This is a genomic window from Mesorhizobium sp. B2-4-17, assembly GCF_006441275.1.
Classification (GTDB): domain Bacteria; phylum Pseudomonadota; class Alphaproteobacteria; order Rhizobiales; family Rhizobiaceae; genus Mesorhizobium.
In genome coordinates this window covers 57,092-114,264 of sequence record NZ_VFUX01000021.1, presented here as the reverse complement: position 1 = coordinate 114,264, position 57,173 = coordinate 57,092, and the positions used below count along the sequence as shown (strand labels likewise).

General features: G+C 62.0%; 52 protein-coding genes, 1 tRNA gene and 2 pseudogenes (2 of these 55 running past the window's edge). 19 read left to right on the top strand and 36 right to left on the bottom strand.

What is annotated here, in order from left to right; translation table 11 throughout:
• The 4 genes in view from trbE to trbB are tightly spaced (at most 10 nt apart) and all read right to left on the bottom strand, a layout consistent with a single transcriptional unit that may run on beyond the window.
• Window positions 1-429 carry the start of a conjugal transfer protein TrbE gene (trbE, locus tag FJ548_RS18080; protein ID WP_140778581.1) on the bottom strand. 2,019 nt of this gene lie to the left of the window's left edge, so 429 of the gene's 2,448 nt are visible here — the first part of the coding sequence; it begins with the start codon at window positions 427-429; its stop codon lies beyond the left edge, outside the window.
• Between the two features lie 10 nt (window positions 430-439).
• Entirely contained in the window at window positions 440-721 is a 282-nt protein-coding gene (locus tag FJ548_RS18075) for a VirB3 family type IV secretion system protein (protein WP_140778580.1), read from the bottom strand.
• Complete coding sequence (locus tag FJ548_RS18070; RefSeq protein ID WP_140778579.1) at window positions 721-1,053, bottom strand: TrbC/VirB2 family protein; 333 nt, start codon at window positions 1,051-1,053, stop codon at window positions 721-723. Before FJ548_RS18070 ends, FJ548_RS18075 begins: the two co-directional genes overlap by 1 nt.
• Entirely contained in the window at window positions 1,050-2,033 is a 984-nt protein-coding gene (gene trbB / locus FJ548_RS18065) for a P-type conjugative transfer ATPase TrbB (RefSeq protein WP_140778578.1), read from the bottom strand. Before trbB ends, FJ548_RS18070 begins: the two co-directional genes overlap by 4 nt.
• A gap of 274 nt (window positions 2,034-2,307) precedes the next feature.
• Between trbB and FJ548_RS29885 the strand changes: the two genes are divergently transcribed.
• From FJ548_RS29885 to FJ548_RS30500, 3 genes are all read left to right on the top strand, one after another.
• Window positions 2,308-2,457 (top strand): hypothetical protein, encoded by a 150-nt coding sequence (locus tag FJ548_RS29885; RefSeq protein ID WP_181168829.1) that lies wholly within the window; start codon window positions 2,308-2,310, stop codon window positions 2,455-2,457.
• Between the two features lie 211 nt (window positions 2,458-2,668).
• Window positions 2,669-3,721, top strand: a complete 1,053-nt coding sequence (locus FJ548_RS18060) for a hypothetical protein (protein ID WP_246678697.1) — start codon at window positions 2,669-2,671, stop codon at window positions 3,719-3,721.
• Between the two features lie 71 nt (window positions 3,722-3,792).
• On the top strand, window positions 3,793-4,218 hold the full coding sequence (locus tag FJ548_RS30500) for a Fic family protein (protein ID WP_246678696.1): 426 nt from the start codon (window positions 3,793-3,795) through the stop codon (window positions 4,216-4,218).
• 97 nt (window positions 4,219-4,315) lie between these two features.
• Here the strand turns inward: FJ548_RS30500 and FJ548_RS18055 are convergent, their stop codons facing one another.
• The 12 genes from FJ548_RS18055 to FJ548_RS18000 all read right to left on the bottom strand — a co-directional run bounded on the left by FJ548_RS18055 (window position 4,316) and on the right by FJ548_RS18000 (window position 14,281).
• Window positions 4,316-4,771, bottom strand: coding sequence for a CopG family transcriptional regulator (locus tag FJ548_RS18055; RefSeq protein ID WP_140778591.1), 456 nt, complete (start codon window positions 4,769-4,771; stop codon window positions 4,316-4,318).
• Between the two features lie 4 nt (window positions 4,772-4,775).
• The gene (locus tag FJ548_RS18050; protein WP_140778577.1) at window positions 4,776-6,764 is read right to left on the bottom strand and encodes a conjugal transfer protein TraG; all 1,989 of its coding nucleotides are present in this window, start codon (window positions 6,762-6,764) and stop codon (window positions 4,776-4,778) included.
• Window positions 6,765-6,787: 23 nt separating this feature from the next.
• On the bottom strand, window positions 6,788-8,527 hold the full coding sequence (locus tag FJ548_RS18045) for a VirD2 family relaxase/mobilization nuclease (RefSeq protein ID WP_140778576.1): 1,740 nt from the start codon (window positions 8,525-8,527) through the stop codon (window positions 6,788-6,790).
• Window positions 8,528-8,770: 243 nt separating this feature from the next.
• A complete protein-coding gene (locus FJ548_RS18040) occupies window positions 8,771-9,421 on the bottom strand; it encodes a lytic transglycosylase domain-containing protein (RefSeq protein ID WP_246678701.1) in 651 nt (216 codons plus the stop codon).
• A gap of 126 nt (window positions 9,422-9,547) precedes the next feature.
• Entirely contained in the window at window positions 9,548-9,883 is a 336-nt protein-coding gene (locus FJ548_RS18035; protein ID WP_140778574.1) for a DUF736 domain-containing protein, read from the bottom strand.
• 70 nt (window positions 9,884-9,953) lie between these two features.
• Window positions 9,954-10,499 (bottom strand): S26 family signal peptidase, encoded by a 546-nt coding sequence (locus FJ548_RS18030; protein WP_140778573.1) that lies wholly within the window; start codon window positions 10,497-10,499, stop codon window positions 9,954-9,956.
• Window positions 10,496-11,014 (bottom strand): DUF2840 domain-containing protein, encoded by a 519-nt coding sequence (locus FJ548_RS18025; protein WP_210242681.1) that lies wholly within the window; start codon window positions 11,012-11,014, stop codon window positions 10,496-10,498. The genes FJ548_RS18030 and FJ548_RS18025 overlap by 4 nt, the downstream gene beginning before the upstream one ends.
• A 101-nt stretch (window positions 11,015-11,115) precedes the next feature.
• Entirely contained in the window at window positions 11,116-11,397 is a 282-nt protein-coding gene (locus FJ548_RS18020; protein ID WP_140778571.1) for a helix-turn-helix domain-containing protein, read from the bottom strand.
• A 127-nt stretch (window positions 11,398-11,524) separates the two neighbouring features.
• Window positions 11,525-12,028 (bottom strand): DUF2285 domain-containing protein, encoded by a 504-nt coding sequence (locus FJ548_RS18015; protein WP_140778570.1) that lies wholly within the window; start codon window positions 12,026-12,028, stop codon window positions 11,525-11,527.
• A complete protein-coding gene (locus tag FJ548_RS30495; RefSeq protein WP_246678700.1) occupies window positions 11,919-12,287 on the bottom strand; it encodes a DUF6499 domain-containing protein in 369 nt (122 codons plus the stop codon). Before FJ548_RS30495 ends, FJ548_RS18015 begins: the two co-directional genes overlap by 110 nt.
• A gap of 127 nt (window positions 12,288-12,414) precedes the next feature.
• A complete protein-coding gene (locus tag FJ548_RS18005; protein ID WP_140778569.1) occupies window positions 12,415-12,675 on the bottom strand; it encodes a DUF2285 domain-containing protein in 261 nt (86 codons plus the stop codon).
• A gap of 403 nt (window positions 12,676-13,078) precedes the next feature.
• Window positions 13,079-14,281, bottom strand: a complete 1,203-nt coding sequence (locus FJ548_RS18000) for a DUF932 domain-containing protein (RefSeq protein WP_140778568.1) — start codon at window positions 14,279-14,281, stop codon at window positions 13,079-13,081.
• Window positions 14,282-14,682: 401 nt separating this feature from the next.
• Between FJ548_RS18000 and FJ548_RS17995 the strand changes: the two genes are divergently transcribed.
• Complete coding sequence (locus FJ548_RS17995; protein WP_246678695.1) at window positions 14,683-15,237, top strand: MucR family transcriptional regulator; 555 nt, start codon at window positions 14,683-14,685, stop codon at window positions 15,235-15,237.
• Window positions 15,238-15,334: 97 nt separating this feature from the next.
• On the opposite strand, the gene FJ548_RS17990 is transcribed toward FJ548_RS17995, so the two are convergent.
• From FJ548_RS17990 to FJ548_RS17975, 4 genes and pseudogenes are all read right to left on the bottom strand, one after another.
• On the bottom strand, window positions 15,335-15,646 hold the full coding sequence (locus tag FJ548_RS17990; protein ID WP_140682099.1) for a DUF736 domain-containing protein: 312 nt from the start codon (window positions 15,644-15,646) through the stop codon (window positions 15,335-15,337).
• 807 nt (window positions 15,647-16,453) lie between these two features.
• Window positions 16,454-18,565: a ParB/RepB/Spo0J family partition protein gene (locus FJ548_RS17985; RefSeq protein WP_140778567.1), complete on the bottom strand. Its 2,112-nt coding sequence runs from the start codon at window positions 18,563-18,565 to the stop codon at window positions 16,454-16,456.
• Between the two features lie 527 nt (window positions 18,566-19,092).
• Window positions 19,093-19,572: pseudogene (gene greA, locus FJ548_RS17980) on the bottom strand (transcription elongation factor GreA).
• Between the two features lie 234 nt (window positions 19,573-19,806).
• Window positions 19,807-20,592 (bottom strand): SDR family oxidoreductase, encoded by a 786-nt coding sequence (locus FJ548_RS17975; RefSeq protein WP_181168827.1) that lies wholly within the window; start codon window positions 20,590-20,592, stop codon window positions 19,807-19,809.
• A 454-nt stretch (window positions 20,593-21,046) separates the two neighbouring features.
• On the opposite strand from FJ548_RS17975, the gene FJ548_RS17970 reads away from it, so the two are divergent.
• Entirely contained in the window at window positions 21,047-21,277 is a 231-nt protein-coding gene (locus FJ548_RS17970) for a hypothetical protein (protein ID WP_181168826.1), read from the top strand.
• 781 nt (window positions 21,278-22,058) lie between these two features.
• Here FJ548_RS17970 and FJ548_RS17965 read toward each other — a convergent pair.
• A complete protein-coding gene (locus FJ548_RS17965) occupies window positions 22,059-23,813 on the bottom strand; it encodes an adenylate/guanylate cyclase domain-containing protein (RefSeq protein ID WP_140778565.1) in 1,755 nt (584 codons plus the stop codon).
• A gap of 182 nt (window positions 23,814-23,995) precedes the next feature.
• Between FJ548_RS17965 and FJ548_RS17960 the strand changes: the two are divergent.
• Window positions 23,996-24,238, top strand: a pseudogene (locus FJ548_RS17960) (transposase); the annotation flags it as partial.
• Between the two features lie 594 nt (window positions 24,239-24,832).
• On the opposite strand, the gene FJ548_RS17950 reads toward FJ548_RS17960, so the two are convergent.
• The 5 genes from FJ548_RS17950 to FJ548_RS17930 all read right to left on the bottom strand — a co-directional run bounded on the left by FJ548_RS17950 (window position 24,833) and on the right by FJ548_RS17930 (window position 29,969).
• The gene (locus FJ548_RS17950) at window positions 24,833-26,026 is read right to left on the bottom strand and encodes an IS91 family transposase (RefSeq protein WP_140778564.1); all 1,194 of its coding nucleotides are present in this window, start codon (window positions 26,024-26,026) and stop codon (window positions 24,833-24,835) included.
• Between the two features lie 2 nt (window positions 26,027-26,028).
• A complete protein-coding gene (locus FJ548_RS17945; RefSeq protein WP_140778563.1) occupies window positions 26,029-26,937 on the bottom strand; it encodes a tyrosine-type recombinase/integrase in 909 nt (302 codons plus the stop codon).
• 660 nt (window positions 26,938-27,597) lie between these two features.
• Window positions 27,598-28,593 carry an integrase gene (locus FJ548_RS17940; protein ID WP_348640944.1) on the bottom strand — a complete coding sequence of 332 codons (996 nt, stop codon included), beginning with the start codon at window positions 28,591-28,593 and terminating at the stop codon, window positions 27,598-27,600.
• A 496-nt stretch (window positions 28,594-29,089) separates the two neighbouring features.
• A tRNA-His gene (locus FJ548_RS17935) sits at window positions 29,090-29,166 on the bottom strand.
• Between the two features lie 344 nt (window positions 29,167-29,510).
• Window positions 29,511-29,969 carry a phasin gene (locus FJ548_RS17930; RefSeq protein WP_140610286.1) on the bottom strand — a complete coding sequence of 153 codons (459 nt, stop codon included), beginning with the start codon at window positions 29,967-29,969 and terminating at the stop codon, window positions 29,511-29,513.
• 249 nt (window positions 29,970-30,218) lie between these two features.
• Here FJ548_RS17930 and FJ548_RS17925 point away from each other — a divergent pair, with 249 nt between their 5' ends.
• Window positions 30,219-34,106 carry a PAS domain S-box protein gene (locus tag FJ548_RS17925; protein WP_140778561.1) on the top strand — a complete coding sequence of 1,296 codons (3,888 nt, stop codon included), beginning with the start codon at window positions 30,219-30,221 and terminating at the stop codon, window positions 34,104-34,106.
• Between the two features lie 245 nt (window positions 34,107-34,351).
• Here FJ548_RS17925 and FJ548_RS17920 read toward each other — a convergent pair whose 3' ends face one another.
• Window positions 34,352-36,322, bottom strand: coding sequence for an acetoacetate--CoA ligase (locus tag FJ548_RS17920; RefSeq protein ID WP_140696631.1), 1,971 nt, complete (start codon window positions 36,320-36,322; stop codon window positions 34,352-34,354).
• A gap of 277 nt (window positions 36,323-36,599) precedes the next feature.
• On the opposite strand from FJ548_RS17920, the gene FJ548_RS17915 reads away from it, so the two are divergent.
• Window positions 36,600-38,450, top strand: coding sequence for an AsmA family protein (locus FJ548_RS17915; RefSeq protein ID WP_140696634.1), 1,851 nt, complete (start codon window positions 36,600-36,602; stop codon window positions 38,448-38,450).
• Between the two features lie 122 nt (window positions 38,451-38,572).
• Here the strand turns inward: FJ548_RS17915 and FJ548_RS17910 are convergent, their stop codons facing one another.
• From FJ548_RS17910 to FJ548_RS17885, 6 genes are all read right to left on the bottom strand, one after another.
• On the bottom strand, window positions 38,573-39,391 hold the full coding sequence (locus FJ548_RS17910; RefSeq protein ID WP_140778560.1) for an ABC transporter permease subunit: 819 nt from the start codon (window positions 39,389-39,391) through the stop codon (window positions 38,573-38,575).
• Window positions 39,388-40,356 (bottom strand): ABC transporter permease subunit, encoded by a 969-nt coding sequence (locus FJ548_RS17905; RefSeq protein WP_140778559.1) that lies wholly within the window; start codon window positions 40,354-40,356, stop codon window positions 39,388-39,390. Before FJ548_RS17905 ends, FJ548_RS17910 begins: the two co-directional genes overlap by 4 nt.
• Window positions 40,357-40,366: 10 nt before the next feature.
• On the bottom strand, window positions 40,367-41,506 hold the full coding sequence (locus FJ548_RS17900; protein ID WP_140778558.1) for an ABC transporter ATP-binding protein: 1,140 nt from the start codon (window positions 41,504-41,506) through the stop codon (window positions 40,367-40,369).
• A gap of 75 nt (window positions 41,507-41,581) precedes the next feature.
• Entirely contained in the window at window positions 41,582-42,679 is a 1,098-nt protein-coding gene (locus FJ548_RS17895; RefSeq protein WP_140778557.1) for a polyamine ABC transporter substrate-binding protein, read from the bottom strand.
• A 325-nt stretch (window positions 42,680-43,004) separates the two neighbouring features.
• Complete coding sequence (locus FJ548_RS17890) at window positions 43,005-43,862, bottom strand: DMT family transporter (protein ID WP_140778589.1); 858 nt, start codon at window positions 43,860-43,862, stop codon at window positions 43,005-43,007.
• Window positions 43,863-44,108: 246 nt separating this feature from the next.
• Entirely contained in the window at window positions 44,109-45,554 is a 1,446-nt protein-coding gene (locus FJ548_RS17885) for an XRE family transcriptional regulator (RefSeq protein ID WP_140778556.1), read from the bottom strand.
• A gap of 236 nt (window positions 45,555-45,790) precedes the next feature.
• Between FJ548_RS17885 and aceA the strand changes: the two genes are divergently transcribed.
• The 3 genes from aceA to FJ548_RS17870 all read left to right on the top strand — a co-directional run bounded on the left by aceA (window position 45,791) and on the right by FJ548_RS17870 (window position 48,061).
• Complete coding sequence (gene aceA / locus FJ548_RS17880) at window positions 45,791-47,080, top strand: isocitrate lyase (RefSeq protein WP_140610296.1); 1,290 nt, start codon at window positions 45,791-45,793, stop codon at window positions 47,078-47,080.
• A 57-nt stretch (window positions 47,081-47,137) separates the two neighbouring features.
• Window positions 47,138-47,380, top strand: coding sequence for a hypothetical protein (locus FJ548_RS17875; protein ID WP_006202762.1), 243 nt, complete (start codon window positions 47,138-47,140; stop codon window positions 47,378-47,380).
• Window positions 47,381-47,617: 237 nt separating this feature from the next.
• A complete protein-coding gene (locus FJ548_RS17870; RefSeq protein WP_140610297.1) occupies window positions 47,618-48,061 on the top strand; it encodes a response regulator in 444 nt (147 codons plus the stop codon).
• Between the two features lie 71 nt (window positions 48,062-48,132).
• On the opposite strand, the gene FJ548_RS17865 is transcribed toward FJ548_RS17870, so the two are convergent.
• Entirely contained in the window at window positions 48,133-48,840 is a 708-nt protein-coding gene (locus FJ548_RS17865; protein WP_140610298.1) for an HAD family hydrolase, read from the bottom strand.
• An 88-nt stretch (window positions 48,841-48,928) separates the two neighbouring features.
• Between FJ548_RS17865 and FJ548_RS17860 the strand changes: the two genes are divergently transcribed.
• The 8 genes from FJ548_RS17860 to FJ548_RS17825 all read left to right on the top strand — a co-directional run bounded on the left by FJ548_RS17860 (window position 48,929) and on the right by FJ548_RS17825 (window position 55,206).
• The gene (locus tag FJ548_RS17860; protein ID WP_140610299.1) at window positions 48,929-49,198 is read left to right on the top strand and encodes a hypothetical protein; all 270 of its coding nucleotides are present in this window, start codon (window positions 48,929-48,931) and stop codon (window positions 49,196-49,198) included.
• Window positions 49,199-49,252: 54 nt separating this feature from the next.
• Complete coding sequence (locus tag FJ548_RS17855; protein ID WP_140778555.1) at window positions 49,253-49,735, top strand: hypothetical protein; 483 nt, start codon at window positions 49,253-49,255, stop codon at window positions 49,733-49,735.
• Between the two features lie 2 nt (window positions 49,736-49,737).
• Complete coding sequence (locus tag FJ548_RS17850) at window positions 49,738-50,349, top strand: ATP-grasp fold amidoligase family protein (RefSeq protein ID WP_140778554.1); 612 nt, start codon at window positions 49,738-49,740, stop codon at window positions 50,347-50,349.
• Window positions 50,300-50,695 (top strand): hypothetical protein, encoded by a 396-nt coding sequence (locus FJ548_RS17845; RefSeq protein ID WP_140778553.1) that lies wholly within the window; start codon window positions 50,300-50,302, stop codon window positions 50,693-50,695. The genes FJ548_RS17850 and FJ548_RS17845 overlap by 50 nt, the downstream gene beginning before the upstream one ends.
• Before the next feature lie 95 nt (window positions 50,696-50,790).
• Window positions 50,791-52,227: a glutamine synthetase family protein gene (locus tag FJ548_RS17840; protein WP_181165623.1), complete on the top strand. Its 1,437-nt coding sequence runs from the start codon at window positions 50,791-50,793 to the stop codon at window positions 52,225-52,227.
• Window positions 52,228-52,267: 40 nt separating this feature from the next.
• Window positions 52,268-52,633 (top strand): four helix bundle protein, encoded by a 366-nt coding sequence (locus tag FJ548_RS17835; protein WP_140610303.1) that lies wholly within the window; start codon window positions 52,268-52,270, stop codon window positions 52,631-52,633.
• 36 nt (window positions 52,634-52,669) lie between these two features.
• Window positions 52,670-53,956 (top strand): FAD-binding oxidoreductase, encoded by a 1,287-nt coding sequence (locus FJ548_RS17830; RefSeq protein WP_140778552.1) that lies wholly within the window; start codon window positions 52,670-52,672, stop codon window positions 53,954-53,956.
• 377 nt (window positions 53,957-54,333) lie between these two features.
• Window positions 54,334-55,206: an SH3 domain-containing protein gene (locus FJ548_RS17825; protein WP_181168825.1), complete on the top strand. Its 873-nt coding sequence runs from the start codon at window positions 54,334-54,336 to the stop codon at window positions 55,204-55,206.
• A 46-nt stretch (window positions 55,207-55,252) separates the two neighbouring features.
• Here the strand turns inward: FJ548_RS17825 and FJ548_RS17820 are convergent, their stop codons facing one another.
• Both FJ548_RS17820 and FJ548_RS17815 read right to left on the bottom strand, forming a co-directional pair.
• A complete protein-coding gene (locus tag FJ548_RS17820; protein ID WP_140778551.1) occupies window positions 55,253-56,557 on the bottom strand; it encodes a Mur ligase family protein in 1,305 nt (434 codons plus the stop codon).
• A 113-nt stretch (window positions 56,558-56,670) separates the two neighbouring features.
• On the bottom strand, window positions 56,671-57,173 hold the 3' portion of the coding sequence (locus FJ548_RS17815; protein ID WP_140610355.1) for an SDR family oxidoreductase. Its footprint extends 244 nt past the window's final position; only the last 503 of its 747 coding nucleotides appear in the window; its start codon lies off the right edge, out of view; it ends in the stop codon at window positions 56,671-56,673.

The window sequence follows — 57,173 nt, the reverse complement described above, 5'->3', positions numbered from 1 at the left end:
GCGCCCCTCGTAGAGCCATCCTTCGGTCCGCGTGGCCTCCTCTGCAGGCGGCAGATAGAGGAAGGTGAGGAAGTAGCTCGAGACGAAATGGACGCCTTCCTCTTCGAAGTCGGCCTTGCGTTCGGCATCGACGAGGCCAGAAGCCGGGTCAGGAAACTGGCTTTCGGGATAGGTCGCCGCCACATGGCGCTGCGCTTCGACAAAGATGCTCCAGCCAGAGCCGAGGCGACGGAAGGCGTTGTTGATGCGCGAGGCGACCGCGACCAGTTCGGCAGCGACGGCGGAGTCGAGATCGGGTCCGCGAAAATTCGCGGTCCGCTGCAAGCTGCCATCCTTATTGAGCACGACGCCAGGTGCGACGAGGGCAGCCCAGGGCAGATAGTCGGCGAGGCGGCTGGCGCTACGGCGAAATTCGCCAAGGTTCATCATGGCCGCGTCCTCAAACCGACAAATGACTGGGAAGCCGCACATGCCGGCGGCCGACTTCGAAGAAGAGCGGATCGCGTTTCGCGGCCCATACCGCCGCGGCATGCCCAATCGCCCAGAGGATGAGACCGACCAACCAGAGGCGCAGGCCGAGGCTGACCGCGCCAGCGAGTGTGCCATTCAGGATCGCGATCGATCGCGGCGCGCCGCCAAGCAGAATGTGCTCGGTCAGCGCCTTGTGAACGGTGACTGACCATCCCGGCACGGTATCGAGCTGTTCGAAAGCGGTTGCCATCAGATCAAGGCTCCGCCGCCGAATGAGAAGAACGACAGGAAGAAGCTGGAGGCGGCGAAGGCGATTGACAGACCGAAGACGATCTGGATCAACCGGCGAAAGCCGCCCGAGGTATCACCGAAGGCAAGCGTCAGGCCCGTCACGATGATGATGATGACCGCGATGATCTTGGAGACCGGTCCCTCGATCGATTGCAGGATCTTCTCGAGAGGCTGTTCCCAAGGCATCGAGGAACCGGAAGCATAGGCGGCCGGGGCCACTGTGAGACTGATAGCAAGGGTCGTGACCGCGGCAACGGTATTGCGGTAGCAGCGTAAAAGGACGGCGATCATGAATTGTCTCCCGTGTCGGTAGGTTTGGCTTGAATGATGCGATAGTCGCCGTCGGGGCCGAGACCTTCGACACGCGCGAGTTCGGCAAGCCGCCGCGCGGAGCCGCGTCCGGCGAGCACCGCGACGAGGTCGATGGTTTCGGCAATCAGCGCACGCGGAACGATGACGACGGCTTCCTGGATGAGTTGCTCGAGCCGGCGCAGCGCACCGATGCCGGAGCCGGCATGGATGGTGCCGATGCCGCCGGGGTGGCCTGTGCCCCATGCCTTGAGCAAGTCGAGAGCCTCCGGACCGCGAACTTCGCCGATTGGTATGCGATCGGGCCGCAGGCGCAGCGACGAGCGAACCAGGTCCGACAGCGTCGCGACGCCATCCTTGGTCCGCATGGCGACAAGATTGGGAGCCGCGCATTGCAGCTCACGTGTGTCCTCGATGATGACCACGCGGTCAGACCCTGTGGCGACTTCGGCGAGCAAGGCGTTGGTCAGCGTCGTCTTGCCGGTTGATGTACCGCCTGCGACGAGGATATTGGCACGGGTGGCGACAGCGGCGCGCAATGTCGCTGCCTGTTGTGTGCTCATGATACCTGCCGCGACATAGTCTTTGAGTGTGAAGACGGCGACAGCAGGTTTACGGATGGCGAAAGCAGGCGCTGTGACTACAGGCGGCAGCAGTCCTTCGAAGCGTTCTCCGGTGTCCGGCAACTCCGCCGAGACGCGCGGCGAGCGGCCATGCACTTCCGCGCCGACATGATGGGCGACCAGTCGTACGATGCGCTCGCCGTCAGCGGCCGAGATCATCTCGTCAGTCCCGGACAGACCGTCGGCGAGCCGATCGACCCAAATCCGGCCATCCGGGTTCAACATCACTTCGACGATTTTGGGATCGTCCAGGAACCGGCTGATGGCCGGCCCGAGCGCCGTCCGCAGCATGCGCGAGCTGCGCGCTCGTCCTTCGGTATCGTTGTGCGAAGCAGCCATTTTGTCCCCGTTTCGCTCGGGAACAATTCAGATGGTCCCCGGTCGGGGATAATTAAGAGAGGGGTATTTTGGGCCGCTGCAACAAGTAAATCGAGCATGCGTAGTGTGGCGTGCAAATACAGGCAAACGGCGGCGCCGCTATCGCCCTCCTGCGAGACGAGGACGCTTCCGAGTTCGAAACGTTAAGACCCCTGCGTCTCCGTATGTGCACCTGATAGTCACAGCATCAGCAAGATGGTCATCGGCGGCCCCTGATAGTCACAGCATCAGCAAGATGATCATCGGCATCGGGGCTCTCGGCGCCGCCGTCGGCGGCATGATCATCATCATGCTCATCTCCATGATCGTCGTCGTCGCCGATCAAGCCCTGATTGCTCTTTGCCGATTCCCACGCCGGCTTTTGCGCTACAAGGCTAGCCAGTAATAGCCTTCGTCGGCATGGGCATGGCCTAGGCCAGTTTCAATTCAAGGGCGCAGGAGCAAGCACCTCCTACAGCTGTCCAGTAGCTTATTGCACAAAACCCTAAAAATGGTGCAACATAATAACCTAATATTCGCGCAGCACAAAAACCTAATGGTAGAGCAGCGCGAAACCCTAATGAACGCACAACACAAACACCTAAGGACCGTGCAAAATGGCACCGCCCCATGAGAAATTGGCCGAGTCGCTCGCAGCGCTGAAGGAACTGCAAGATCGGCACATCGTCGCCATCCGCTCGAGTGATCTCTCACGCACCCATCGCGAGCGGCTCCTCAAAGGCGGCTTCCTGCAAGAAGTCATGAAGGGCTGGTACATCCCGGCCAATCCCCATCAGCGCCAGGGCGAGACGACGGGTTGGTACGCCTCATTTTGGGATTTTTGCACCAGCTATTTGAGCGATCGCTTCGGCAGAGACTGGTGTATCGGCCCCGAAGCCTCACTCTCCTTTCATGCCGGCAATCGTACGGTCCCGGCGCAATTGCTGGTGCGATCTCCCGCTGGAGGCAACAAGCCAACCAGCCTTCTGTACGGCACCTCGATTTTCGACATGCGCGCCAGCTTGCCGGTTGCTCGCGATATTACCGAAACAGACGGCCTTCGTCTCTACGCATTGCCGGCAGCGCTCATCGAAGCCTCACCCGGTTTCTTCACGCAAAAGCCGACCGACGCGCGGACGGCACTGGCGATGTTCTCGGATGCCTCTGAAATTCTCACCCGCCTGCTCGAAGGGGGGCATAGCACGATCGCCGGCCGCCTCGGCGGTGCCTTTCGCAACATTGGCCGCGAACGCATCGCAGATGACATTGTCCGCAGTATGCAGGCCGCCGGCTACAAAGTTCGCGAAACCGACCCGTTCGACACGCAGCTGGAGTTGTCCCTGCCGCGCCGCGAGACGTCACCCTATGCCGGACGGATCAGACTGATGTGGCAGGAAATGCGCGGTGCGGTAATCAAGAATTTTCCAGAAGCACCTGGGCGCCCGAGTGACGTCGATGGCTATCTTCAGCGCGTCGATGACGTCTATGCCGCCGATGCCTATCATTCGCTTTCCATCGAAGGCTATCGAGTCAGTCCCGACCTGATCGATCGGGTGCGCAGCGGCACCTGGAACCCCGACAGGAACCCGCAAGACGGCGAGCACCGCGACGCGCTCGCGGCTATTACCAGGCCTTCGAAGCGGTCAAACGCAGCGTGGCGTCTGTCCTAGCCAATCAAAACCCTGGCCGGGTCGTCGATGACGATCATGGAGAGTGGTACCGCGAGCTATTCGCCCCCAGCGTGACCGTTGGCATCGTCAAACCCGGCGATCTCGCGGGCTACCGCGGCGAGCGCGTGTTCATTCGCAATTCGATGCACGTTCCGTTGCCGCCCAATGCCGTGCGGGACGCGATGCCTGTCTTTTTTGAGATGCTCGAAGCAGAGGAGCATCCGGCTGTTCGGGTCGTCCTTGGGCATTTCATTTTTGTCTATGTCCACCCCTACATGGATGGGAATGGCCGCATGGGTCGGTTCTTGATGAATGTCATGATGGCGGGCGGCGGCTACCCTTGGACTGTCATCCCGGTGCAACGCCGCGCCGATTACATGGCCGCTCTTGAGCAGGCCAGTGTTCACCAGGACATCGTCCCGTTCAGCCGTTTTCTCGGAGAACTGGCAAATCAAGGACTGTCGGGGAAGGCAACCGCGTCACTTCCCGGCAGTTGAGCAGTCACTGTCAGGTGAAACGGCAACCCAAGGAATTTTAACGCTGCGGCAGCCCGCCGCCGCAATGAAGAGGCTGTTGGATGGCGCGAACAGCAGACTACAATCCGGTTGAGGACGGAAGTCCTTTGTCATCCATCGGATGAACATCCTCCGAAATCTCCTGCCGCAGTTTCGGTCCCTTCGCCAGGCGCTTACCCAAGGCGGTGACGAAGGCGTCGTAGCGTTCCGCAGCCTTGGCGCGCGCCGCCTGGGCGGCGGGCTCTGGCAAGGACGGCATTGTCGCGAGCCAGAAGCGGACGAACACCGCCAGGGTTTCGACCGCGATGCCGATATCGCGCTCCTGTCTGGCCAGGCGGCGATCGACCTGGTCGAGGCGTTTGGCAATCGCCGCCTCGCGACGCTCGTCCGCATCCGGCGACAGGAACGAAGCGATGGCAGCCTCTGCGATCATGGATTGAGGTTGATCGCGCCGCGCCGCGTAGTCGCCAAGCATGGTCATGATCGTCTGATCGAGATAAACCGAGATCTGTACTTTCTTTTTGCGTCCGGTCATGGCCCTACAACTCCATGCCATCATCGGGGTCGAGCGAAACCTGCCGCGCCACGCCCTTCATGAGGCGAGCCAGGCGTCGATTGCGGATGGCATCATCGTCGTCGGTATCGTCGCCTGGATCGATCTCAAACTCATTGTCGATCGGGCCTGTCTGCTCGACGGGCCGCGCACGATTGAGTTCGGGCTGCAGGCGTCGTTCTGATTCCGTTGGATCGCCATCGTCGTTTCCGGCCATACCGGAAGCGATGGCAACCTCAGGTCGGGTCGGCAACGGCAGCTGGTTCCAGTCGCCAGGATCGGCCGTCTCGGAACGACCCAACTGTGGTGTCGGCAGGATGCGCTCCCGAAAGCGGATATCTTCGTAGTATCGCGCCTTCTTCGCCCTGATCGGCGGCGCCCCCGCCACCATCACGATCTCATCGGTCGGCGGAAGCTGCATGATCTCGCCGGGGGTCAGAAGCTGTCGCGCTGTCTCCTGCCGCGACACCATCAGGTGTCCGAGCCAAGGCGAGAGCCTGTGGCCGGCATAGTTCTTCATTGCACGCATTTCGGTTGCCGTGCCAAGCGCATCGGACACGCGCTTGGCGGTCCGTTCATCGTTGGTGGCGAAGCTGACGCGCACATGACAGTTGTCAAGGATCGAGTTGTTCGGACCGTAAGCCTTCTCGATCTGATTGAGCGACTGCGCGATGAGGAAGCTCTTCAGGCCATACCCGGCCATGAAGGCCAGGGCGCTCTCGAAGAAGTCGAGACGGCCAAGGGCCGGGAACTCGTCCAACATCAGAAGCAAGCGGTGGCGGCTGGTCTTTTTGCACAGGTCCTCGGTGAGGCGGCGTCCGATCTGGTTGAGGATAAGGCGAATGAGCGGTTTGGTCCGATTGATGTCCGAGGGAGGAACGACGAGGTAAAGCGTTGCCGGCCGTTTCCCGCCGACGATGTCGGCGATGCGCCAATCGCAACGACGGGTCGCCTCTGCGACCACCGGATCGCGATAGAGACCGAGGAAGGACATCGCGGTCGAAAGGACGCCTGAGCGTTCGTTGTCGGATTTGTTGAGCAGTTCGCGCGCCGCGCTGGCGATGACCGGATGCGGGCCGGCTTCGCCGAGATGCTTGGTCTTCATCATCGCTGCAAGCGTCGATTCGATCGGGCGCTTCGGATCGGAGAGGAAGGCGGCGACGCCGGCCAACGTCTTGTCCCCCTCGGCATAGAGGACATGCAGGATCGCGCCGACCAGCAACGCGTGACTGGTCTTTTCCCAATGGTTGCGCTTCTCCAGGCTCCCTTCCGGGTCCACGAGAATGTCAGCGATGTTCTGGGCGTCGCGGACCTCCCATTCGCCGCGGCGGACTTCCAGCAGAGGATTGTACGCGGACGACTTCGCATTGGTCGGATCGAAGAGCAGCACGCGGCCATGCAGGGCCCGGAAGCCGGCGGTGAGTTGCCAGTTTTCGCCCTTGATGTCGTGGACGATCGCCGATCCCGGCCAGGCAAGCAGCGATGGCACCACCAGGCCGACGCCCTTGCCGGATCGAGTTGGGGCAAAGCACAGCACGTGCTCGGGCCCATCGTGGCGCAGATATTGGCGGTCATAGCGTCCGAGCACCACGCCATCATCGCCGAGAAGACCGGCTAGTTCCACCTCCCGCCTGTCGGCCCAGCGTGCCGAACCATAGGTCTGAACGTTCTTCACCTCGCGCGCCCGCCACACCGACATGCCGATCGCGACGATGATTGAAAGGAACCCGCCCGACGCGGCGACAAGGCCACCCTCCAGAAAGATATCCGGAGCGTAGGCATCATAGAAATACCACCACCAGAACAAGGCGGGTGGATAATAGACGGGCAGCCCAGCGAGCTCGAACCAGGGTGGCCCGAGCTGGGCCTGAAAGCCCAGCCTCCATGCGGTCCACTGCGTCGCCGCCCAGATCGTCAACAAGACGATCAGGAAGACGGTGAGGATCTGACCCCAGAGGATCTTCGTGGCGGACATGGCATGGTCCTTTCTTAATACTGTCAGAGACCAAGCCCGCGTTTGCGAGCAAAGCTCCAGTCAACGGCGCCGTCATAACGAGCGACGCCTGAGACGTGCTGGCCGAGATGCTTTTCGAGAGAGGGCGTCCAGGGGACGAGTTGGAAACCAAGTCCATCGTCAATCATGGCGAAACGGCCGGAGGCAAGCGACAGGCGCTGGCGATAGGCGCCGGCGACATATTCGCCGCTGGCGGAACGGTTGAAAGGCCGTCCGGTGTCAGCCGCGAGCTTATCGCCAAGGTTCTCGAGTTCGCGGCGGCGCAGCGTGCCGAGCAGGTTGCCGTTGAAGACGATCCGGTTGCCTTGCCGTTCTGCCAGCCCTTGATTGATCAGATGTTCGGCCCGCCGGTTCAAGGCGTCGCGGACCTCGACGCCGAAGCCGGCCTCGGACAAGGCGGCAGGCTCGCGAGCGATGGCCTGACGGTCGAGCCAGGTCGCACCTGATGCAGCAACCTGTGCGTCCACACCAAGATCGGAGCGCACCGCGAGTGCTATTCGTCGCACCCCGCGCGCATCATCGAATTTACGCAACTCGACGATCGATCCCGGCCCGCCGTCGCCAGTAGCTTCCAGATCGGCAAGCTTGATGTGATGGGTGCGTCCATCGACGCCGTCAACGATGGCGTAGGCCGTGCCACTCAGTTCGTTGTCGAGGCCGCGATCGACCAGCCGGCCGAGTATCGGTGTATCAAGGCGCTCTGCGGCCAGAACGTAACTGGCTGGACCGCGCTCGATGGCTTGCGCACCCAATGCGCGGTGCATACGCTTGATAATGTCGCCGCGCTCGCCGAGCTCGCGCAGTGTTGCTTCTGCCCGGTCGTCGATGACCCATTGGCCAGGCCCGATCTGGTCGGCGAGACCAAGTGTCTCCAGCTTGCGCAGACGGCCGACCTTCAGCGCATGATACTCATCAGGTTGCTTGTTGGCATACGGGGCGAGATCGATGACGCCGGCGTCGCGGCTGTTGCGAAGCAACTGACGATCGAGTTGCGTCCAACGCTCGGACTGGATCTGGCTCTCGAGCGCGCGGCGGATATCGAGATCGGTACGCGGCCCCAGTTCCTGGGTAATCAGGTCGCGCGCCCGGTCGCGCATGCCTTCCTTGATGTAGTCGCGCGAGATGACCAGATCCTTGCCGTCATCGCGAACCCCACGCACGATCAGATGAATATGCGGGTGCTCTGTGTTCCAGTGATCAACGGCCATCCAGTCAAGCCGCGTTCCGAGGTCCTTCTCCATCTGCGCGACCAGATCGCAGGTGAAGGATTTGAGGTTGGCCATTTCGAGGGCGTCGTCGGGCGAGACGATGAAGCGGAAATGATGCCGGTCGTCCTCGGCGCGTGCGGCTAAGGCCGCTCCATCGGCGTCCTCTGTCCCCGGCCCGAACAGCCGCGCCTTCTCCCCGTCCCGGGTTACACCCTCGCGCCGCAGATAGCTCAGATGCGTGCCGAGCGGAGCTGTGCGCACGGAATGGCGGACGACGCGCGCCTTGACGACGGCGCCTCGCGAGCGCGAAGTGATGAGGCGATTGGCCTGGATGCTGGCGCGCTGCCCGTGACCAAAGCGGGAGCGATTGCCGGAAACGATCCGGCCCGAGCGCGAGATGCCGCAGCCGGCTTTTTTTGCCGCGGCCAATGCCTGGGCGATGAACGGCCGGGCCTGCTGTGCGCGCGTCGAGCGAATGCGGCCAGGTCGAATACGGAGCTCGCGCTCATTCACCATGGCGATATCCCGCAATGTGGAAAACAGGAGGCAAATACACTGACTTGGTAGCGGTGCCCACATTGCGCCGGGGGTATGCAATGTGCGGAACGCGCCAGAAAATCGTGCAAGAACAACCGACGGACCGACGCGCAATGTGCGCGCTTTTATCCTGCCGTCCTCCGGTCATGTTGCCTGCACCTGGCCTCTGCGCACGCTTTGGCACGCCGGAGTACGAGACAATGCGAAGAGCGCTGGGACGGCTCATGGCGAAGACTTTTGGCGCGCTTCGGGCACAAGCAGGCCGCTCCGCTGTGGTGCGACATGAAAAGGAGCATATGCGGTCTCTTCGCTTGAGGCACCATCGGGCAGGCGCCCGAGTTGCACCCGATCGTCACCCAAGCTGCCGGTCGGTCGCGCGGCAAACAGCGGCGCGACCCTCCAGTCCGGCGGTTTGGATACCGCCGGGTTGATAGCGTTCGGTGTGCCGTCGTTGCCGATCGCAGATAAAACGATGGCAACGTAGGCGCGCGTCTCCTGAGGCAGCCGCCGCCCTTGCAACGACATCTCGTAGCGTCCGGGGCCAGCATTATAGGCAGCAATCCAGCCAGGCGATCCGTAGCGATCCAGCAGCTCGCGAATATAGGCCGAGCCCGCGACGATGTTATCGTGCGGATCGTAGGGATCGCGGCCGAGGCGATATCGGACGCGCAGACCGGCCCAGGTTTTGGGCACGATCTGCATGAAACCCATGGCGCCCTTACGCGAAGTGGCGTGTTGATCGCCCGCGCTCTCGGCGACAAGCACGGCCCGGATCCAGGCGGGCGGAAGCCGGAAGCGGCGCGCCGCTTCGGCGATGTGGGCCTCGTAGTGATTGCGCGCCGACGGCGTGACGACCGCCGGGCTTTGCGCCAACGCATTCGCGGGAATGACGCAGACAACGCAGAGCTCGCCAAGCAGCGCGAGTGCCGACCACGCGGCCCTGCGAAGCAAGGCAAGCGGCCCCGACTCATTTGTCGACCGACGGCGCACAGACATCGCTCAGTCCTTTTCGGCACGGTCGCGTGGACGCGACCACTGCAGCGACCAGGACTTGTTGTCGTCGCCGTTCTGGAAGAGATTGGCGCGGATCGGTTGCGCGAAGGTTGGATCGTCTATCTGCAGCGATACGAACGCGCCGGCCTTTTCACTGGTACGTTTCCATCCGGCGCCGATCGCGGGGCCGTCTTCGCCCCCGACGTGCACGCGATAGTCGGGTGCGTTTTCCGTGTCGTTCGCCTCGGCCTCGACGACCGCGACGTCGAAGTTGAGACTGAGTGTCCGGATGCGCCCCGAATAGCCGGTTTGAGTCCGCGTAAACTCTCCGATCTGTGGCATGTCGTAGCTCCTGTCGTTGATGGTGCACGGTGATGAAAAGACGGCGCGAGCGGCGGCGCAGGTGGCGCGCTCACCGCGCTTGCGCGCGCCATTGAAAGCGGCCGTAGCCTTGCTCGTCGATCCACAGTGGGACCGCGCGGCCGATGATGTGGTCGGTGGAGAGGAGACCAAAGTAACGACCGTCGAGACTGTCGCGGACCTGCGTGTTCATCAGGAACACATCGCCGCTCGGGATGCGTCGGCAGCCCTGCCAGCTTGGCAGATCGCGGCCAGCGCGATCGCGCTTGAGCGCAACGCCAACGTCAACGCCATCGACTGCGATGGTCAGATCGCTCCGGCAAACTTTTTGACCGGAAACGGCGAGGATATGCTTCAGAAGCAGCACACCCTTCGGCAAGTATCCCCGGTCGGCAAGGAAGGTTGCGAGCGGTTCGGGCGTATCGACAGCTACGAGCGCTGTCGATACGCCTGGTGCGCCGGCGTCAATCCGGTAGAGGCCGATCGGAGCGCTGGCTGATGCATTCCAGACGAACTTCGGCGAAACCGTCGTGACGACCGGCCAGAGCACGCCCATGCTAGCCAGCACCGTGGCGACAACAAAAGCGGGCCGGGTCATGACTGGACCCGTCGCCGCGACTGGAAGGCGCGATGCAGGTCCAGCGTATAATCACGAGGCTCCTGCCCGGCGGCCATCCGGTTCTGGACGTGCCGCCAATGATCGGGCGAGGCTGTCCCCGGATCGATGCCGAGGCGCTCGATGGCATCGATCGCCTGCAGCACCCGCTCGACTTTGGGCCAGCCTTCGACCTTGAGCAGGATGTCGCCGCCTGGTCGCACAAAGGGCAGCGTCTGATAGGCTTCGCCGTGAGCGACGGCGCGCACGATATCGACGCGGGAGATGATCGTGCCGAAGTCGTTCGCCGCCCAGCGGACGAACGCAAAGGCAGTACCAGGGCGGAACGATAAAATGCGCCGGCGCCGGTCGAGGATCTCTTCCCGAGCGGCCGAACCGAAGCGAATCCAGTACTCGATTTTCTTCTCGACCCACGTCAGATCGACATGGGTGAGGCCATCGTTCGGCAACGCGTCGTGCGCTGATCGGCCCGAACAAGCGTTCGCGATATCTGTCATCATCGGTCTCCTGATCGTGCCGGCGCCAAGACCAATCGAGAGCGGGGCCAGCGGTGCCTGCGTGATCGAGCTGCGCCGACTTCGCGGCGATCGTCCGCAGTTCAGCGTCCACCGCGTCCGGCCAGGGTCGCGGGCGCCGGCCAATGGCGCTTGGCGGGAAGGACGGAGCCGCGCGGATCGGTGGTCGAGGTCACGGCTCCGCGCTCAGCCCAGGTCTGCAGGTCGTCAACGTCGTAGACAACGCGGCCGCCCAGTTTGCGATAGGCAGGACCGGTGCCATAGGTGCGGTGCTTTTCGAGGGTGCGTGATGACAGGCTGAGGAATTCTGCGGCTTCCTTGGTGCGAAGAAAGCGCGGCGGCAAAGCGGCGAGGTCTGGTCGCATTATCGGGCCTCCGTGGGGCTTCAGAGAACCGCTGGCGTTCAGCGGCGGACGGCGATTACGGTGGCGCAGTGGCGGCTTCGCATGGGATGGGGAAGATTGGGGGGCGTGATATTTCCACCCCCGAGCGCTAGGACCGCCTGTGGTGGCGCAGGAGTTGCAGGTAGCCGCCGCCGATCATCGCGGCCCCGCCCTTGACGAGACCAATCACGGCGTCGCGCAGAGACGAGGTTTTCCATGGATTGGAGGCGACACGCTCTTTGCCATAAAAGGCAGTGGCGATGTCACGGTAGCTGGCGCCGTTCCTGCGGCCATCGGCGGCCCGCATCATCAGGCGCAGGCGCCGTCGCTGCGGAATTGTCATTCGCGTGTCCGGTGGTACCGGCCGCTTGTGATAGCCACGCCAGAAACGGATGAGCGCTTCGACTCGCCCGAGCGTTTGGGAATCCAGCGGGATCAGGGCCGCGAGTTGCCGGTTTTCTTCGCTGCCGGGAAGGAGGAGAAGTTGTGTGGCGATCACACCGTCATGGACGGCATGGAATCCTTGCGGACTCTGGCGATGCGAACCGAACCCGCCGGGCGTCGTGTACGGTTCGAATGACAGGAAATCCGGAGAAGGCATGAGGGTCAGCACGGCCGGATCCACCAAGGGGGACCAGAGGACGTTCTGCGTCAATGCTGACAAGTCGGGTCTGGCCGGGAAATCGCAACCCCCAGAGCTGCTGTGTTTCCGGTGGAAACGGTTCGCTCTCGGCACCCGCGTCAGCGAGCGTTAGAAAGAGCCGCCGATAAGGATCGGAGCGCCGAAGGCACTCCCAGGCGAGACCTTCGACCGGCAGATTGTCGAAGAACTCGTAGCGGCTGTCGTCCCGCCAATGCGATGTGTTCGGCATCATCGTGCGGCTCCTCGCTGAAACTGCAAGTTGTGCTGGAATCGATTCCGCGCTTAGGCGGTTGGCGGAAGACCCGGAGGAGACATCGCGTGATGCCTTTTCGGCATCGCCGGCTGCGCAATGCTCGCTAGGTATCAGTCTGGCGCAGAAGATGGCGGTAGCCTGTGCGCGTCATCCAGCGTGCCCGCGACAGATGGCTATCGTGGATGCGTCGCGCGCGCTGTGGCTCCTTTGTCGGATCAATCCCGAAGAGGACCTTAACCACCTCGCGCCAATCCGCGCCGTCGGCGTCGGCGTCAAACAAACGCATGTAGAGTTTTACGTGTCGGCGATCATACTCGGTGAGCTCGTCCCCGGTCGGCGCGGTTTCGTCAAACGGCTCAATCATGGTTGCCTCCCCTTCAAGACGTAAAGCACAGACCCTACAGGTGTCATGGTCCCGGCGCAGGAGGCTCAGCAAGCATCACGCGATGCTGTGCCGGCATCGCCTCCGGAACTGCGAACGGATTGGGCGCTGCCTTCTACGTCTCAAGGCGGTCCCAACGAACTGGAGCGACGCCGTTATCACGAAGTGGCCCAGGAAGACTGGCAAGCTGCTCGTACTGGGGCATTCGACTTTGGCGTTGTTAATGATGGAGTTGGTTGATGTGACCGCCGTCGCGTCGCGAGCCGGGCGGAGCCCGGCGAGCGGCGGCGGCCAGCCAGATGCGGCCGCTTTCATCGATCCGGGTTCAGGGATCGCCGGAAATCCAGCTGCGCGGCCTATGCCCGACCGCGCAGCGCCAAGACAGTCAGGCAGCCTTTTCCAGCAGTGCCTTTGCCTTTCCTTCAAGCTCAAGCCGGCTGTCTTGGTGGGATTTGGTGCGGGCGTGCGCCGTCATCCCCTGCACGAAATCAAAGATGCTTTCGGGCGGCCTGCCTTCCTCCTGCAAGACGGACTCGATGATCTTGCCGGTTTCGGCCTTGCAGAAACCGCGCTTGCGCAGGAAGCTTTCGCGGTCGTCATCGCTGCGGGCGACGATCTTCTCGCGGGCGGCCTTGATGCCGGCGATGAATGGCGCCGGTGAGGAGTTCGCGAAACTCGTCAAGGCCGGCGCTGCCTCATGGGCAAAACGCTGCGCGGCAAACTTCGAATGCCGGATGCTGATTTCTTCGAAACCTTCGACGCCCCAAAGGTTGCGGTTCATGCAAACCGCGCGAAGATAGAACGAAGCGATGCCCAGGGTCTTCGATCCGACTTCCGAATTCCAGCAATAAAATCCCCGGAAATACAGATCCGGCTCTCCATTCGGCAGCCGTCCGGCCTCGATGGGGTGGGTGTCATCCACCAGAAACAGGAAAACATCTCGGTCACTGGCGTAAAGCGTCGTGGTATCCTTGGTGATGTCGACGAGGGGATTGTGCGTCATGGTCGCCCAATCCAGCACGCCCGGCACCTTCCAAATGGTATCGCCGGTGCCGTTGCCTGCGATCCTCATGACCGCTGCGACAAGCTCATGATCCCAGATGCGGCCATAGTCCGGCCCGGTGACGGCGCGAAGCTCGATCCGTCCGTCTTCCGTCTCCAAGGTCTTCATGAGCTCGGCGCGATGGGAAAGCAGGCCGTGCTGCAGGTTGATACCAGCCAGCGGCGCAGGAAGCTGGCGCATGTAGGTGGCGGGTGCGCCGACAAGGCTGCACAATTGGCCGAAGCTCCAATGCGTGGGCGCTAACGGCTGGTCCTGTCCGGGCACAATGAGCGCAAGCCTTTCCGCATTTGCGCGGCTGGCCTCAACCCTTATTGCCCGGCTCTCCACAGTCCTGGCGGTGGCGCGATCCGCACGGGCGCCCACGCTGTTGTAGAGCTCGGTAAGTGACAGATAGCGCTCGTCGTCTGGACGCGAAAACCATTCCGAGGACACGCGTCCAACGCGCTCGCCGCGCGAGATGTCCACGCGAAAGCTGCCGGTTACAGGCTGCTGCTCGTTGCCATTGGTATTCGTGATCATGTTCATTGCTCTCACTCCTTTTTCGTCAAAGCCGAAGGCATGTCCCCCGGCATGCCTTCCGGAGGCGCGTGAGCGCGCGGGAGTGATGGGGGCCAATGCGGTCGCGCGGAGCCGGGCTGCGCGGTCGAGCGAAGCGGACGGAATTGATTTGAGAGTCGTGTGATTCAGTCAGCCGCTTTGCGAGCCGGCGGCCCTGCTCTGCAACAGACGGCAATGGTGGGGAAGCGAGGGAAAGTCCCCTCGCTTCCCGGAAGGCTGTGGGTGAGGTTCGTCCGCTGCCGATCCCAACAAAGGAAGCGAAGCTTGCCGCCTTGAATCTCACAATGTGACGGGCAGTGTTGGCAGGCTAACGATTTGTTTTCTTATTTGCCGAAAAAGACCTTTTAGCCAACACGACTGCCTGACGGATGACCAAGAGGAAAATATCCATGACCATTTCAAACGAACAGCAGGACAAAGCTGATTTCGTATCCATCGCTGCTGATATTGTAGCTGCCTATGTGTCGAATAATCCGGTGCCGGTCACCGAACTGCCAAAGCTGATAGGCGACATTCATGCCGCGTTGCAGGGGATCGGTACGCCTGCGGCCGAGCCTGTGGTGAAACTGGAGCCTGCCGTATCGATCAGGAAGTCGGTGACGCCGGACTACATCACCTGCCTGGAGGACGGGAAAAAATTCAAATCCCTCAAGCGACACCTCAGCACGCACTACAATCTCAGCCCTGACGAATACCGGGCGAAGTGGAGCCTGCCCGCCGATTATCCGATGGTGGCGCCGAACTACGCTGCCGCCCGCTCGGCGCTGGCAAAGGCTGCCGGGCTCGGGCGCAAGCCAGCGGAGCCCACACCGGCGGTGACCCCCAAGCTGAAACGGGCTGCGCGCGCGATGACTGCGGCGACCAAGCCGGCGACCGCGAAGTCGCCCGTCAAGAAACCGCGCAAAAGCCCTGCCAAGGGCTAGTCGGCCCCGTTGCACCGCCTAGTCCTGGGCGGTGGCGGATCTGAACATGGCGAAGCCCCGTCCGCCGGACGGGGCTTCTCTTTGCTTGGTGCCGATTTCACTCGGCGGCGCGGCGGGACCAGATGAGGGAGAATTCGCCCTGCGTTTCGGTCTCGACCAGGCTCGCGTAGATCGGAGCGGGGAAGCTCGGATCGTCAAGCTTGACGGAGTGGTAGTCGCGGCCCTCTCGCGAGGTCTTCTTCCAGGCGGCGCCGAACTCGGTGGCGCCGGCGAAGATGCGGTAGTCCGGACCCTTTTCATTGTCGCCTTCGGCGGGGACGAAGTCGACCGCCTTGACGTTGAGGTTGAGGGTCTTGACCGAGCCCTTGAAGCCCTTTGCGGTGCTGGTGAACATGCCGATGGTAGCCATGGTGGTGGTTCCTTCCGTTTGATCGGGCCGCGCCCATCGCGTCCTCGATGGGGGTCTTGAGACCGGAGACGATCGGTCTGCACCCACCGGGGTCCCCGTTGCGCTTGCGCAAGGGGGTGGTTCTTCGGGCTGGAACGAAGTGGAAGGCGGCCAGCGATGGCTTTTTTGCTTCGCGATGCAAAGCCGGCCTCTTGGGCGGCGGCGGAAAAAAGCCAGCGCTGGACGTTGCAGGGAAACGATCGAGGCGAAGCCGATCTTCGGTCAGACCCAATCCATTCGAGGACGCGTGGGCGTGGCTGGTCACCTGACAGAAGGAACCACCCAAATGGCTACGTGGTAGCGCTTCGCTCTCAGATCGCAAACATTCTAAAGGCCGGTCTGAGGCGGCCTGATGCCTGCCGTCCAAGCGGAGATTGCTGTCCGCTGAGACAATGGACACAGATGGCAAAACGCGCTCACTGCCGGGTTGCCGCCCGCCAGTCGCATAATGGAAAGCGATCCTACCAAGAGGCCCAGACTTTCATATGGTCCAGCAAGACGGCGATCCGAGCTCCCCCCACTTCGACTATGCGCGCCTTTCAAGGCCAGCACTAGGCCGATAAGCCTCGAGTGGGACCGATGGACCGCCGTAGTATTTGCGACAAGCTGCAAAGAGGCTTGCCGTGGACGAGGCATCGCCAAGAGAAGAGCCGCCACCGTTTGCCGTGTTTCCATGTCATGCGGTCGAGGTCCCGGCCACGCTGAACGGCGTGGCCGGCAAATTCTAACGGTACCCAGAGCCGCCCAAGCGGCTCTGGGGATTGGCATTCATTCGGCGGCGACGTCGAAGCCCTTAGCGGCTTCGCTCGCACCGTCGCCATCGGAAGAGGCCACATGTGAATTGTCCAAGGATACTTGGTCCGCTGCGGAAGGCTCGTTCGCCATTACGTCCCCGGCTTCGACTGGAAGGTGGCCGACAACAGTCAAAGGCTGCAAGGTCCGCAAGAGCGCGGGAAGCCAGCCCGTCCCCGCCAGCAACTGTTCGGCGGCTTCCGCCATCGGCTGCTTCTTCAACGCCACAAGCGTTTCCGCTGCTTCACTGCTGACAGCCTCGCTGACTGCGGCGAGGATGTGCGCCTTGGTGATCCGCCCGAGATAGGTTCGCACGGTGGGCGTCCAATGTGCCGTCATATCGAGCCCAAGCGCTGCCGCCAGTCTGTCCGCCGTTTCGTGGGCGCGGGGCTTGCGCTCCCAAGGCTGTTTCACGGCATTGACGGTCAATGACGCGCAATGCGCAAACAGTGCCATGATGCTGGCAGGATCGAGCGAGGCGACGAAGCCCCAAAGGTCCGCCACGTCGGCCGGCATGTCCGCTGCCCAGCCGGCATGGCGATCCGCCAGCGCCTTGGCCGCTGCCGTGTCTTCAATGCCATCGGCGTGGCCGCCGAGATATGTGCAGGTCGGCCGTATTTCCAGGCAATGGGCTTCCATGCCTTGATAGAAGGCCTGTGCGGCGAGCGTATGCGTTACGGCGATGAGTGCAATGTCCGGCTGCTCGCCGAGCGCAAGGCGAAGGCCAAGTGTCCGGTGGGCAGTCAGGTCACGGACGAGGAGATCGGAAAGCGGCTTGCCGTCCTCCTCCGCGTCTTCATCGTTTCCATGATCGGGGTCCGAACTGGCATCCGCCTCGATGATCTCGCCATCACCATTGATGGTGTAGCCTTCGCCGCCTGCTTCCGCTGCCGGCAATTCGTCTTCGGCGCGAATGAAGCCGCGTTCGATGCGCGCCGTTCCGTCATGGGAGAGCACAACGAACACGCCGCCGCGCGCGATGACATCCGGGTCGTAGGCGTGACGCATTGCGTCGATGCGCTCGATCTCGGTTTCAAGCTCGCCGAAACGCTGATCGACATCGTCGGGCAATTCCTCGGCGCTCCTCCATTCTTCCGTCAGTTGGTTGAACGTATCGAATGCCGTCTGATAGGCGGCTTCGTCTTCTTCCGATAAAACCACTGGCTGCGGGTAGTGACGACGCAGACCATGTGCATGCGGGAAGTCTATGTGGACATCAGCCCATTTCCAGCCCTCGGCATGCCTGACCGTTTCGGCGATGCCTTGCAGCTTCTCGATGACCATCCGATCGAGCAGAGCCGCATCATCATAGAAGCCGCCGCGATCATCGGTGAACAGGTCGCGGATGATCATGCCGCCAGCGCCGGTATAGGCTTCCGCGCCAATGAAGACGGCACGGCGATCACTCGCCGCGACATGGGTTCGTGTCAGTTCGCGCCGGATGATGTAAGGCTCGCGGTTGTAGGTGAGGTTTTCGAAAACCTGCTCCTGCCGGGCGTGATCGTCGGTGATAGCGAACGCCATCAGCTGGTCAAGCGTCAGCTCGCCATCGCGATAGACCTGCATCAGCTTGGGGCTGACGGCACCAAGCCGCAGGCGCTGGCGCACGACATGGGCGGTGATGCCAAAGCGGGCGGCGATTTCTTCCGCACCCCAGCCACGTTCCTCGCTGAGCCGGCGGAACGCTTCGAACTGATCGGCAGGCGACATGTTCTCGCGCGTGACATTCTCGTCAAGGCTGATCTCATGCGGATCGTTCCTGGTGTCGATGACGCAGCGGATCGGTTCGGTCTTCTTGATCTGCTTGCGCTTCGCGCGCAAAAGCTGCGCCAGCCTGCGGCCTTCGCCGATGGTGACGAGATAGAAGCCGGTTTCCGCGCCCTCCCCGTCAAGCTCCGGCTCCACCACTAGGTTTTGCAGGATGCCTTTGGCGGCGATGCTGGCCGCATAGGCTTCGATGATCGCGTCGCTGTGTGGGGTCTTGCGCGCATTGCGCGGCGACTTCTTCAGCTTGTTCAGGGGAATGAAAACCTCCTTGCCGCTTTCGCCGGCAGTCGTGGTTTCCGCACTCTTCGCATGGATGGTCATGGTTCTGGTCCTTTCCCGTAAATGCCGAAGGCATGCCCCTCGGCATGCCTTCCGGGGGCGCGTGAGCGCGCGGCAGAGAGGGGGGCGAATGCCGGCGAGCGGAGCTGGGCTGCGCGACAAGCGGGGCGGAAAGGATCAGTTCAGCGGATTTTTAGTCAGCGCCGCCTTGCGAGCGGGCGGCCCCGCTCTGCGCAGGCGGCATTCGCGGGGGAGAGATGGTCAAGACCATCTCTCCCCTCGTGTGAGGCTGTCGCCCTCTGTGGCAACGGCCTCTGCCGTATGGGATTTCGTTTGTACAGAGACGGCGGAGTGCCCTGCTTCCGTAGGGAAAACTGCAGCCGTAGGAGCGTCAGCATAGCGGCGCCGCAGGCGCGACGCGGGACCGACTGCAATGACGAGACCGGTTAAGAGGGTAGCCGAAGGAGCGTCAGCATAGCGCCGGCGAAGGCGGGACGCGGGGCCCACTACCCCCGGCGAGGAGTGCCGTTCGAATTGCGCGAGGTACTGCCTGCAACCTCGAGGTCAAACTAAGAAATGGACACGATCTCAAGTTGGCGGCGCCCTAGCTGGACAATCTCGCCAACTCCCTTGCCAATCACCGCGATGGCGACCGGTGAACCGTGCGATATGGAAGCTTGAGACGGTTGGCCTCATCCTCGCCCACGAAGCGGAAGGTTTGTGTGCGGCCATCGTCACGCTCGAAGGTAACGGTGTGACCGAAAGCGATCACTTCACCAGACGTCGGCCCCGGCATAAGCTGGGCGGTACGGACGCGCTCGGTATAATATCGCATATCTCGAACCGGGACCGCCGACTGCCGTCGCCTTTCGGTGACTTCTTCCAGCAAACTGGCAGCCTCGAAAGCCTGCTGAGCGCGAGCCAATTCGTCCTGCAGCATCTTGAGGCCTGCTTCCGTGACGAGGTTTATGCGGTCGGAGATAGGGAGGCGGAAGGATGGTTTCCGATGCAGCCTCGGCGCTTTCCTCCTCGGCAAACGCTACGCTCAATTCGTCGCTACTCCTTGTTGAATGCAGTTAGTAGTCGGATAGCCCACATCCGGCAATAAGCGGCAACAAACATACGATCGGCTTTATATGGCGCGAACGGCCGCATTGCGCCTTCATCCTGGCCGTTCACAGTGCAAGCTGAGCACCCTGTGAACGGACCGGCCGCTTCGGTGGGCTCGCGGCACGTCCACTTGGCTCTGGAGCTCAAGTGGGACAGAACGGGCCGCGCTGGCGTTAGCGATATCGAGACGCTAGTTCGGCCCCGCGACCGGCATCGAACAGGGCGCGATTTGCCTCCGCGACAGCGGAGAGCCTGCCCCCTTCCTCCAAGGCCGGAATGCAGACCGTGTCACCCTGCCGGAGGCCAGCCAAGGATGCCTTGACGACGTCGGCCGGCTCCATCACTGGCACATTGGGCCTGAGGACCGGCTTGCCGTCGATGTCATGGAATTCTGTCCTGACGACCGCGGGACAAAGCGCCTGGACGCGAATACCTTTGCCCTGGAGTTCAGCCGCCAGAAGCTCGCTGAAGGTGGTGACGAAGGCTTTCGTGGCGGCATAGACCGAGCGCTTCGGCATGAACGGGGAGTTCAGGCTTCCGCTGAAGCTGAGCAGTGAAGAGACATTGATAATAGCGCCTTCGCCGCGCGCAATCATCGCAGGAAGTGCCGCATGCGACAGACGCATGACCGCAGTTACCTGCACGGCAACCTCTTCCTGGGCGCGGTCGATCGAGAGGTCGACGAACGGCATGTAAGTCTGGAATCCGGCATTGTTGACGAGTAGCGATACGTCCCCGGCCCGGATCCGCTGCTCCACCGTGTCGAGGCCCTCCGGTAGCGCCAGATCGGCGACGATGATTTCCGCGGAGGCGCCGCAGGCCTTGATCTCGCGGGCTACCGACTCGAGCCGGTCGCGTCGGCGGGCGACGAGCACGATGGCGTAGCCGTCGCTGGCCAGGCGCTCGGCAAAAGCTTTGCCGATTCCGGAGGATGCTCCGGTAATGACAGCGATGCCCAAAGAACTCCCGGTGGAATTGGTCACCTCCGTCCTCCCAATGTTTCGTGCCGATGAATTAACCCTGAATGTCAACAATATCGCCTGCGATCGGTTTTGTACTAACCAAATCTCGTCCTGAGCTCAGAGCGGTGCTGCTCCCTTGAAGGCAAGATGCCGCTTTCTAGCGCGGGCATGCCGAAAGCGGATCGTTATCTTCAACGCGGTCGAGGGGCTGTGGGGGAAGCCTTTGTGCGGGCAGGCATTAGAAGCTCCTAAAATGGGAGGGATGTCCTCTATTAGAAGAGTCAACTCACCACATTTCCCGAGTGCACACGCGCGCCTGACAGCACACCCGATCACGCCAAAATCAATTGCGGAATTTCACACGCCTGTCGCACTGTCCGGGTTTCGTAGCTTTCGAGGAGGAAAGGCTATGTTGTACCCCGGTCAGTGCTTTGGGCCGTGCGAGATCGATATGCTCTCTCGCGTGTGCCGCATTTTATGCAACGAGAACGGCACTCCCCTTGAATCGCAGCAGGCCCAGCGCATCGCGTCCCACCTGCTCAAGCTGTTTATGAACGGCCTGATAACCGAGGAGGAACTGCTGGACGCCGAGAGGAACCGGGCTGGACGGCTAAAGCAGCCGCTCCAGCATCAGCTTCCGCACCAGAACATTGTGGCCGACAGCCAGCTGCACGTCGGCTAGGAAGTTGCCCAGCTCCCCGGCCGGTTGCGCCTGCCTTTTCACAGACGGAGGCGAAGCAATTGAGGCAGAGTTTGTGAACGCTGGAGCAGGCGTTGAAGCCAGCCAGTTCACAGCCGCTGTCCTGAACGAGGCAATTGAGGTTGGTGATGTCGGAGCTCAAGTTCCGCACCCCGTCGATCGAGAGCAAGGTAGCGCCCAAACTAAAGTCTGGATGGACGTCCGCTCAGCCTTCCCACTGTTGGCCACGCGGCGCGGTGGTGCCGCGGTGGCCGCCAAGACCGGCCGTAAGCGCCAAGGCTCCCCGTGCTATTTGCCTACGATCCAGTCCAGCAATCGGGGATCTACGATCGAAGAGCCGGTATATACCCGGACAAGTTCCTCAGCGTATTTTCGCCACTCGCACTCCGGGATGCCTTCTTCCAAGACCGATTTTTGAAAGGTCGTCCTCAGAATATCCGCATCGAGTGCTGACAGTCCGTGTTTCGCCATGTTTTCCCTCGGGCCCCACGAGGGCGAAAGTCATTCCTCGTGCGCGGCCGCACGACAGCAAAATCCCGTGCTGGCCTGTCAGTCGGCCCCGAAACGGACTTCCGCTGCAATGCCAGCTTTGCGCCCAACATCAGACATTGAAAAAGTTTTTCCTGGCGCTGGAAAGCAGACATTACCAAACTGCTTGGCGACAGGTGATCCGGACCGACAGAAGTTTGGCGACAGCTGCCAGATGTTAACGTGAACCGACAGTGTGACCGGAATATATGCGAGGATATTTCCGTGGGGCGACCTAACAGAATTTCCCGACCGAGACCGGAAAGTCGAGAGCCCGGAGACCGGCGGTGAATCGTTCTCGATCTGGCGCGGCAGCCAGCACGGCGGAATAGGCCCGCGCATATCCTGCGACATCATACCAGGAGGCTCTCTTGGCTTCGAACTCTCCGCGATGTTGGGAGGCCAAATCGCTTCGTCCGGCCTCTGCCAAGCATATTGCAAGCGTGAGATGATGGTAGGCGAGCGGCATATCGAGCAGCATGAAGTCTGCAATCGCGCCATCCGCGTCGCCCATGGCGCACCGTATCCAAAATCTGTTAGCCCTCAACACGGGCGGCAGGAGAGGCTCTACTTGGAACACTCGGTCTATCATACTGAGCCCGTCACCGTGCCTGCCGGCGTACCCAATTACCAAGCCTAAATCCATGGTGGTGTGGGCATTGTATGGATTCAAGGCCAAGGCGCTGCGCAAGTTTTGCTCTGCCTCAGTGTGGCGGCCAAGGCCAAGCAGAGCATTACCGACAAGCGCGTAAGTGAACGGATCATTTTCATTGAGTTCGACGGCTCGCCGCGTGTAACTCTCGGCGAGAAGGGCCAATTCGTGCACCGGCTCGCCCGAAAGCTGCATAAACATGTCCTCAGAGTAAAAAAAGGCCAAATTTGCATTGGCACCAGAGTGTCGCGGATCTAAGTCAATCGCCTTGGTAAGATTGTCCCGAGCTTCCGTCGATGCGTTGCGCCGAAACAATGCACGTGCTCGCAAGAAGTAGTCATGTGCAGAAAGACTGGCAGGCGATAATGACCTGCCGCCGCGTACGGCCGCGTCAGTTAGCTTCCATGATAGCTGCGCTGCAATGGAAGACACAATTTCATCTTGGACCGCGAAGATATCATTCAGATTGCGATCGAAGCGCTCGCTCCAGATCCGTTCACCACTGGCACAATCGATCAGTTGCGCCGACACGCGAACGCGATCCGCACTTCTTCGAACGTTTCCATCGAGCAGGTATCTCGCATGAAGTTCCTGTCCAACTGCCATTGGATTTGAGGTGCCATTCGTCGGGCGCGAAGCAAGGCGGATGGCAATTTGAAGGTGGCCGAACTTGGACATCGCCATCATGAGGTCTTCCGTCAGCCCTTCAGCGAAATAATCCTGCTCTGACGAGCCAGACATGTTGGCAAACGGCAAGATCGCAAAAACCAGACGATCTGAGGTCGCCGGAGACGATCGGATGACATCTGGATTTCCGACTTCCAATCCGGTGCGCACCGCAAAAACGCGCAAAGGCTGTTGGATGTTCTTGAGGCTCTTTTCGCCCAGATCTTCAAAGGCGGTCGTCACTTTGCCGCGGACTTGGGCGTGCGCAGATTGCGAAATCAGGATGCCGCCAGGTTGGGCAAGACTCTCGAGCCGGGCCGCGATGTTGACGCCTTCTCCAAAGAGGTCGTCGCCGTCAACAATCACATCGCCCACGTTCAGTCCGGCACGCGCAACGAGTTTTGGCAACACCTGACTACTTGCGTTGCCTTCGCTCATAGCGCGATGCATGGCTATGGCAAAGTTGACCGCGTTAACGGCACTGTTGAACTCGATCAACACACCATCGCCTAGATGCTTGAAGATGCGGCCTTTGAGCTGCGAGGCAAGAGGCTCAAGGACGGTCGATCGCCAATTGCGCACAGCGTCGATAGTGCCGACTTCGTCATTCTCCACTAGTCCACTGAAGCCCACGATATCCGCGGCGAGCACTGCGGCGAGACGACGTTCCACATCTAGCTTCCCGTATTGAATCGAAACTCACCTTATTCCTAATGTAGGGGATGTGAAGATGCGCGTCTGAACGGCTAGTTGCCAGTCGGTTATGGGCCTGATGGCCAGTCATTCCCACGGCCCAGTCCATTCACCAAAAGCGGACATCGCCAGTGGCAGGTCTCAGTATCTGCCCAACACTGGTCTCGAAGTCCGGCAACCCCAGGCTCCGGTCGACACTTGTCCAGGTTGCGTGGCTCTGGGTGCGCCATCAACCCAATTCCGCGCTCAGTCAGTGGTTCAGGGCGCGAGTCACCCAGAATGGTGGCCGCTATAAGAAGACGGCGATCATCGCCCTCGCTCGGAAACTGCTTGTTGCGCTGTGGAAATACGTGAACGCTGGAGTCGTCCTAGAAGGAGCTCTCCTGACGAAACCATCGGCGTAGACTGCCAATCGATTTTAACAATCTCCAGGACCGATCAGGCCTGGCAGATCCTCGGTAGACGAACCGACGAAACTCATGGCCTCAAACAGCCGCCGTTGAAGAATGGTTTCGTCTCTTGGGTCCGAATCCGCCGCAAGCGGGATCATGGAACAGGTGCATGCGCCCTGACCGAATATAAGGTGGACTGGGTTCGTTCGCGAACCGCGTCACGCAAACGGACTCATCGAACGGATCTACGGATTGCCTGGGAGGAACATGCAATGTCGACGTAATGCCGTTTGTAGTTGACCATTCCCATATAAGAGTTTCGGGCGCCGGCAGGCGTACGAAAGTCCCCGAGGAAGGAACCCGCGGGCCACAGACGATGGCTATGGGATTTCGGATTTCGGCCGATGTCGGCGATGGCGCAACCGCCGTCGGGAAGCCCTGGGGTGAATGCGGACAGACCGCTTCGTTGCGCCTGCGCGCGGTGTTGCCGGAACGGTGGGCGGCTGGGCGCGGCTCTGTCGGAGTCGATCATCACCATAGACGTATGTCGATCCGTTGCCAGAGGCTGAGTGCCCGCAGCTGAAGGCTGAACCATTCCATGCCGGGTCATGGCGTGCTGCTCCCGGTCGACCGGGAGCCGTGTGGCGGTCCGCGCGGCTGCCTCCATCGTTCGAACACCTCGATGACGATCATGCGGCCGCCACAGCAGGGGCATGGCGGGCGGAAGTTGTCCGGTTCGTCCGTGGTGTCATCGTCGGACGGTACGGCGACGTTGAGGAGTTCACGAGCAAGCGCGAGGCTGGCCTTGCGAGCAGAGCCGGCAAGCAGGCCGCAGTGCCGGATGCGGTGGAACCCCTTTGGCAACACGTGGAGCAGGAAGCGGCGGATGAACTCGTCGGTCGCGAGCGTCATGAGTTGCTGCCGGTCGGCGCTTTCGCGACGATAGTCCTTGTAGCGGAAGGTGACGCCACTCTCGTCGAGGCGGATGAGGCGGCTGTTCGAGATCGCGACCCGGTGCGTGTAGCGCGACAGGTAGGCGAGCACCGCTTCCGGGCCGGCGAAGGGCGCCTTGGCGTAGACCACCCAGCGCTTCTTTCGGACGGGAGCAAGGTGGCGCAGGAATGCCCGCCGTTCCGCGAGATGAGCAATTGCGCCGAAGAAGGCGAACCGGCCAGCGTCGTGCAGCGCGACCAACCGGGAGAGGAACAGGCGGCGGAACAGCTTGCCGAGCACGCGCACCGGCAACAGGAAGTCCGGACGCGACGATATCCACCGGCTTCCGCCCGGCGCGATGCCACCGCCCGGCACGATCATGTGCACGTGCGGATGGTGTGTCATCGCCGAGCCCCAGGTGTGGAGCACTGCGGTGATGCCGATGCGCGCGCCGAGATGCTTCGGATCGGCCGCGATCGTCAGCATCGTCTCCGACGCCGCCTTGAACAGCAGGTCGTAGACGAGCGCCTTGTTGTGGAAGGCGATGTCGGCGACCTCGGCGGGCAGCGTGAACACGACGTGGAAGTAGCCGACCGGCAAGAGGTCGGCCTCGCGATCGGCAAGCCATGTCCGCGCCGCCGCGCCCTGGCACTTCGGGCAGTGCCGGTTGCGGCAGGAGTTATAGGCGATGCGCCACTGGCCGCAGTCCTCGCAGGCCTCGACGTGACCGCCAAGGGCCGCGGTGCGGCAGTGCTCGATCGCCGACATGACCTTGAGCTGCTGCAGTGTCAGATGCCCTGCATGGGCGGCCCGGTAGGCGGGCCCGGCAGTACGGAAGATGTCGGCAACCTCAATCGAGGCGCGCACGCTCAGCCGTCGGGTGAGATCCCTTCCGGCTTGAAGAGGCCAAGCTTGTCGAGTGGGCTCGTGACGGTGCGCACCGTGCGGGTTGCAACCTTGGTGTAGAAGGCGGTGTTGTTGAGCTTGGCGTGCCCGAGCAGAACCTGGATGATCCGGATGTCGGTGCCGTCCTCCAGCAGGTGGGTGGCGAAGCTGTGACGCAGCGTGTGCGGCCCGACCCGCTTGGCGATGTCGGCCGCCTGCGCGGCCTCGACGACCACGCGATAGAGCTGGCGCGTGCTGATTGGCTTCATCGAATGCTGCCCCGGGAACAGCCAGCCGTCGCGATGCATCACCCCCTGCTGGCGTCCGACCTTCCACCACTGGCGCAGCAACAAGAGCAGGTCTTGCGACAGCATGGCGTTGCGGTATCGCCCGCCCTTGCCGCGCTCGACGCGCAGCAGCATGCGCTCGCTGTCAACGTCGGCGACCTTCAGCATCGACACCTCGGCAACGCGCAGACCAGCCCCATAGGCGACCGACAGTGCGGCCTGGTGCTTGAGACACGTGGTAGCGTTGAGCAGCCGGGCAACCTCGTCGCGGCTCAGCACCACAGGCAGCTTACGCGGGTGCGCCAGACGAACGAGCTTGCGCGCCAGATCGGGACGATCAACCGTATGCGTGAAGAAGAAGCGCAGCGCCGATACGATGCTGTTCATGGTCGGCACGGGAACGCCGTCCTCCTGCTGCTCGATCTGGAACCGGCGCAGGTCGTCGGTGGTCACTGTGTCTGGTGATCGCCCAAGGAATGTCGCCAGGCGTCCGATATCGCGGAGATAGTTGCGCTGCGTCTCTCGTGAGAAACGCCGCATGTTCATGTCGTCGATCAGTCGCTGGCGCAGTGGACTGATAGGTGCATCAAGAACTGGATGAGGCATGGTCAGGCTCCTTGTTAAAGAAGCCTGTGATGCTCTGCCCCTGCCGAACCCCGCTCAACGCAGGCGCAACGACCGGTTCTTGATCTCTACCTCAACCGCGGGCGCCCTCCCGCGCAGCGGGTTCGTTCTTCGGCCCCGTTGCCGTCATTCGGCGTGGTGGTTAGAGATTGTCTGGCCGGGCCACCATGCACTGCCATGACAGGACATTCTCAACCCCGGATTCCTAGACGAACAAGCCTCATTACACCCAAAGCAGCGAAGTCTGAACTGGTCGCCTGATGAGTGTCGGGAAAGGCGGTAGCGCTCTGAGGCTACCCTCTCTTCGCCGGTATGGTCAGCGATCTGTCCGAAATGTACGCCGCAGCCGCCGGTCGCCGCCCGACCAGAGGCACACCCTTCCCGTGCTGCTAAAAGTCCGCTTACTCAGACGATATGCTCTGTGCGCGGAGGACCAGAAGGGATGGACCGTGAAGCGGCGCTCGCCAACAGCGCGGCCGATCACGGTTGAGCGGATTGAGCGCGCGCTCGATCGCGTTGCCGAGATCATCGTCGCGCGAGGTGAGCAGGGTGAGGCATGGCTCCCGTTATACGATTATCTCGAACGCGCTCTGCAGGACTACCAGGCGAAGCAGGATCGGCTTGCGGCAGTGCGGCAGCGCGCTACACGATCGCGGGATCAAACGGCAGAACGATCTTCATGAGTTCTTCCTGCCACATCTTCATGTCACCGCCCTCGCCATATTTCGGCCGATCAATCGTATGGCCCATCAGCATGCGACGCAGTTCCTCATCCAGCCTGGCGTTCTTCATACGGTCTTCGAAGGAGTGCCGCAGCGAATAGACCGTGTGCTTGTCGGTCGGGAACAATCCGTGGGTCTCGAAGTGCTTGTTGAGCAGCGCTGACAAGGACGCCTCACGATCCTTGTAGCGCGGAAAGCCCTCCGGATGCTTCTTGAACACCTCAAGAGCGACACCGACCAGGGGCACCTTGCGCACCGATGAAGCGGTCTTGATCTCGCGCGGATCATTAGGGTCGTCACGTGGCTCGATCGAAATGTGGGGCACTTCATGATCGAGATGGATGACGCCGGAGTGGAGGTTGGCGAGTTCGCTTGGCCTGGCACCCGTTTCCGCAAAGGCAAGCACGATGCCGCGTGCCTCGTCATTGAGCGTCGCCAGCGCGCCAGGTGCGAATATCTTGTCGCGAATCCAGTCGGTTGGAAATGGAGGCCGAGAGCGCTTCGACTTGTCGCTGAATGACAGGTCGGCGAAGGGGTTCTTCTGCTCGGGAAAGCCGATATGCCGGTAGTAATCGGCGTATAGGGTCCGGAGGTTGCCCATATTTCGGTTGCCGGTCGACGCCGAGCGGTCTGCCCCTCCCTTCTCAGGCGCAATTCGGTCGAGCCAATATTTGTGGACCGTCCGCGCGTCATCGCGGCTGATCTCACCCATCGGCTTGTCGCCGACCAAGGCGATGAAGACGTCGACGCTCATTTGGCGTTTTGCCTTCCATCGTTTTCTCTGATCTGGACTTTTGGTGCGGATCTCGTCGCGAGCGATCTCGGTGAAGTGCAGTTGCAGCGCCTCCGATATCTTGTCGTCGGGAGGGGCTGCCGCACCACCGACCGCATCGAGCATTGGCGAGGTGTTAGGCATTCCAATCGTAGCCTCCACGCGCTGTAAGATCGTGTCGAGCGGTTCGGCAACTAAGATATCCGCGAGCGGCCGATAAACGAACCCCAACGCCTCCGCGCGTTTGATCGCTCGCTCGTATCGAATGCGTGCGGCCTGGGGATTGTCCCCCAGCATAAGAGAGGACCAAAGCGCGTTGTCGGCAGCCTCATGAAGATCGCGGGCGGTTCGCGCCTTCGACCGGTCGACAGTGTCCAGGGTCCGACGCACGAATTCACCACGCTCATCGAGAGCCCGGAGTTCCTTTGGGACGCGGCGGCAGTAGTGAAAGTGGCTGCCTCGTACCCTAAGAAAGCGGTCAGGGTCTTGCTCTTCGCGGCGTCTTCCCATGTCTTGAGCATACCATTTGTAGCACAATAGGTAGCACAATAGGTAGCACGAAAGTTCAAAACGGGGCAATCCCCTCGTGAAAATCAGACGGTTTTCTCAGCGAAATCAGATACTTATAGGGAGAGTGCGGTGGTACCGTTGGCTGGGATCGAACCAGCGACCTCCGGATCCACAATCCGGCGCTCTAACCAGCTGAGCTACAACGGCACACTTGCCTGAACAAATCTCTGCAGGAACCCCGTCCCACTTGATCCGCTCTGTCGTTCGGCGATGCGTCCTTACGGGCTTATGGATTTTAATTCAAGGCTTTTGCAAAGCAAAGACCACTTCCCCACAGCGGCACTACGTGCACAAGGCAAAGAAAAAGGCCGGCGGGAGGAGGTGCTGGCCTTTTCCTGTTACGAGCCAGCGGGAGGAGGTGCTGGCTGGTCACCCGGAGGTGGAGGGAGGAGGTTCCACCCGCCGGGTATTCGTTGATGGCTGCCATCATACGCTTGATCATATCCGGGGAAATGCGTCCTTTCGTTGCATTTTCCGATCAGGTGCAAATATTAGGCAGCCTTAATGTCCTTCACGGCCTTCTCGAAGGCGGTCTTGATCGGCTTGGAGACGTCCTCGGCCGCTTTGGAGGCGACGGCCTGGAAGTCCTTGGCCTGCTCGACGGTCATCTCGACGCGCTTGCGCAGGAAGGCGGTCTGCAGCTCGACGACTTCCGACAGCGACTTGGCGCCAATCAGGGCTTCGAGGTGCGAAAAGCCGGCTTCGGCGTTGGCGCGCAGCGCGGCGATGGTCTTGAGCGACAGGTCGCTCGAAACGGTCTTGGCGGTCTCGTAGGTCGACTCCAGGGCTTTCTGGGTCTCCTCGGCGCCGGTCTTGAGCTTGGCATAGGCCTCTTTCGACTGCTCAACGCCCTTTTCGGCGAAAGCGCGCATCTGGTCGGTGGCCTTGGAAGCGTCGAAGCTCGGGAATTCAACGTTTTCGATCGTCTCGGCGGTCTTGGTCCTGGACATTTTCCATCCTTTTTCAGCGGCAGCGGCTTTGACAGAAAGCCGTCTCGTTCATCTATGATGGCAATATAAAGGCATTTTTTGTGCATTGCAATATCTTTGTTGCACTGCACAAAAAGATTCTTTCGGCCGTTAACCAAAAGCCCAAATTCCAGCCTTTGCACGTTCTGGCTTGTGGACCTTCGCGCCACCGGCTTTTATTAACAAAGCGTTAACTGCAAATTCGCCGCTCCGTGAGGGTCCGCCAAGCGCATGCCGTCCGAATACTCCTTCCTCGACGTCGCCGTGCTCGACGCGGTCCGCGAGCGGTTTGCCGCCGGCGACGCGATCACTATTCTGTCGGTCGACCTGGAGCAGGTGATCTGGGCCAATGGCCCGGGCGCAGCCGTGTTCGGCTACCCCGAAATCGAGGCGATCATCGGCGCCTCGGCGCGGCTGCCGCTGATCGCCCGCCGCCAGGTGATGGCGACCAGCGGCTTTCCTGAGATCGGCAGCGATCGCGCCATCATGGTGCGGCTGGCAACCGGCATGACCAGCCGCGCCGTCGGCTTTCTTGCAAGTGCCGTGACGCTGCCCGATGACGAAAAGGCGATCATGCTGGTGGTGCCGGCGGGACAGACAGGCTCGCGAAGTGTTGCCGAGATCGCCAGCCGGGCGATCAGTGGCTTCACCGAAGACGGTCATTTCATCGCCTTCGTCGACGCCAAGGGCAATGTCGAGGCGGCCTCGGAAGGGTTTTCCGCGCTTGGCATCCAGCCCGCGACGCTGGCGGCCCTGGTGGCCGATGTGGCTGCCGAGGGCGACCGCATCGTCAAGCGCCTGGTTCCGGGCAGCAGGGCCTCCTACCCGGCAGGCCTTGCCCGGCTGACGCCGGAGCGGCATCTGCTGGTAGTGATCGACGAGGATCGGATCGAGGACGCCGACGTCGCAGACGGAACGCCGGCGCACGAGCCTTCCGACGCGGCGGCGGGTGCCCCCGCCGTGCAATCCCGGCCAGATCCGGACAAGGAGCCGGCGGCGGATCCACAGGCAGAAGCGGCCAGGCAGGAACCCACCTCTTCTGAAGCCGTCACCGAAGGCGCCCCGAAGCCGACCGACGTTGCGGGCCCGGCCGGACCGGTGGCGGCAAACAGCGACCAGCCGGCGACCGGCGGCACGTCTCCACAGCACGATCATTGGTACTTCCATGCGGGCGAGGACGATCATCGGCCCGAGTCCGCCACGCCGGCCCCGGAGACCGGGACCAGACAGGCCGTCGCCGGAGCTTCGGGGGAAAGGAACGGGCCGGACGGCGTCCTGGCCACCTTCCCTTCCGCCTCGACCGCAACCCCGGCCGCCCGCACGATAGGCCGTTCGGCGGTGCCGATGCGCTTCGTCTGGCGCACCGACGCCGAGGGCAGGTTCAGCGCGCTGTCGCCGGAATTCGCAGACATTGTCGGCAAGCCCGCCGCCGATGTGATCGGCCGGCGCTTCAGGGATGTCGCGGCGGCCTTCGGCCTCGACGCGTCGGGCGAGATCGCCGGCCTCCTGGAGCGGCGCGATACGTGGTCGGGCCGTTCCGTGCTGTGGCCAGTCGTCGGCACCGACATGAAGATCCCCGTCGATCTGGCGGCTTTGCCGGTCTATGGCCGCAGCCGCGCCTTCGAAGGCTTCCGCGGCTTCGGCGTTGCCCGTAGTGGCGACGCGGTCGTCGATCCGGAAGCGATCGGCATGGCGCTGGTGCCCAATGGCGAGACGCAGGCTGCGCCAGAACCGCCAGCCGCCGAACCTGCCGCCGAGGAACCGAAGGCCGAGGAGCCCAACGCGGCGGATCCGTTCAAGGGCGAGGTGCCGGCGCTGACCATCGTGCCAAAACCGGAGCGGCGCTTCGCCGACAAGGTCATCCGGCTGGCCGAACACCGGCAGCCAGCCAACGACAAGGGATTGTCGACGCTGGAGCGAAGCGCCTTCCGCGAGATCGGCGAACGGCTGAGGAAGGACAGTTCGCCGGCCGAGCCTCCGCAAGCGGAAAAGCCCGGCACGGATGAAGCGGCGGCCAAGGCGCCCGCTGAACCCCCGGCCGAAATAGCTAAGGTCCCGAAGCCGGAGGCCGAAGCGCCGGCCATGGCGGCAGGCGAGGTTGCGTCGACCCCCGATACAGAACCGGCCGAGCCATCGGAGACCGATGCCGGGGATCAAGAGGACTTGACACGGCTTGACGGTGCGCGGCCAGACGAAGCGACGGATCGGAAGCCCGCCAGCAGCTTGCCCGATCAAGCAGGCTCGCTGCTTGACTATGCCGGCCGGGGTCACGAAGCCGGCCCTGTCGCGGACAATAACGACCAGCCGCGGGTTTCCGACCCAGCGGCGGAACCAAGGACCGCCGAGCTTCTCGCGACCGGCGGCGAACCGATCATTGCCAAAGCCGATGCTGTCGACGATGACAGCATGACGGCGGCCGATTTTCGCGATGCCGAAGACAATGAGGATTGGGCCGACGGCGAGGAAGCCGCCTCGGCCGATGAGCGGGCCGTTGCGCCCGCCGATGCAACCGAAGGCGCAAGCGGCGCCGCCGAGAGCCCGGCTGAACGGCCACGCCTGCAGGTGCCGCCGCTCAAAGCCAGTGGGTTCTTGCCGTCCGCCTTTTCCGTCGGAGACGAAAGCAAGGCTCCGGATACCTTGTTGCTCGGCAAGCTGCCGGTGCCCCTGCTCATCCATTCGGGCGACCAGTTGCACTATGCCAACGAGGAATTCCTGAACCTGACCGGTTACGCCGCGCTCGAGGACCTTGAGGGTGCCGGCGGGCTGGGCGCGCTGTTTGCCGATCCCTATGCGGATGACGGCGCCTCGGACGGCAGCGACCATGCGCTGCGGCTTAGGACGCGCGACGGACACGAATTCCCGATCGACGCCATCCTGCGCTCGGTTCCCTGGTGCGACGGCAAGGCACTGATGCTGGTCGTACGCCGTTCCGGCGAGGACGAGGCGCCGGCGGCCCTGCACGTGGTCGGCGAGCAACAGACGCAGCCCGACATTTCCGAGCTCAAGGCACGCATCGCCGAGATGCGCACCATCATCGACACCGCCACCGACGGCGTCGTGCTGATCGGCAGCGACGGCACCATCCGCTCGATCAGCCGCCCGGCCGAGGCGCTGTTCGGCTTCGATAGCGACGAGGTGACCGGCAAGCCGTTCGCCTCGCTGTTTGCCATCGAAAGCCAGCGCGCGGCGCGCGACTATCTCAGCGGACTGTCCGAGCCCGGCGTGGCGAGCGTCCTGAACGACGGCCGCGAGGTGATCGGACGCGAAGCGCAGGGCCGCTTCATCCCGCTGTTCATGACCATCGGCCGGCTGCCCAACGACAGCGGCTTCTGTGCCGTCGTGCGCGACATCACGCAGTGGAAGCGGGCCGAAGAGGATCTCACCCAAGCGCGTGCGGTGGCCGAGCGCGCCTCCTCGCAAAAGACCGACTTCCTCGCCCGCATCAGCCACGAGATTCGCACGCCGCTCAACGCCATCATCGGCTTTTCAGAACTGATGGTCGACGAGAAGTTCGGGCCGGTCGCCAATGACCGCTACCGCGACTATCTGCGCGACATCAACCGCTCGGGCAACCATGTGCTTGATCTGGTCAACGACCTCCTGGATATCTCCAAGATCGAGGCCGGCCAGCAGGAGATGGCTTACGAGGCCGTTTCGCTCAACGACACGCTGGCCGAGACGGTGGCTATGATGCAGCCGCAGGCCAACCGCGAACGCGTCATCATCCGCTCCAGCTTCGCCTCGCGGCTGCCGGAAGTGGTGGCGGACCTGCGCAGCGTGCGCCAGATCGCGCTCAACATCCTGTCGAACGCCATCCGCTACACTCAGGCTGGCGGCCAGGTGATCGTCTCGACCGCCTACGAGACCTCGGGCGACGTCGTGATGCGGGTGCGCGACACCGGCATCGGCATGAGCCCGGCCGAGATCGAGCAGGCGCTGAAACCGTTCAAGCAGATCAATGCCCTGAAGCGTGGCCGCGGCGACGGCACCGGCCTTGGCCTGCCGCTGACCAAGGCGATGGTGGAAGCGAACCGCGCCCGCTTCACCATCAATTCGACGCCTGGCGAAGGCACGCTGGTGGAGGTCGCTTTCCCGTCGACCCGGGTGCTCGCGGAATAGCAACTCCAAAAGAAAAGGCGCCCTGGAGGACGCCTTAAGGATTGGATTGCTGTCACAACGGGGGCTTGAGCGAATTCAGATCCTCTGGGGCCGAGGAACGGGATTTCTCCCTCAAGTTAGGTGCGACTATCGGCGTCGGGCCTTAACAAGTCCTTACCGGCGCCGCGGAAAATTTACGAATGTGTACCACTCGTGAAATCTAGGTAAATTCGCGCGCCATATTTCATTAACCATGCCGGTTGGGCTCATTCGGCAAGCTGTGGCAGGTTCCTGAACAGTTCCAGCGCTTCCGGGTTGGCGAGCGCTTCCTTGTTCTTGATGGCGCGGCCATGCACCACGTCGCGCACGGCAAGTTCGGTGATCTTGCCCGACTTGGTGCGCGGAATGTCTGTGACGGCGACAATCCTGGCCGGGACATGGCGAGGGCTCGCGCCGCCGCGGATCTTGGCGCGGATGCGTTTTTCCAGGTCCTCGTCCAGCTGGACGCCGGCGGCCAGCCGCACGAACAGCACGACGCGCACGTCATTGTCGAAATCCTGGCCGATGCACAGCGCTTCCAGGATCTCCGGCATCTGCTCGACCTGGTTGTAGATCTCGGCCGTGCCGATGCGCACGCCGCCCGGATTGAGCGTGGCGTCGGAGCGGCCATGGATGATCATGCCACCATGAACAGTCCATTCGGCGAAATCGCCATGGCACCAGACATTGTCGAAGCGCTCGAAATAGGCCGCCTGGTACTTCTTGCCGTCGGGATCGTTCCAGAAGCCGATCGGCATGGACGGGAACGCCTTGGTGCAGACCAGTTCGCCCTTCTCCTGCCTGACCGGCTTGCCATCATCATTCCAGACGTCGACGGCAAGGCCAAGGCCGGGGCCCTGGATCTCGCCGGTCCAGACCGGCTGGGTCGGCACGCCGAGCACGAAGCAGGAGACGATGTCGGTGCCGCCGGAAACCGAAGCCAGATGCACGTCCTTCTTGATGCCGTCGTAGACGAAGCGGAAATCCTCGGGCGACAGCGGCGAACCGGTGGAGGAGATGCTGCGCGCGCTCGACAGGTCGTGGCTGCGGATCGGCTTGAGGCCGGCCTTGCGCACGGAATCGATGAATTTGGCCGAGGTGCCGAAAAAGGTCATCTTCTCGGCATCGGCGAAGTCGAACAGAACGTTGCCGTCGGGATAGAAGGGCGAACCGTCGTAAAGCAGCAGTGCGGCACCGGAGGCCAGCCCCGACACCAGCCAGTTCCACATCATCCAGCCGCAGGTGGTGAAATAGAAGAAGCGGTCGCTATCCAAGAGACCGGCATGCAGGCGGTGTTCCTTGACATGCTGGATCAGCGTGCCGCCGGCCGAATGGACGATGCATTTGGGAATGCCGGTGGTTCCCGATGAAAACAGGATGTAGAGCGGATGCGCGAATGGCAGCCGCTCGAAGGTGACGGCATTCGCGGCGAAGGGCGACAGCGCCTCTTCCATCGCCACGGCCTTGTCGATTGTATCAGCCACATCGGCCGAGGTGCCGAGATAGTCGACGAGCAGAACCTTGCGGACACTGCCAAGCTTGGCCGCGACCGCCGCGACCTTGTCGGCAACCTCGATCGCCTTGCCATTGTACCAGTAGCCGTCGGGCGCGATGAAGATCACAGGTTCGATCTGGCCGAAGCGGTCGAGCACGCCCTGCTCGCCAAAATCGGGGGAGCAGGATGACCACACCGCGCCGATCGAGGCCGCGGCCAGCATGGCGGCGACAGTTTCAGGCATGTTGGGCATCATCGCGGCGATGCGGTCGCCCTTCTTGACCTTGAGCGAGACGAAAAGCTGCTGCAGGCGCGAGACCAGGCCATGCAGTTCGTTCCATGACAGCCGCCGCTCGACCTTGTCCTCGCCGCGAAAGACGATCGCCTCGGCCGCGCCGGTCTTCTTCAAAAGGTTCTCGGCGAAATTCAGCGACGCATCGGGGAAGAAGGCGGCGCCGGGCATCCTGTCGCCATCGACGAGCACGCGCTCGCCCCCACCGGCGCCCTTGTCGCCTGTGACGTCGCAGAAGTCCCAGACCAGGCTCCAGAATGCCTCGCGATGCTCGATCGACCAGGCATGAAGGTCGGCATAGGAGGCGAATGCAGTGCCGGCTTTCGCCTCCGCGGCCTTCATGAAAGCAGTCAACGGCGAAGCGTCAATCTGGTCTTGCGTCGGGGTCCAGAGTGGTACTTCGGCAGCCATGATCGATCCTCCCAGGGTCGTCATCGCTTATGCATATCGCAGCGCAGCAGAGCAAGATTTTGTTCGGCTGATACCGCCAGGGTGTGCGCAAATGCCATCGCCGGGCCATAAAGACTTGAAATGCGTCAGCCCTAAGTCGTAGTGACGACTGGAAGTCGTAGTGCCGACAGCGAGTCGTAGTGCCGACAGCGAGTCGTGGTAGCGACAGAGAGTCGTGGTAACGACAGCGGTTATACCCGTCGGATGATTTTATCGGAATGGAAGCATACGGGGCGATATGCCATCATCCTTGATCCGCCGCGGAGTATGGGCGATCGGCGCTGCCGTGATCGTCATCGCTCTGGTGGTCGCCGCCCTGCCCCTGATCGCCTCGACGCGCATCGTGCGCGACCGCATCGCCTGGGAGATGAGCGCCTGGAGTGGATTCCGGGTTGCCATTGACGGCTCACCACGCATCGAGGTCTGGCCGAAATTCCGCGCGATCCTGACCGATGTGACGCTGTCAAAGTGGACGGACACCGACGCGCCGCCGGTCGTCGAGGCCGAACGGGTCGAGGTCGACCTCTCGGCCATGGCGGCGTTGCAGGGCGATGTGGCGTTCTCCACGGCGCGGCTGGTGCGGCCGACGATCCGGGTCCAGCGCACGGAAAACGGCCTGTTCCTGCCCACAGCACCGACCGGCGGCCGCATCGCACGCTCCATCGACACCGCCCGCGGCGTCGTCAATGCCAACCCCGCCAAGCCTGACCTCGATAAGCTGCCGGCCGATGCCTTCGGCACGGTCGAGTTCAGGGATGGGCGTATGGTGGCTTCGGTCAACGGCAAGGACGTGGAAATCCTGAGCAGCCTTAATGGCCAGGCCAGTTGGGCGGCGATGAACAGCAATGCGACACTGTCGGCAACCGGGATCTGGCGCGGCGAAAGCGTGACCGTGGATGCCGCTTCCCCGAAGCCGCTGGTGCTGTTTGCCGGCGGCACGGCGCCGCTCACCTTGTCTTTCAAGGCCGCGCCCGCCACCTTCTCCTTCGACGGCATGGCCAGCATGTCAGAGAATGGCTATTTCGACGGCCAGGTGAAGTTCGCAGCACCCTCGCTCCGCCGCGTACTGGAATGGTCGCAGACCGGCATCGCGCCAAGCGCGGCGATCGGCTCCGTCAGCATTTCGAGCAAGGTCACGGCGTCGGCCGGACGCGTCAAATTCGAAAACACCGCGCTGGCGCTGGACAACAACCCCGGTATGGGCGCGCTGGACCTGTCACTTGGCGATGCACAGCCGGTGATCTCCGGCACGCTCGCCTTCGACACGCTCGATCTCAGATCATTCCTGTCCGCCTTCACGCCGCTGGGGCCGGCGAGCGGAGCTGGACCTAGTGATGCCGACACAAGTTTTGCCGACCGGGTCAACCTCGATCTCAGGCTGTCGGCGGCGCATGCCACGGCGGGCGGCATCCAGCTTGCCGATGTGGCCGCCACCGCCCAGGTCAAGGATGGTCTTTCCGTCTTCGACATCTCCGATGCCTCGGCCTTTGGCGGCAACATCCAGAGCAGCCTTCGTTTCGACCGCAAGCCCGAAGGCACCCAGGTCGAGATCCGGCTGCTTGCTTCCGATGTCGATGGCGGCGCGTTCGGCACGGCGGCCGGGATGACCCGGCTGGTGCCGGTCGGCACGGGCACCGTTTCGGTCATCCTCAAGGGACCAGGCAGGACCTGGGATTCCATCTTCGAAAACGCCGACGGCTCGGTGACGGCGACCTTCGGCCCCGGCGCGCTCAGCAAATTCAACCTGCCGGCCTTTCTCAAGCATACCGAACAGGGCGGCTTCTTCGCGCTGGACGATGTCTCGGACGGAACGCTGCCGATCGACGGCGCCGAAGTGAAGGCAACCATTTCGAGAGGCGTGGCGAGGCTGGACAAGGCCGAGGCCAATTCGGCGAAATACAAGATCTGGCTGTCCGGAATCGCCTCCTATGCGGGGCGCGGGCTGGCGCTGTCCGGCGGCGTCATTCAGCCTGACCAGGCAGCGCAGAAGAACGGCCAGCAGGGGCCGAACCAGTCGTCCTTCTTCGTCGGCGGAACGTGGAGCACGCCGTTCATTTCACCGATAAGCCGTGGCGTCTCTGGCGAATAGGGCAATTCCACGAAAAGTGTGAAGCGGGTTTCCTGGAATTGTGTCAAAATAAAACAAAAAGTCGGAGCGGTTCGCTGTTTCCATGAAACGGTGAGCGGCTCCAGCTTCGGCTTCCGTCTCCCTCACCCGCGCTGCGCGGCCCGCTCGTCGAGCTGGCGCTGCACTTCACGCCGCTTGTTGGCGATCGAAGCGACGATGACACCGACCGCGACAACCGCGATCAGGATCGTGCAGGCGGCATTGATCTCCGGCGTCACGCCGAGGCGGACCTGGCTGTAGATCTTCATCGGCAGCGTGGTGGCGCCCGGCCCGGAGGTGAAGCTGGCGATAACCAGATCGTCGAGCGACAGCGTGAAGGCCAGCATCCAGCCGGAGACGATCGCCGGCATGATGACCGGCAGCGTGATCTGGAAGAAGGTCTTCGCCGGCGTGGCACCGAGATCCATCGCCGCCTCCTCCAGTGAACGGTCGAAAGAAACCAGGCGCGATTGCACAACGACCGCCACGAAGCACATTGTGAGCGTGATGTGAGCCAGCGTCACGGTGAAGAAGCCACGGTCGAGGCCGATGGCAACGAAGAGCAGCAGCAGAGACAGGCCGGTGATCACCTCCGGCATGACGAGCGGCGCAAAGACCATACCGGAAAACAGCACCCTGCCCCTGAACCGCGTGTAGCGCGTCAGGGTAAGTGCCGCCAGCGTGCCGAGCACGGTCGCCACCGTCGCCGAAATGACACCGACGCGCGCCGTCACCCAAGTGGCGTCCATCAGGCCCTGATTGTGGAACAGCGATACGTACCATTTGGTCGAGAAGCCGCCCCAGACGGTGACGAGCTTGGATTCGTTGAAGGAGAAGACGATGAGCAGCACGATCGGCAGGTACAGGAAAGCAAACCCCAGCACGATCGAGGTCACGTTGAAGCGGCTCCAGGTGGCGTTCATTTATCCTGCTCCTGGGCACGTGCCTGCGCTCGTTGAAAAAGCATGATCGGCACGGTCAGCAGCAACAGCAGGATGACGGCCACGGCCGAAGATACCGGCCAGTCACGGTTGGCGAAGAACTCGCTCCACAAGGTCTTGCCGATCATCAGCGTCTGCGACCCGCCGAGCAGATCGGGGATGACGAACTCGCCGACGGCCGGGATGAAGACCAGCAGGCAGCCGGCAATGACGCCGGGAAGCGACAGCGGGAAGGTTATCTTCCAGAAGGCTGATGTCGGCGGGCAGCCGAGATCCTTGGCCGCCTCGATCAGCGAATAGTCCATCTTTTCCAGCGACGAATAGAGCGGCAGCACCATGAACGGCAGATAGGAATAGACGATGCCGATGAAGATCGCCGTATAGGTATTGAGGATGACCAGCGGATGGTTGATGATGTGCAGCGACAAGAGCAGCTGGTTGAGCAGGCCTTCGGGCTTCAGGATGCCGATCCAGGCATAAACGCGGATCAGGAACGACGTCCAGAACGGCAGGATGACCAGCATCAGCAATGTCGGACGGATGGTAGCCGGCGCACGCGCCATGCCGTAGGCGATGGGGTAGCCGACCAGCAGCGTCAGCACGGTCGAAATGGCGGCGATGATCAGGCTGGTGACATAGGCCTTGAAATAGAGCGCGTCCTGCGTCAGCCAGACATAATTGTCGAAGTTCAGGTCACGGAACCCGGCGAAGAAGCCGGAGACGCCGTCGCTGAAGTCGAGCACGGGCGTATAGGGCGGCATGGCGATTGCCGTCTGCGACAGCGAAATCTTGAAGACGATGACGAAGGGGATCAGGAAAAAGAACAGCAGCCACAAATACGGAACGATGATGACGAGCCGGTTGACGAAACCGGCGGCCAGCCGTGCCCCGAACGGCTGGCCGCCGGTGGATGGCACGGCGGCATCGGTGACAGCGATGTTGGACATATCAGCCCCCTTACCGTGTCAGCACGACGCCGGCGTCGGGCCGGAAGGACACCCAGGCGCGGTCGTTCCAGGTTAGCGGATCCTCGCTCACGCGCGCCGCGTTCAAGGCACTTGCCCGCACGAGCTGCCCGTCATCCAGCCTGACGTGATAGACGGTCATGTCGCCGAGATAGGCGATGTCGTAGACTTCGCCCTCCAGTGCGTTGACGGCATCGGCCGGCCTCTTCGAAGACACCCTGATCTTCTCCGGCCTGACGGCGAAGATGATGTCGGCGCCTGTCGCGGCGGCGGCGCCATTCTCGACGACGATCTGGGCTCCGGTCGCGCCGGTGATGCGTGTTGTGTTGTCGGTGCGCTCGGCAACCTTGCCTTCGAACATGTTCACGTTGCCAACGAAATGCGCCACGAAGCGCGATGTCGGGGCCTCGTAAACCTCGGCCGGCGTCGCGATCTGCATCACTTCGCCCTTGTCCATGATGGCGATGCGGTCGGCCATGGTCATCGCTTCTTCCTGGTCGTGGGTGACGACCACGAAGGTCAGGCCAAGCTCCTGCTGCAGGTCCATCAGTTCGAACTGGGTTTCTTCGCGCAGCTTCTTGTCGAGCGCGCCGAGCGGCTCGTCGAGCAGCAGCACCTTCGGCCGCTTGGCGACCGAGCGGGCAAGCGCGACGCGCTGGCGCTGGCCTCCGGAGAGCTGGTGCGGCTTGCGCTTGGCGAACTGCTCGAGCTTGACCAGCTTCAGCATCTCGGCGACGCGCTTTTCGATATCGGGCTTTGGCATGCCCTCCTGCTTCAGGCCAAAGGCAATGTTGTTCTCCACTGTCATATGCGGGAACAGGGCATAGGACTGGAACATCATGTTGACCGGCCGGCGATAGGGCGGAATGCCGCGCAGATCCTGGCCATCGAGCAGGATGCGGCCGGCCGACGGTTCCTCGAAGCCGGCAAGCATCCTGAGCAGCGTCGACTTTCCGCAACCCGACGCGCCGAGCAGTGCAAAGAATTCGCGCTCGAAAATGGTCAGCGACAAATTGTTGACGGCGGTGAAATCACCGAACTTCTTGGTGACCTTGTCGAACTGGATGTATGGCTTGGCGTTCGGGTCGTTCCATGGCGCGAAATCCCTGCGGATGCTGCCAAGCGATTTCATTTCCAACTCCGTGCTTCAAAATTCCCCAAGGAAAGGCGACCCCGGCAATCGGCTGCCGGGGCCGTATCCCATGACTTACTGGCCGGTGACGATCTTGGTCCAAGTACGCGTGATGACGCGCTGGGTCTTGGGATCGTATGGCGAGACCGTATAGAGCTTCTGCAAGGTCGCCTCGTCCGGATAGACGGCCGGGTCGCTAAGCAGCGCCTTGTCGACGAATTGCTGCGACGCCTTGTTGCCGTTGGCATAGAGCACGGCGTTCGACGATTTGGCGATCACTTCCGGCGTCATCATGTAGTTGAGGAATTCATGCGCCTCGGCGACGTGCGGCGCATCGGCCGGGATCGCCATCTGGTCGAACCACATCTGGGCGCCTTCCTTCGGCACGGAATAGCCGATCTCCACGCCCTGCTTGGCATCGTTGGCGCGGTTGCGCGCCTGGAAGACGTCCCCAGACCAGCCGATGGCCAGGCAAATGTCGCCATTGGCCAAGGCATTGATGTACTCCGACGAGTGGAATTTCCTGATAAAGGGGCGGACCTTCATCAAGGCTTCCTCGGCCTTGGCGATGTCGTCGGGCGAGGTGCTGTTCGGGTCGAGGCCGACATATTTCAGCGCCGCCGGAATGACGTCGGCCGGAGAATCCAGCACGTAGACGCCACAGTCCTTCAGCTTGGCCAGGCTTTCGGGATTGAAGAACACATCCCAGCTGTCGATCTTGTCGGTGCCAAGCGCTGCCTGCACCTTCTTGATGTTGTAGCCGATGCCGACCGTGCCCCACATGTAATTGATCGAATACTCATTGCCAGGGTCGTATTTGGCGGTCCGTTCCGTAACAGTGTCCCACATATTGGAGAGGTTCGGCAGTTTCGACTTGTCGAGCTTCTGGAACACGCCGGCCTGGATCTGGCGGGCAAGGAAATTGCCGCTCGGCACGACGACGTCATAGCCGCTGCCGCCGGCAAGCAGTTTGGTTTCCAGGATCTCGTTGGAATCGAACGTGTCGTAAACGACCTTGATGCCGGTCTTCTTGGTGAAGTCGTCGATGATCGTCGGGTCGATATAGTCAGACCAGTTGAAGACATTGACGACGCGGTCCTCCGCATGTCCTGCAGGCGTCAGAAGCGCCAGAAATACCGAGGTCGCCGAAAGCCATAGCGCTTTGCGGATCATGCTATTCTCCTTTGGTGAGTGTTCCATCGCCGACTCGTCGCGGCGTGCGCGCGGCCGGGCATTTGCTTCAGACTATTGAGCTTTCCAGGGGACAACAAGCGCCAATCGGCGCGCCCGACGCGGCCCGGCAATCGTCCGGGACTGGAGGGAATGACGGTGCCGTCAGAAGCTTTCGCCGCCGCGCGGACAGAAATACAGAAATGTGGTCCGGTCTCGATCGGGTTGCCGGGGAGACTTGGCAAGATAGGCCTGTCTTGTTGTTGCCGTGTTCACAGCCTGCCCGGGCGGCAGCAACGTTGTCAATGGCAAAGCATCGGTGGCGGCATCAATTAGGCGACGGCACCCCGGTAACCCCTGCCCGCCGCGGCCGTGCCTGGCGCTTGAATTCAAGCCCGATATGGACAAGCAGTGCCGTGACCACCACCGCGCCGCCAATGATGGTACGTCCGGACGGCACTTCGGAATGGATGAGCCAGACCCATATCGGCCCAAGAATAGGCTCGAATGTGCCGAGCAGCGCCGCGATTGCCGCCGGGATCAGGCGCGCGCCGGTGGCGAAGAAGGCGAGGCCGATGCCGAGATTGACCACGCCGAAAAGGAAGAGAAAACCCATGTCACCGGGCGAGACCGAGAAGGTCGAGGCCTGCGAGGCGGCAAAGCCCGCGGCCAGGATCGTGCCGAGACAGGTCGCCGGCGTCATGCGCACACTGGAGAACCGCCTGGTAATGACGGTGGCGATCGAGAACATGAATGCGATCAGCAACGCCAGCCCGTCGCCTATGGGCGACACGGCGCCATCGAGCGATTCCGACACCATGATGGCGACGCCGGCGATGACGGCGGCGATCGCCACCCAGGTCACGACGCCAACCCGTTCGCGAAACAGAGCCCAGGCAAACAGCGCCGCCAGAAGCGGCACGCCGGCCTGCATCAAAAGGATGTTGGCGACGGTGGTGTAGGCGAGAGCCACGACGAAGGCGGTCGACGCGATGGCGAAGCAGAACCCGACCGCAAGACCGGGCAGGCCCATGTCGCGGAACGATTTCAGCATACCGCGCCGACCGTCACGCCAGACCATGAAGCAGAGCAGGAAGGCGGCGGCCCACATGGAGCGCCAGAACACCACCGTCCAGGTGTCGCCGGCAGTGATGAAGCGGGCGATTGTGCCGCCGAAACTCCACATGAGCGCCGACAGGAACACCAGCAGGAAGCCGATGCGCTCCTCGCTGCGAGGCGGTCGATGCAACAAGGCTCCGTGATGATGCTGCGTCTGTCATGGGCGCGACTGTCGAGCTTTTGTGGACGGGACGATGCGCAAGGGCCAACAAAATATACTCCGTTCGCGTAACGCAAACGCGTGGGCCGGGCGTGATCCAGAGCCCGGCGACGATTGTGGCACCTCACGACCACTCTATCGGAATCCACCGCGTTACTGGAAGTCGAAGGCACTCAGGCCGGTCACCATGTCGTCGAGGCCGAGCGGACGTGTCACCGGCGGTTCGGCACGCGCCAGACAGCCGACGCGTTCGCAGAGCCGGCAGGCGGGCCCGACAGGCGTCGCCACGACAGTGCCTGGTCCCGACTTCCCGGCAGCCGCGCCGGGCAGTGCCGCGCCATAGACGATGTCGTCGCGAAAGCCGATGTCGCAACCGAGCAGCAGAGCGGTGCGGCGCGGACGCTCGGAGAACGCACTCTGCGGGCCTTCCAGCGTGCGGGCAATGCACAGAAACTCGGCGCCGTCGGGCATTTCCACCGCCTCGACGAAGATCTGGCCCGGCTGGGTGAAGGCGGCATGCACGGGCAGCTTGGGGCAGCCGCCGCCGAAGCGGCTGTGCGGAAAGCCCTGGCTGCCGGCTCTGCGAAAGCGGTTCCCGGCATTGTCGACCTCAAGCATGAAGAACGGCACGCCCGGCGCACCTGGCCGCTGCAGCATGGTGAGCCGGTTCGCCGCCTGCTCGAAGGAGACGCCAAAACGGGAGCGCAGGACGTCGATGTCATAGCGAGCGCGAATGGCGGCAGCGTGAAAGGCCTGATAGGGCATCATCAGCGCATGCGCGGCATAACGGCCGAGCTCGAAACGGGCGAGCCTGCGGGCTTCGTCCGTGCTCAGTTTGAGCGCCTGGATCTCGCCGGCGACCGCGACCGTCATGCGGATCAGGCAGGCCTCCATCGCCACTTCGCGCAACTGGTCGAACGGCGACAGCCGCTCGGACAGGAACAGGCGCTGCGAATGGCGATCATAGCGGCGGCGCCAATTGGGCATGGTGGCGACCGGCAGCACCTTGACCACGATGCCGTATTCGCGCTTCAGCCAGGCCTTGAGCGCACCGAACAGATCGTCACCGGGATCGAGCACCGCAGTGAACGCCTCGGCCTCCTCCTCGAGCGCGGCGAAATGGTTCGGCCGCCGCTCGAAGGTCTCGTGCACCTCGTCGATCGGCAGGCGGGCGCCGGAAAGCGCCGTCGCCCGCCCCTCCCGCGCCAGAAGCTCGTTGAGGTCGGAGAGCCGCTCGGCCTGCTCGCGATAGGCGCGGAACAGTTTTATGACCGCGGCCGAGGCATTGGGCGCCGCCTCCGCAAACTCGATCAGCTCCTGGTCTCCCGGCAATTCGCCGACCAGCAGCGGGTCGGCGAACACCTCCTTCAAGGCCGTGACCGATCCCCTTGCCTCGCCCTGCAGCTCATGCGGGTCGACCTTGTAGACGGATGCCAACTTAAGGATAAGCTGCACCGTCAGCGGCCGCTGGTTGCGCTCGATCAGGTTGAGATAGGAGGGCGAGATGCCGAGCCCCTCGGCCATCGCCGTCTGGGTCAGGCTCTTGGCATTGCGGATGCGGCGGATGCGCGGTCCGGCGAAAATCTTCTGGTCAGCCATCATCCGTCCTTGACAGGATTTTTACACGATACTCGCAACGATCTCACCTTCCTGTTTTTACAATATTGACAAATTTACAGTGCCTTTCTGTCAAACGCAATACAGATTTTCTCTTATGTTTGGCTGAACTTCCCGTTTTTTCTGGCTCATTTTGCGCTGCAATGTAAATTCAGTCACATAGCAGCGCCTCAGAAAATGGCGTTCCGACATCGTGCAGCAATCCTCCGGAGTGATCCATGACTGATTTTTACAACCTCGTTCCATCGGCGCCGGAAGGTCGCTTCGACGGCATCGAACGTCCCTATTCGCCGGAGGACGTGAAGCGGCTGCGCGGTTCGGTGCAGATCCGCCAGAGCCTCGCCGAAATGGGAGCCAACCGGCTGTGGAAGCTCATCCACGAGGAAGACTTCGTCAACGCCCTCGGCGCCATGTCGGGCAACCAGGCCATGCAGCAGGTGCGCGCCGGGCTGAAGGCAATCTACCTGTCAGGTTGGCAGGTCGCCGCCGACGCAAACACCGCCTCGGCGATGTATCCCGACCAGTCGCTTTATCCGGCCAACGCCGCGCCGGAACTCGTCAAGCGCATCAACCGCACGCTGCAGCGCGCCGACCAGATCGAAACCTCCGAAGGCAATGGCCTTTCGGTCGAGACCTGGTTCGCGCCTATTGTCGCTGACGCCGAAGCCGGCTTCGGCGGGCCGCTCAACGCCTTCGAGATCATGAAGGCGTTCATCGAGGCAGGTGCCGCCGGCGTCCACTATGAGGACCAACTGGCGTCGGAAAAGAAGTGCGGCCATCTCGGCGGCAAGGTGCTGATCCCGACGGCAGCGCATATCCGCAACCTCAACGCCGCGCGGCTGGCAGCCGACGTGATGGGCACGCCGACGCTGGTCGTGGCGCGCACCGATGCGGAAGCCGCGAAGCTTCTGACTTCCGACATCGACGAGCGCGACCAGCCCTTCGTCGACTACGACGCCGGGCGCACCGTCGAAGGTTTCTACCAGGTCAGGAACGGCATCGAACCTTGTATCGCGCGGGCCGTCGCCTATGCGCCCCATGCGGACCTGATCTGGTGCGAAACCTCGAAGCCCGACCTGGCACAGGCCAAAAAGTTCGCCGAGGGCGTGCGCAAGCACCATCCGGGCAAGTTGCTGGCCTATAATTGCTCGCCATCGTTCAACTGGAAGAAGAATCTCGACGACGCCACGATCGCCAAGTTCCAGAGGGAGCTCGGCGCCATGGGTTACAAGTTCCAGTTCATCACGCTGGCCGGCTTCCACCAGCTCAACTACGGCATGTTCGAACTGGCGCGCGGCTACAAGGCGAGGCAAATGGCGGCCTATTCCGAACTGCAGGAAGCCGAGTTCGCCGCCGAGGCCAATGGTTACACCGCGACCAAGCACCAGCGCGAGGTCGGCACCGGCTATTTCGATGCGGTGTCGATGGCGATCACCGGCGGCAAGTCGTCGACCACCGCCATGCATGAATCGACCGAGCACGCACAGTTCAAACCGGCCGCGGAATAGCGGATCAGAAAACACCGAGGAAACGCCCAACAGGGCTTCAAGCACAGGAGAAGACCAATGGCATCGATAAGCCGCGTCAAGGAACGGGCGGAAGAGCAATCGACGACGATGAGCGTCGACCAGCAGGCGACGATCCGCATGCTCGCTAACGATCTGCACAGGCTCAACCAGTCGGTGATGAAGGCGGTCGAGGCGGGCGTCTCGGTGGAGCTGGTGCGCTCGGCAAGGCACCATGGCGGCGACGGCAATTGGGGCGATCTGCTGATCCCGGTGATCGTCACACAGCAGAGCCATGGCTGATCGGAAATCGTTCGAACCGACCCTTCACCTGCGCAAAGTGTGCGCAGGTGAATTTTATTTTTACGCAATCAGATTCTGGACAGTTCAGTACAGTACTGTTGCTTGAATCCATTGTTTTCAGGGGCAAACCAGAGGCCTTTTATTTCAACTTGACATGAGCCACGATCTCACGCCAATTGTCCCCAGATTTCAACTCTGCATTGAAATGGGGGCGAACTTGGCCGACTTGGGTGCCCAGTGAATCGTGAGGGCGAGACCACAAAACATCCGAATCAGATTAGCCGGCATTCCAGCGCCGAGACGATCCGCGATCGCTCGCAAGTGCTCGTCGTCGGGAAATCGCCTATCAACCGTGTGGTGGTATCGAAGATTGTCGAGCGTTCCGGGCTCAGACCAATCTCGGAATCGCCCGATACGGCGGCGAGGATCTTGCGGTCGCTCGTACCCGGCGTGATTGTGCTGGACGGCGGCTCCGACAACAAGGACTGCGACAATCTGATGTCCGGCATCGAAACGTTGCGGCGGACTTCGGGGAACTCGCTTCCTCCCGTGATCCTGCTTTCAACCAAGAATGGCACGCCCGAGAGCCTGGGCCTGTCGAGCATCGTCGACGTCGTGGTCGCCAAGCCGATCACGCCTGAGCGGCTGCAGCCGGTGATCGATCGCCTGATCAGCCGGTAGAGCAATTCCTGGGAAAGTGCGCAACGTTTTTCCGTACGGAATTGCGCAAAAACAAAGAGTTGAGGCGGCGATCAGCCCGATTTCCCGATGCTTTCGACCAGTGCGGGCAACAGTCCAAGATCGGCTATCTGACGGAACCGCGGCTCGGCGACGGGCGCCTCGACATGCTCGAGCACCCAGGTCAGTTCGTGCGGCACATGGACACCCCAGCCGCCGGCCTCGATGGCCGGCACCACGTCCGACTTCAGCGAATTGCCGACCATCATGCTCTTTGCGGGACCGTCACCGTGGCGGCTGAAGAGGCGCGCATAGGTCGCGGCACTCTTGTCGCTGACGATCTCGACCGCGTCGAACAGATCGCCAAGGCCGGACCCGGCCAGCTTGCGCTCCTGGTCGAAAAGGTCGCCCTTGGTGATCAGCACGAGGCGGAATGTGCCGGCAAGCTTCTCCACCGTCTCACGCGCGTGCGGCAAAGGCTCGATCGGATGGTTCAGCATCTCACGGCCGGCATCGAGAATTTCCGATATGACCGCAGCCGGCACGCGCCCATCGGTGACCTCGATCGCCGTCTCGATCATCGACAGCGTAAATCCCTTGATGCCGAAACCATAAACGGCAAGGTTGCGCCGTTCGGCCTCGAGCAATCGGGCTGAAATTTGCTTCTCCTCGCCATGATCGGCAAGCATGGCCGCGAAGCGCTTCTCCGTCATGCGGAAGAATTGTTCGTTCTGCCAAAGCGTATCGTCGGCGTCGAAGCCTATCGTGGTCAAGGACTGCATGATCGTGACGGTTCCAGCGTGATGAAGGTGGCGATATGGACGTCGTTATCAGGCGCTGCTAGCAAGAGGAACATAAAGCGTGTGGCACATGCAGAAGGTTGACCTCGAGCGGCTTTTGCAGAGCTTGTGGGACCGCACGCCCACCGAAGTGATCAACAGCATTCGCGACCTCGGCGTCGCCATGGGCCCCGATGCGAGCGAGGCGCTGCTCGACAGCCATCCGGAATTCTTCGCCTACCGACCGGCCCTGACCCAGATTTTCGCCGACATGGTCCATGCGCAGGACGTCGCAGAAATCGCGCAGATGTTGCAGCAGGACCTGCAGAGCGGAGAGTCTTTCGGACAGATCGCGGCATAGAAGACCGACATTGGCGTGCTGTCTTCGAAAGATGCCTACAAACGCCTCGATGAAGTGTTCGATCACGCCAATTTCGATGACTGCCATCGCGCTATCATGGTCGGCTGCGGCGGACGGCCATTTACCATGTTCCGCATTCACGACCAGACAACGGTTCCTGAAATTGTCGGTCTCGACATTGTCCCCGAGGCGGTGGAGACCGCGAACAGGCTCGCGGCGAAGCTGAACTATACGCGCTTGCGTGCGGAGCTTTGCAACGGTTGCCACTATGATTATGGCGCAGCGCAGATCGTCTATGTCGCCAGCATGGTTTCACCAAAGGCCGCCGTTGTGTCGCGCATTGCGGACACCGCGCCGGATGGTGTGCAAATCATTCTGTGGGAGCCCTGTTCCTTCGCCCTGCTCTGGTCGGAAAGCGCCGAACGAGAGCTCGACCCCCGCCTCGAAGTCATCGGTCGCACCAGTATCTCGCGCAACATGACCAGGGACGTGTTCGTGAGACGACGCGCAGCGGTCACGCACGAACCTCAGAGGTAAGCATGCCATCGTTGCGGATGAGCGACCGAGCGATATTGCACCTGGCGAGAGCATGGTGCTTTCTGCGCCATCCAGCGATCTGCATGCGCACATTCAACCATAGCGGCATGTTGCCCCATCCGGCGAGGCCGTCTACCTACGTCGACAAATTCCTGTGGCGCAAGATCTTCGACCACAATCCCTTCTTCGCCACGGCGTGCGACAAGCTCGCTTCGAAGGCATATGCCCTGTCCACATGCCCTGAACTTCGCAGCGCCAAGGTCCTGTGGTCCGGGCGCGATGCGAGAGAGATTCCGTCTGAGCTGCTGGCCGGTGACGTGGTGGTCAAGGCCAATCACGGCTGCCGCTGGAACATCATGATCCGCAACGGTCGCGTGGACAAAGCCAAGCTGACGCGAAGAACATCGCGCTGGATGCGCCGCCGCTATGGCAGGAAGTTCGGCGAGTGGGGCTACAAAGGCGCCGAGCGAAAAGTGTTCGTAGAGGAAATGCTGCTGGAGGACGGCCAGCCGATCCGTCTGGAATACAAATTCCATGTTTCGAACGGCATGACGGCATATGTCTATGCCGCGCGCCGGGATGAACATGGCAACGAAGTGTCATTTCGATCGTGACGGCATCTATGCTCCACCACCTGACGGCAGCGGCAAGCAGTGGGTGCTTATCGACCTGCCGGCCTCATTTGTGCGCATGCGCGCGATCGCCGAAACGCTGACCGCGACATTCGATCATATGCGCTGTGATTTCTATGAGAAGAACGGCGACATCTTCTTTTCCGAATTCTCCGTCTATCCGCTGTCCGGCAAGGGCATCATTAATACCAGGCTCAGAGACTTATGCGGCGAAAAGTGGGATCTGCGTCAATCCTGGTTTCTAACCACGCCGCAGCGCGGATGGCGCAGGCTCTACGCAGCGGCCTTGCGCCGCTGGCTGGAGACCCTGCCCGGCAAGCCCGCATGACGGCGACCTTCCACACCCAGGTCCTTTCACCTGCTCCCCTTCCCTTCCGTCGTGCCGCACGGCTATACTCCGAAATCCGCAACTCAATCTGGTGAATGATGCCGCCTGCAAAAAAGGAAGTCCGTCCGTCGAGCCGCGGAGGACGTGTCCGCACGCCTGCCTTCGTGAAGAGCCAACGTGGCGTCAAGAACTGGAAGGAAGTCAGCGCCTGGCTTGAATGGCGCGGCATCGAGGACATCGAATGCATCACGCCTGACCAGGCTGGGGTCGCACGCGGCAAGATGATGCCGTCGAAGAAATTCACCTCCAACACCTCGCTGGCCCTGCCTTCTGCCGTTTTCATGACGACGATTTCCGGCGGTTATCCCGAGGACGGCAACGGCTTCCACTATCCCGAGGATGACGGCGACCTCAAACTGATGCCCGACCTGTCGACGCTGACGGTGGTGCCTTGGGAGGAGGATCCGACGGCCGCCGTCATCTGTGACCTCGTGCATCAGGATGGCCGCTCGGTGGAGTTCACGCCGCGCAACGTGCTGAAGCGCGTCATTGCCGCCTATGACAAGCTCGGGCTGAAGCCAGTGGTAGCGCCCGAGATCGAATTCTATCTCGTGCGCAAGAATCCGGATCCGGATTATCCGCTGACCCCACCTGTCGGCCGTTCGGGGCGCGCGATCGGCGGCGGCGCCGGCTATTCGATCGCCGGCGTCAACGAATTCGACGAACTGATCGACGACATCTACCATTTCTCCGAAGGACAAGGCCTGGAGATCGATACGCTCATCCATGAAGAGGGTGCGGGCCAACTCGAGATCAACCTGCGCCACGGCGATCCCGTCGAGCTTGCCGACCAAGTGTTCATGTTCAAGCGCACCATTCGCGAGGCGGCGCTGAAACATGAGATCTATGCGACCTTCATGGCCAAGCCGATCCAGGGCCAGCCGGGCTCGGCCATGCATATCCACCAGTCGATCATCGACAAGAAGACGGGCCGGAACATCTTTTCGGCCGAGGACGGCTCGGAAACCGAGGACTTCTTCCATTTCATCGGCGGCATGCAGAAGCATGTGCCGAACGCGCTGGTGATGTTCGCGCCCTATGTCAATTCCTATCGCCGGCTGACACAGGCGGCCTCGGCTCCGGTCAACAACAAGTGGGGCTATGACAACCGCACCACGGCGTTCCGCGTACCGCGTTCCGACCCGGCGGCGCGACGCGTCGAAAACCGCATCCCGTCCTCCGACGCAAATCCTTACCTGGCCCTGGCGGCTTCGCTTGCCTGCGGGCTGATCGGCATCACCAGGAAGATCAAGGCCGAACCGCCGGTGCTGACCACCGCCAATGCCGACGAGATCGACCTGCCGCGCAGCCTGCTCGAAGCCGTCGACCTGTTCGAAAGCGACGAAGAACTCGGCGCGATCCTGGGTAAGTCCTTCGCCGCTACCTACGCCGCGATCAAGCGGGCGGAATTCGAGACCTTCATGGAGGTGATCAGTCCGTGGGAGAGGGAATATCTGCTGCTGAATGTTTAGGGAAATAGGGAGTAAGGCAGTAGGGCAGTAGGGGAAGACTATGGCGAAGATCGAATCTTACAGAGATTTGGTCGTCTGGCAGCAAGCCATGGATCTTGTCGTCTCAATCTACGAAACGACAAAAGCCTGGCCGAAAGAAGAGCTCTATGGATTGACAGCTCAGCTGCGCAGGGCAGCCACTTCCGTGCCTGCCAATATCGCCGGGGGTTATGGGCGAGAAAGCCGAGCTTCCTATCAGCAATTTCTCAGGATTGCGCAGGGATCGCTCAAAGAATTGGAGACCCATTTGCTGATCGCACAGCGCGTCGGAATCACCTCCCATAAGGCAACCGAACCGTTGATGACTCGGAGTGAGAGCGTGGGAACGCTCTTGCGGCTTCTGATCCGCAAATTGTCGCCAGAATAGCTCTACCTACTGCCCTACTGCCCTACTGTGAGCATCATGCCGTACCAATCCCCGATTTCCCCCGGCCGCTCCTGGTATGAGGATACGGTCGGGCCACGGCCTGAATATCCGGCGCTGGACGGTGACCGGAGCTGTGACGTGGTCATCATCGGCGGCGGGTTTACCGGCCTGTCGGCGGCGACGCATCTGGCCAAGGCAGGGACCAATGTCGTCCTGATCGAAGCGTACCGCTTCGGCGACGGCGCGTCCGGGCGCAATGGCGGCCAGCTTGGCACCGGACAGCGCGCCTGGGCCGAGGATCTCGAGGCCGAATACGGCTTGTCCCGCGCCAAGGCGCTGTTCGATCTTGCCGAGGAGGCGAAGGCGCATCTGCTTGAATTCGCCGCCGCCAACCAGATCGAGATCGACTACGTGCCGGGCCAGCTTTCGGTGGCGCACAAGCCGCGCTATGTCGACGACTACAAGGCGCATGCCGAGATCATGGCCAAACGTTTCTCCTACCCGCACATCTCGTTCATGGATGCCAAGGAAACGGCGGAGCGGCTGGGCTCGACCGCCTATTTCGGCGGCACGCGCGATACCGGCACCGGCCATATCCATCCCATGAAGCTGGTGATCGGCACGACCAGGGTGGCGGCAAAGGCCGGCGCGCGGCTCTTCGAAAGGACACCTTCGACCGGCATCATTTCCGCTGGTGGCAAGGTCAAGGTTTCGACGCCGAGAGGTACGGTGAGCGCTCAGAAATGCCTGATCGCCGTTAACGCCTATGGTGGTACGCTCGAGCCGGTAAGCGCCGCACACATCATGCCGATCGGGTCGTTCATCGGCGCGACCGTGCCCTTGGGAGCGGATTCAGAAGTTCTGCCGGGCGGCGAGTCGGTCGATGATTCGCGCTTCGTCGTGCGCTATTTCCGCAAATCGGCGGACGGCCGGCTGCTGTTCGGCGGACGCGAGATTTATGGCGTCAACGACCCAAAGGATATCCACATCCATATCCGCCGTCAGATCGCCGAACTCTATCCGGCGCTGAGCGATGTCGAGATTACCCATGGCTGGGGCGGCTATGTCGGCATCACGATGCCGAGAAAACCATTCGTGCGCGAAGTGATGCCGAATGTGATCTCGGCTGGCGGCTATTCCGGCCATGGCGTCATGCTGTCGAACTTCTTCGGCAAGCTCTACGCCGAGACCGTCGCCGGCAATCGCGACCGGCTGAAACTGATCGAGGACCTGAAAATTCCGCCATTTCCCGGCGGCCGCCGTCTGCGCGCGCCGCTGCTTTTCCTGGCGCTCAACTGGTTTGCGCTGCGCGACAGAATCTGATGCAAATCGCCTGAACGCGGCCCGCTTTGGGAGGAACGACACTCACGAAAATAGGGGCCAAGGGGCGTCGACTGGACCCTTTTCGACGCTGTGCGCTTGGGATCGCCACGGCCCCATGCGATCACGATCTCGTATAATATTGTAATATCCATGTAATATTTGTTGCCCGGGCGGGACATTGCGGAATTCCCGGCAAAAGCGCAGAATCTCTCACAGTGGCGCACTGATGCCACAATCGCGGGCGAAAGGTCCGCATCTGGGCGAATGTTCGGGGATTGTTGCGGGCCTTCCCGCGTTTTTGGGACCGATGCTGATCAAATGCATGATTTGCGGGATTTGATCGAAAGAACACCGGCCCGCTTATGGAGGTGGCAAGAGTGAAAGAGCCCTTCAGTTTCGGTGCTCCGGAACGTCGGCGCTTTGCCATGCAGTTCGGCTATGACATGCGTCCGTCCTTCTGGCAGGAAGTCCGTTCGAATTCGCATCTGGTGATTGCCGCGATCGGCACCGCCGCGCTGCTTGGCGTGGCTGCGGTCGCGCTCTGGCTGGCATTGCCGGCCAGCGAGCGGCAAGCGGTCGCCAGCACTGAACAGACGATTCCGGCCAACCCGGTGAAAACGACGAAGATCGCCCCGTCGGGAACGACGGTGGCCGCGGCAGCGGTGCCGCAGGTGACGCACAAGGCCGATCAGGTTTCGCGGGCCGTGGCTGTCGCCGAGGCCGCCATTCCCGCGCTCGCGGCCAATGACCCTCGCTGGACCGGCTCGCAGGCAAAAACCGTATCGGCTCCCGCCCCGGCTTCAGCCGGTCCGACCGCAGGCAAGACCGAACAGCCGACGGACAAACCCGCCGCCGTGGCGGCGTTTGCTCAACCGTCGGCCGATAACGATGCCGCCACCGAACTGGCCAAGGTTGCCGCGCCGGCACCGGCAGCAGCCAGCAATCCCGATGGCGCACAGACTGCCGCCATTCCGGAGGTTCAGCCGCAAATACCGGAACAGCAGCCGGCGGCCGCCGAGGACAATGGCGGCAAGGACAAGGCCAAGCCGCACAAGGCAGCTGCGGCCGGCACCGGACGAATTCTCCGGCCGGTGACCATGCGCAGCAGTCCGAAGAAGAATGCAGCCGCTATCGTCACGGTGCCCGCCAAGACCTCGGTGCAGGTGATGAGCTGCAAGAAGTGGTGCCAGATCGTCTATAACGGCAAGACCGGCTGGGTCTACAAGAGCTATATCAAGACTGGCGCCTGACGTGCCGGAGCGTCCGGTGACCACGGCCGGCCCGCGGAGACAGGCCCTATCGCACCCTGCCGCCGAACATGCGTCGCAAGCGCTGCCATCTTTTGGCGCGCCTACGTTGCCTGACATAGTCGCCATGCTGCTCAAAAGGAACTTCGTACAGGCCGCAAGTGTCGCAGCCCTCCCGCTTGCCGCAGACGGGAATCCAGCATTTGACATCATACGTCCAGGCGAGCGCGACGCGCTCCAGGTGAAGGTTTGAAGAGCTTTTGAGGAGTATAAGCTCACCCGGCACCGCCGTGCGCTTGATGTGGTCAGAGACTTCCTTCGCCGTGCGAAGCTCGACAAATCGGCCGCTGTCGCGGTCAGCCTGCCCCGCCCCCGAGCGATGGGCATTGTCACCGCTATAGATCACCTGATCGGCGATTTCCCGCGCGGTTTGGTAGGCGTAGGCGTATTTCTTGGTCGAGCCGGAGTAATCCGAAATTTGGCCAAGCACGATGCGTTTTCGGCCAGCACTCGCCTTGGCGATCAAATCCAAGGCAAGATTGATCGAGTGCCAGGGTGCCTTGGCGGCATCGACAACGAATTGCGGACCGCCTTCGGTGACAAGCACGGCACAGCGATTTGCCAATGGCTGGAAAGTCGCCACCTGGGCGGCAACCTTGTCCGGCGGAACGCCGAGTTCGAGCGCCGTCGCCACGGCAGCAGCGGTCGGCAACCAGAAGTGTTCGGCTGGAAATGGCGTTTGAAGTTCAAGTATGCCTCCCCGCCAATGGATCGAAAGCGTCAGCCGATCCGGGTAGGCGGCGTGGATATCTGTCACACGATAATCGGCCAGTTGCGACGTGCCGAAGGTGACGACGCGGCATCTGGCGCCTTCAGCCATGCCGGCCACCAGGGGGTCGTCGGCATTGAGGACGGCAAGGCCGTCCGGCCGCAACGCCTCGACCAATGCACGTTTTTCGACGGCAATGTTTTCCACGGTCCTGAAACTGGCAAAATGCTCAAGGCGAACCATGGTGACGATAGCCACATGCGGCTGCAGCATTTCCGCCATTGGCCGGATCGTATCGATGCCAAAGGCCCCGGCTTCGAAAACGACATAGTCGACCTCGCCCGCTCGCTTCATGCGTTTGTAGAGCGTGCTGACCAGCGACTTGATGGTGTTGGCGAGAACTCGCGCATAGGTCGGTCCATGGGCGGCCAATATATGCCCAAGCAGCGCCGTGACGGTCGATTTTCCCGAACTGCCGGTGACGCCGATGAAGGTCGCCTTGCTTTTCGCGCGGGCGCGCCTTGCCCTGTAGGTCCTGACGCGCTGCCGCAGGTTTTCGCGAACTTTCCGCAATCTCGCGTTCATCGCATCGGCCCCTAGCCTCCGAAAGAACTCTAAGCGGTGGGAACCTCAAGTCAAATCGAAGCCGGTTGCGGTCGAATCGACGATGCCATTGCCTGGCTTGTCGAAGACGCGCTTCAGATGCAGCGGCCGCCATCGACCTCCAGCGCCACGCCGGTGATGAAAGCGGCTTCGTCCGATGCCAACCACAGTGCCGCATTGGCGATATCGAGCGGCGTCGACAGCCGGCCGAGCGGAATCGAGGCGCGGAATGTCTCGCGGATTTCGGGCGTATCGACGCCCATGAACTTCTCCAGCATGCCCGTCTCGCCGGCGACCGGGCAGAGGCAGTTGACGCGGATGTTCTTCGGCGCCAGTTCCACCGCCATAGACTTGGTGGCGGTGATCGCCCAGCCCTTCGAGGCATTGTACCAGGTGAGACCAGGCCGTGGCCGCAGCCCCGCGGTGGAGGCCGTGGTCAGGATGACGCCGCCACCTTGCCGTTCCATGATCGGCACGACCGCAAGGGCGGCATGGTAGATCGCCTTCATGTTGACGGCCGTGATCAGGTCGAAGGTTTCCTCGTCGACCTTGAGCATGTCGCCGTTGCGATGCGTGAATCCGGCATTGTTGACCATGA

Bases quoted from the DNA above. Each gene is read 5' to 3' on its own strand.
- FJ548_RS18075 (WP_140778580.1), bottom strand. From the start codon at position 721: ATGGCAACCGCTTTCGAACAGCTCGATACCGTGCCGGGATGGTCAGTC.
- FJ548_RS18070 (WP_140778579.1), bottom strand. From the start codon at position 1,053: ATGATCGCCGTCCTTTTACGCTGCTACCGCAATACCGTTGCCGCGGTC.
- trbB (WP_140778578.1), bottom strand. From the start codon at position 2,033: ATGGCTGCTTCGCACAACGATACCGAAGGACGAGCGCGCAGCTCGCGC.
- FJ548_RS29885 (WP_181168829.1), top strand. From the start codon at position 2,308: ATGATCATCGGCATCGGGGCTCTCGGCGCCGCCGTCGGCGGCATGATC.
- FJ548_RS18060 (WP_246678697.1), top strand. From the start codon at position 2,669: ATGGCACCGCCCCATGAGAAATTGGCCGAGTCGCTCGCAGCGCTGAAG.
- FJ548_RS18055 (WP_140778591.1), bottom strand. From the start codon at position 4,771: ATGACCGGACGCAAAAAGAAAGTACAGATCTCGGTTTATCTCGATCAG.
- FJ548_RS18050 (WP_140778577.1), bottom strand. From the start codon at position 6,764: ATGTCCGCCACGAAGATCCTCTGGGGTCAGATCCTCACCGTCTTCCTG.
- FJ548_RS18045 (WP_140778576.1), bottom strand. From the start codon at position 8,527: ATGGTGAATGAGCGCGAGCTCCGTATTCGACCTGGCCGCATTCGCTCG.
- FJ548_RS18035 (WP_140778574.1), bottom strand. From the start codon at position 9,883: ATGCCACAGATCGGAGAGTTTACGCGGACTCAAACCGGCTATTCGGGG.
- FJ548_RS18030 (WP_140778573.1), bottom strand. From the start codon at position 10,499: ATGACCCGGCCCGCTTTTGTTGTCGCCACGGTGCTGGCTAGCATGGGC.
- FJ548_RS18025 (WP_210242681.1), bottom strand. From the start codon at position 11,014: ATGACAGATATCGCGAACGCTTGTTCGGGCCGATCAGCGCACGACGCG.
- FJ548_RS18020 (WP_140778571.1), bottom strand. From the start codon at position 11,397: ATGCGACCAGACCTCGCCGCTTTGCCGCCGCGCTTTCTTCGCACCAAG.
- FJ548_RS30495 (WP_246678700.1), bottom strand. From the start codon at position 12,287: ATGCCGAACACATCGCATTGGCGGGACGACAGCCGCTACGAGTTCTTC.
- FJ548_RS18005 (WP_140778569.1), bottom strand. From the start codon at position 12,675: ATGATTGAGCCGTTTGACGAAACCGCGCCGACCGGGGACGAGCTCACC.
- FJ548_RS18000 (WP_140778568.1), bottom strand. From the start codon at position 14,281: ATGAACATGATCACGAATACCAATGGCAACGAGCAGCAGCCTGTAACC.
- FJ548_RS17995 (WP_246678695.1), top strand. From the start codon at position 14,683: ATGACCAAGAGGAAAATATCCATGACCATTTCAAACGAACAGCAGGAC.
- FJ548_RS17990 (WP_140682099.1), bottom strand. From the start codon at position 15,646: ATGGCTACCATCGGCATGTTCACCAGCACCGCAAAGGGCTTCAAGGGC.
- FJ548_RS17985 (WP_140778567.1), bottom strand. From the start codon at position 18,565: ATGACCATCCATGCGAAGAGTGCGGAAACCACGACTGCCGGCGAAAGC.
- FJ548_RS17970 (WP_181168826.1), top strand. From the start codon at position 21,047: ATGCTCTCTCGCGTGTGCCGCATTTTATGCAACGAGAACGGCACTCCC.
- FJ548_RS17945 (WP_140778563.1), bottom strand. From the start codon at position 26,937: ATGCCTCATCCAGTTCTTGATGCACCTATCAGTCCACTGCGCCAGCGA.
- FJ548_RS17940 (WP_348640944.1), bottom strand. From the start codon at position 28,593: ATGCCTAACACCTCGCCAATGCTCGATGCGGTCGGTGGTGCGGCAGCC.
- FJ548_RS17930 (WP_140610286.1), bottom strand. From the start codon at position 29,969: ATGTCCAGGACCAAGACCGCCGAGACGATCGAAAACGTTGAATTCCCG.
- FJ548_RS17925 (WP_140778561.1), top strand. From the start codon at position 30,219: ATGCCGTCCGAATACTCCTTCCTCGACGTCGCCGTGCTCGACGCGGTC.
- FJ548_RS17920 (WP_140696631.1), bottom strand. From the start codon at position 36,322: ATGGCTGCCGAAGTACCACTCTGGACCCCGACGCAAGACCAGATTGAC.
- FJ548_RS17915 (WP_140696634.1), top strand. From the start codon at position 36,600: ATGCCATCATCCTTGATCCGCCGCGGAGTATGGGCGATCGGCGCTGCC.
- FJ548_RS17910 (WP_140778560.1), bottom strand. From the start codon at position 39,391: ATGAACGCCACCTGGAGCCGCTTCAACGTGACCTCGATCGTGCTGGGG.
- FJ548_RS17905 (WP_140778559.1), bottom strand. From the start codon at position 40,356: ATGTCCAACATCGCTGTCACCGATGCCGCCGTGCCATCCACCGGCGGC.
- FJ548_RS17900 (WP_140778558.1), bottom strand. From the start codon at position 41,506: ATGAAATCGCTTGGCAGCATCCGCAGGGATTTCGCGCCATGGAACGAC.
- FJ548_RS17895 (WP_140778557.1), bottom strand. From the start codon at position 42,679: ATGATCCGCAAAGCGCTATGGCTTTCGGCGACCTCGGTATTTCTGGCG.
- FJ548_RS17890 (WP_140778589.1), bottom strand. From the start codon at position 43,862: ATGTGGAGTTTCGGCGGCACAATCGCCCGCTTCATCACTGCCGGCGAC.
- FJ548_RS17885 (WP_140778556.1), bottom strand. From the start codon at position 45,554: ATGGCTGACCAGAAGATTTTCGCCGGACCGCGCATCCGCCGCATCCGC.
- aceA (WP_140610296.1), top strand. From the start codon at position 45,791: ATGACTGATTTTTACAACCTCGTTCCATCGGCGCCGGAAGGTCGCTTC.
- FJ548_RS17875 (WP_006202762.1), top strand. From the start codon at position 47,138: ATGGCATCGATAAGCCGCGTCAAGGAACGGGCGGAAGAGCAATCGACG.
- FJ548_RS17865 (WP_140610298.1), bottom strand. From the start codon at position 48,840: ATGCAGTCCTTGACCACGATAGGCTTCGACGCCGACGATACGCTTTGG.
- FJ548_RS17860 (WP_140610299.1), top strand. From the start codon at position 48,929: ATGCAGAAGGTTGACCTCGAGCGGCTTTTGCAGAGCTTGTGGGACCGC.
- FJ548_RS17850 (WP_140778554.1), top strand. From the start codon at position 49,738: ATGCCATCGTTGCGGATGAGCGACCGAGCGATATTGCACCTGGCGAGA.
- FJ548_RS17845 (WP_140778553.1), top strand. From the start codon at position 50,300: ATGCCGCGCGCCGGGATGAACATGGCAACGAAGTGTCATTTCGATCGT.
- FJ548_RS17840 (WP_181165623.1), top strand. From the start codon at position 50,791: ATGATGCCGCCTGCAAAAAAGGAAGTCCGTCCGTCGAGCCGCGGAGGA.
- FJ548_RS17835 (WP_140610303.1), top strand. From the start codon at position 52,268: ATGGCGAAGATCGAATCTTACAGAGATTTGGTCGTCTGGCAGCAAGCC.
- FJ548_RS17830 (WP_140778552.1), top strand. From the start codon at position 52,670: ATGCCGTACCAATCCCCGATTTCCCCCGGCCGCTCCTGGTATGAGGAT.
- FJ548_RS17820 (WP_140778551.1), bottom strand. From the start codon at position 56,557: ATGAACGCGAGATTGCGGAAAGTTCGCGAAAACCTGCGGCAGCGCGTC.